The organism is Williamsia sp. 1138 (assembly GCF_002095435.2).
In the GTDB taxonomy this organism is placed as follows: Bacteria; Actinomycetota; Actinomycetes; order Mycobacteriales; family Mycobacteriaceae; genus Williamsia.
Map to the genome: position 1 here is coordinate 1 of NZ_MJEJ02000036.1, position 57,671 is coordinate 57,671.

General features: G+C 65.1%; 48 protein-coding genes and 1 rRNA gene (1 of these 49 running past the window's edge). 16 read left to right on the top strand and 33 right to left on the bottom strand.

Annotated elements, in window-relative coordinates; genetic code table 11:
* Positions 1-93: 93 nt before the first annotated feature.
* The 15 genes from BH683_RS08420 to BH683_RS08490 form a co-directional block, all read right to left on the bottom strand.
* Positions 94-1,615: ribosomal RNA gene (locus BH683_RS08420) — 16S ribosomal RNA — on the bottom strand.
* Positions 1,616-2,270: 655 nt separating this feature from the next.
* Positions 2,271-3,560, bottom strand: a complete 1,290-nt coding sequence (gene tyrS / locus BH683_RS08425; RefSeq protein WP_084835814.1) for a tyrosine--tRNA ligase — start codon at positions 3,558-3,560, stop codon at positions 2,271-2,273.
* Positions 3,557-4,240 (bottom strand): DNA-3-methyladenine glycosylase, encoded by a 684-nt coding sequence (locus BH683_RS08430; protein WP_094647343.1) that lies wholly within the window; start codon positions 4,238-4,240, stop codon positions 3,557-3,559. The genes tyrS and BH683_RS08430 overlap by 4 nt, the downstream gene beginning before the upstream one ends.
* Positions 4,241-4,242: 2 nt before the next feature.
* Positions 4,243-4,482, bottom strand: coding sequence for a Trm112 family protein (locus BH683_RS08435; RefSeq protein WP_084835816.1), 240 nt, complete (start codon positions 4,480-4,482; stop codon positions 4,243-4,245).
* A 45-nt stretch (positions 4,483-4,527) separates the two neighbouring features.
* A complete protein-coding gene (locus tag BH683_RS08440; protein WP_084835817.1) occupies positions 4,528-7,521 on the bottom strand; it encodes an AMP-binding protein in 2,994 nt (997 codons plus the stop codon).
* 89 nt (positions 7,522-7,610) lie between these two features.
* A complete protein-coding gene (argH, locus tag BH683_RS08445; RefSeq protein ID WP_084835818.1) occupies positions 7,611-9,038 on the bottom strand; it encodes an argininosuccinate lyase in 1,428 nt (475 codons plus the stop codon).
* The gene (locus BH683_RS08450; protein ID WP_084835819.1) at positions 9,038-10,234 is read right to left on the bottom strand and encodes an argininosuccinate synthase; all 1,197 of its coding nucleotides are present in this window, start codon (positions 10,232-10,234) and stop codon (positions 9,038-9,040) included. Before BH683_RS08450 ends, argH begins: the two co-directional genes overlap by 1 nt.
* Before the next feature lie 84 nt (positions 10,235-10,318).
* Positions 10,319-10,789 carry an arginine repressor gene (locus BH683_RS08455; RefSeq protein WP_094647345.1) on the bottom strand — a complete coding sequence of 157 codons (471 nt, stop codon included), beginning with the start codon at positions 10,787-10,789 and terminating at the stop codon, positions 10,319-10,321.
* Entirely contained in the window at positions 10,786-11,709 is a 924-nt protein-coding gene (gene argF / locus BH683_RS08460; RefSeq protein ID WP_084835821.1) for an ornithine carbamoyltransferase, read from the bottom strand. Before argF ends, BH683_RS08455 begins: the two co-directional genes overlap by 4 nt.
* Complete coding sequence (locus tag BH683_RS08465; protein ID WP_084835822.1) at positions 11,706-12,905, bottom strand: acetylornithine transaminase; 1,200 nt, start codon at positions 12,903-12,905, stop codon at positions 11,706-11,708. The genes argF and BH683_RS08465 overlap by 4 nt, the downstream gene beginning before the upstream one ends.
* Entirely contained in the window at positions 12,902-13,843 is a 942-nt protein-coding gene (argB, locus tag BH683_RS08470; protein WP_084835823.1) for an acetylglutamate kinase, read from the bottom strand. The genes BH683_RS08465 and argB overlap by 4 nt, the downstream gene beginning before the upstream one ends.
* Complete coding sequence (argJ, locus tag BH683_RS08475; protein WP_084835913.1) at positions 13,840-15,027, bottom strand: bifunctional glutamate N-acetyltransferase/amino-acid acetyltransferase ArgJ; 1,188 nt, start codon at positions 15,025-15,027, stop codon at positions 13,840-13,842. Before argJ ends, argB begins: the two co-directional genes overlap by 4 nt.
* Positions 15,028-15,083: 56 nt before the next feature.
* Positions 15,084-16,121, bottom strand: a complete 1,038-nt coding sequence (gene argC, locus BH683_RS08480; RefSeq protein ID WP_084835912.1) for an N-acetyl-gamma-glutamyl-phosphate reductase — start codon at positions 16,119-16,121, stop codon at positions 15,084-15,086.
* Positions 16,122-16,185: 64 nt separating this feature from the next.
* Entirely contained in the window at positions 16,186-16,824 is a 639-nt protein-coding gene (locus BH683_RS08485) for a carboxymuconolactone decarboxylase family protein (protein WP_084835824.1), read from the bottom strand.
* Positions 16,825-16,845: 21 nt separating this feature from the next.
* Entirely contained in the window at positions 16,846-17,412 is a 567-nt protein-coding gene (locus tag BH683_RS08490; RefSeq protein ID WP_084835825.1) for a VOC family protein, read from the bottom strand.
* A gap of 87 nt (positions 17,413-17,499) precedes the next feature.
* Here BH683_RS08490 and BH683_RS08495 point away from each other — a divergent pair, with 87 nt between their 5' ends.
* The 4 genes from BH683_RS08495 (at position 17,500) to BH683_RS08510 (ending at position 21,255) form a co-directional block, all read left to right on the top strand.
* Positions 17,500-18,135 carry a TetR/AcrR family transcriptional regulator gene (locus tag BH683_RS08495; protein ID WP_084835826.1) on the top strand — a complete coding sequence of 212 codons (636 nt, stop codon included), beginning with the start codon at positions 17,500-17,502 and terminating at the stop codon, positions 18,133-18,135.
* 78 nt (positions 18,136-18,213) lie between these two features.
* The gene (locus BH683_RS08500; RefSeq protein ID WP_084835827.1) at positions 18,214-18,930 is read left to right on the top strand and encodes an ABC transporter ATP-binding protein; all 717 of its coding nucleotides are present in this window, start codon (positions 18,214-18,216) and stop codon (positions 18,928-18,930) included.
* Positions 18,930-19,685, top strand: a complete 756-nt coding sequence (locus BH683_RS08505) for an ABC transporter permease (RefSeq protein WP_084835828.1) — start codon at positions 18,930-18,932, stop codon at positions 19,683-19,685. The genes BH683_RS08500 and BH683_RS08505 overlap by 1 nt, the downstream gene beginning before the upstream one ends.
* 139 nt (positions 19,686-19,824) lie before the next feature.
* Positions 19,825-21,255, top strand: coding sequence for an MFS transporter (locus BH683_RS08510; RefSeq protein WP_246833259.1), 1,431 nt, complete (start codon positions 19,825-19,827; stop codon positions 21,253-21,255).
* On the opposite strand, the gene pheT is transcribed toward BH683_RS08510, so the two are convergent.
* The 6 genes from pheT to infC all read right to left on the bottom strand — a co-directional run bounded on the left by pheT (position 21,240) and on the right by infC (position 27,022).
* Positions 21,240-23,717 (bottom strand): phenylalanine--tRNA ligase subunit beta, encoded by a 2,478-nt coding sequence (gene pheT / locus BH683_RS08515; RefSeq protein WP_084835830.1) that lies wholly within the window; start codon positions 23,715-23,717, stop codon positions 21,240-21,242. The two genes, BH683_RS08510 and pheT, sit on opposite strands and share 16 nt — an antisense overlap.
* Before the next feature lie 50 nt (positions 23,718-23,767).
* Positions 23,768-24,799, bottom strand: coding sequence for a phenylalanine--tRNA ligase subunit alpha (locus tag BH683_RS08520; protein WP_084835831.1), 1,032 nt, complete (start codon positions 24,797-24,799; stop codon positions 23,768-23,770).
* A 49-nt stretch (positions 24,800-24,848) separates the two neighbouring features.
* Positions 24,849-25,688 carry an RNA methyltransferase gene (locus tag BH683_RS08525; protein ID WP_084835832.1) on the bottom strand — a complete coding sequence of 280 codons (840 nt, stop codon included), beginning with the start codon at positions 25,686-25,688 and terminating at the stop codon, positions 24,849-24,851.
* Between the two features lie 17 nt (positions 25,689-25,705).
* Complete coding sequence (gene rplT, locus BH683_RS08530; RefSeq protein ID WP_084835833.1) at positions 25,706-26,086, bottom strand: 50S ribosomal protein L20; 381 nt, start codon at positions 26,084-26,086, stop codon at positions 25,706-25,708.
* A 68-nt stretch (positions 26,087-26,154) separates the two neighbouring features.
* Entirely contained in the window at positions 26,155-26,349 is a 195-nt protein-coding gene (rpmI, locus tag BH683_RS08535) for a 50S ribosomal protein L35 (RefSeq protein WP_084835834.1), read from the bottom strand.
* A gap of 37 nt (positions 26,350-26,386) precedes the next feature.
* A complete protein-coding gene (gene infC, locus BH683_RS08540; protein ID WP_084835835.1) occupies positions 26,387-27,022 on the bottom strand; it encodes a translation initiation factor IF-3 in 636 nt (211 codons plus the stop codon).
* Positions 27,023-27,377: 355 nt separating this feature from the next.
* Between infC and BH683_RS08545 the strand changes: the two genes are divergently transcribed.
* On the top strand, positions 27,378-27,722 hold the full coding sequence (locus BH683_RS08545; RefSeq protein WP_084835836.1) for a DUF1844 domain-containing protein: 345 nt from the start codon (positions 27,378-27,380) through the stop codon (positions 27,720-27,722).
* A gap of 78 nt (positions 27,723-27,800) precedes the next feature.
* Here BH683_RS08545 and ilvD read toward each other — a convergent pair whose 3' ends face one another.
* The 4 genes from ilvD to BH683_RS08565 form a co-directional block, all read right to left on the bottom strand.
* Positions 27,801-29,489, bottom strand: a complete 1,689-nt coding sequence (gene ilvD, locus BH683_RS08550; RefSeq protein WP_084835837.1) for a dihydroxy-acid dehydratase — start codon at positions 29,487-29,489, stop codon at positions 27,801-27,803.
* Between the two features lie 41 nt (positions 29,490-29,530).
* Positions 29,531-32,485 (bottom strand): excinuclease ABC subunit UvrA, encoded by a 2,955-nt coding sequence (gene uvrA, locus BH683_RS08555; RefSeq protein ID WP_084835838.1) that lies wholly within the window; start codon positions 32,483-32,485, stop codon positions 29,531-29,533.
* A gap of 170 nt (positions 32,486-32,655) precedes the next feature.
* Entirely contained in the window at positions 32,656-33,315 is a 660-nt protein-coding gene (locus tag BH683_RS08560; protein ID WP_084835839.1) for a YoaK family protein, read from the bottom strand.
* A 32-nt stretch (positions 33,316-33,347) separates the two neighbouring features.
* Complete coding sequence (locus BH683_RS08565; RefSeq protein ID WP_084835840.1) at positions 33,348-34,655, bottom strand: MFS transporter; 1,308 nt, start codon at positions 34,653-34,655, stop codon at positions 33,348-33,350.
* A 70-nt stretch (positions 34,656-34,725) separates the two neighbouring features.
* On the opposite strand from BH683_RS08565, the gene BH683_RS08570 reads away from it, so the two are divergent.
* A complete protein-coding gene (locus BH683_RS08570) occupies positions 34,726-35,694 on the top strand; it encodes a helix-turn-helix domain-containing protein (RefSeq protein ID WP_084835841.1) in 969 nt (322 codons plus the stop codon).
* A gap of 37 nt (positions 35,695-35,731) precedes the next feature.
* Positions 35,732-36,406: an MBL fold metallo-hydrolase gene (locus BH683_RS08575; RefSeq protein ID WP_084835842.1), complete on the top strand. Its 675-nt coding sequence runs from the start codon at positions 35,732-35,734 to the stop codon at positions 36,404-36,406.
* Between the two features lie 3 nt (positions 36,407-36,409).
* On the opposite strand, the gene BH683_RS08580 is transcribed toward BH683_RS08575, so the two are convergent.
* A complete protein-coding gene (locus BH683_RS08580; protein ID WP_143696014.1) occupies positions 36,410-36,943 on the bottom strand; it encodes a hypothetical protein in 534 nt (177 codons plus the stop codon).
* Between the two features lie 135 nt (positions 36,944-37,078).
* On the opposite strand from BH683_RS08580, the gene BH683_RS08585 reads away from it, so the two are divergent.
* Positions 37,079-38,383 carry a DoxX family protein gene (locus BH683_RS08585; RefSeq protein ID WP_084835844.1) on the top strand — a complete coding sequence of 435 codons (1,305 nt, stop codon included), beginning with the start codon at positions 37,079-37,081 and terminating at the stop codon, positions 38,381-38,383.
* 55 nt (positions 38,384-38,438) lie between these two features.
* Here the strand turns inward: BH683_RS08585 and BH683_RS08590 are convergent, their stop codons facing one another.
* On the bottom strand, positions 38,439-40,124 hold the full coding sequence (locus tag BH683_RS08590) for a putative PEP-binding protein (RefSeq protein WP_084835845.1): 1,686 nt from the start codon (positions 40,122-40,124) through the stop codon (positions 38,439-38,441).
* A 162-nt stretch (positions 40,125-40,286) separates the two neighbouring features.
* Between BH683_RS08590 and BH683_RS08595 the strand changes: the two genes are divergently transcribed.
* The 5 genes from BH683_RS08595 (at position 40,287) to BH683_RS08615 (ending at position 46,828) form a co-directional block, all read left to right on the top strand.
* Positions 40,287-41,054, top strand: coding sequence for a DeoR/GlpR family DNA-binding transcription regulator (locus tag BH683_RS08595; RefSeq protein ID WP_084835846.1), 768 nt, complete (start codon positions 40,287-40,289; stop codon positions 41,052-41,054).
* Positions 41,051-42,031 (top strand): 1-phosphofructokinase family hexose kinase, encoded by a 981-nt coding sequence (locus tag BH683_RS08600; protein WP_084835847.1) that lies wholly within the window; start codon positions 41,051-41,053, stop codon positions 42,029-42,031. Before BH683_RS08595 ends, BH683_RS08600 begins: the two co-directional genes overlap by 4 nt.
* Positions 42,032-42,102: 71 nt before the next feature.
* The gene (locus BH683_RS08605) at positions 42,103-44,148 is read left to right on the top strand and encodes a fructose-specific PTS transporter subunit EIIC (protein WP_084835848.1); all 2,046 of its coding nucleotides are present in this window, start codon (positions 42,103-42,105) and stop codon (positions 44,146-44,148) included.
* Between the two features lie 45 nt (positions 44,149-44,193).
* On the top strand, positions 44,194-44,451 hold the full coding sequence (locus BH683_RS08610) for an HPr family phosphocarrier protein (RefSeq protein ID WP_084835849.1): 258 nt from the start codon (positions 44,194-44,196) through the stop codon (positions 44,449-44,451).
* Between the two features lie 178 nt (positions 44,452-44,629).
* Positions 44,630-46,828, top strand: coding sequence for a PhoH family protein (locus BH683_RS08615; RefSeq protein WP_084835915.1), 2,199 nt, complete (start codon positions 44,630-44,632; stop codon positions 46,826-46,828).
* Here the strand turns inward: BH683_RS08615 and BH683_RS08620 are convergent.
* Both BH683_RS08620 and uvrB read right to left on the bottom strand, forming a co-directional pair.
* Positions 46,816-47,262: a universal stress protein gene (locus BH683_RS08620; RefSeq protein ID WP_084835914.1), complete on the bottom strand. Its 447-nt coding sequence runs from the start codon at positions 47,260-47,262 to the stop codon at positions 46,816-46,818. The two genes, BH683_RS08615 and BH683_RS08620, sit on opposite strands and share 13 nt — an antisense overlap.
* A gap of 211 nt (positions 47,263-47,473) precedes the next feature.
* A complete protein-coding gene (uvrB, locus tag BH683_RS08625; RefSeq protein ID WP_084835850.1) occupies positions 47,474-49,633 on the bottom strand; it encodes an excinuclease ABC subunit UvrB in 2,160 nt (719 codons plus the stop codon).
* 76 nt (positions 49,634-49,709) lie between these two features.
* On the opposite strand from uvrB, the gene BH683_RS08630 reads away from it, so the two are divergent.
* On the top strand, positions 49,710-50,231 hold the full coding sequence (locus tag BH683_RS08630) for a DUF402 domain-containing protein (protein ID WP_084835851.1): 522 nt from the start codon (positions 49,710-49,712) through the stop codon (positions 50,229-50,231).
* On the opposite strand, the gene coaE is transcribed toward BH683_RS08630, so the two are convergent.
* The 3 genes from coaE to rpsA form a co-directional block, all read right to left on the bottom strand.
* A complete protein-coding gene (gene coaE / locus BH683_RS08635; protein WP_084835916.1) occupies positions 50,218-51,135 on the bottom strand; it encodes a dephospho-CoA kinase in 918 nt (305 codons plus the stop codon). The genes BH683_RS08630 and coaE overlap by 14 nt on opposite strands.
* A gap of 68 nt (positions 51,136-51,203) precedes the next feature.
* A complete protein-coding gene (gene aztD, locus BH683_RS08640) occupies positions 51,204-52,487 on the bottom strand; it encodes a zinc metallochaperone AztD (RefSeq protein ID WP_084835852.1) in 1,284 nt (427 codons plus the stop codon).
* A gap of 103 nt (positions 52,488-52,590) precedes the next feature.
* Complete coding sequence (gene rpsA, locus BH683_RS08645) at positions 52,591-54,081, bottom strand: 30S ribosomal protein S1 (protein WP_084835853.1); 1,491 nt, start codon at positions 54,079-54,081, stop codon at positions 52,591-52,593.
* A 153-nt stretch (positions 54,082-54,234) separates the two neighbouring features.
* On the opposite strand from rpsA, the gene BH683_RS08650 reads away from it, so the two are divergent.
* Positions 54,235-55,044, top strand: a complete 810-nt coding sequence (locus tag BH683_RS08650; protein WP_246833266.1) for a class I SAM-dependent methyltransferase — start codon at positions 54,235-54,237, stop codon at positions 55,042-55,044.
* 81 nt (positions 55,045-55,125) lie between these two features.
* On the opposite strand, the gene BH683_RS08655 is transcribed toward BH683_RS08650, so the two are convergent.
* On the bottom strand, positions 55,126-56,190 hold the full coding sequence (locus tag BH683_RS08655; RefSeq protein ID WP_084835917.1) for an isocitrate/isopropylmalate family dehydrogenase: 1,065 nt from the start codon (positions 56,188-56,190) through the stop codon (positions 55,126-55,128).
* Between the two features lie 68 nt (positions 56,191-56,258).
* Between BH683_RS08655 and BH683_RS08660 the strand changes: the two genes are divergently transcribed.
* On the top strand, positions 56,259-57,671 hold the 5' portion of the coding sequence (locus BH683_RS08660; RefSeq protein ID WP_084835855.1) for a molybdopterin-dependent oxidoreductase. Its footprint extends 885 nt past the window's final position; 1,413 of the gene's 2,298 nt are visible here — the first part of the coding sequence; the start codon lies at positions 56,259-56,261; its stop codon lies beyond the right edge, outside the window.

Genomic DNA, 57,671 nt, shown 5'->3' on the forward strand with positions numbered 1-57,671 from the left:
TGGGGCCACCCATTCACACCACCATCCCCGCAAAGAGATGACGCCGGCGCTGGTACAAAGCAGCGCAAAGAACGGGTTTATGTTGCTCCTTAGAAAGGAGGTGATCCAGCCGCACCTTCCGGTACGGCTACCTTGTTACGACTTCGTCCCAATCGCCAATCCCACCTTCGACGGCTCCCTCCCACAAAGGGGTTGGGCCACCGGCTTCGGGTGTTACCAACTTTCATGACGTGACGGGCGGTGTGTACAAGGCCCGGGAACGTATTCACCGCAGCGTTGCTGATCTGCGATTACTAGCGACTCCGACTTCACGGGGTCGAGTTGCAGACCCCGATCCGAACTGAGACCGGCTTTAAGGGATTCGCTCCACCTCACGGTATCGCAGCCCTCTGTACCGGCCATTGTAGCATGTGTGAAGCCCTGGACATAAGGGGCATGATGACTTGACGTCATCCCCACCTTCCTCCGAGTTGACCCCGGCAGTCTCTCACGAGTCCCCGCCATTACGCGCTGGCAACATAAGATAAGGGTTGCGCTCGTTGCGGGACTTAACCCAACATCTCACGACACGAGCTGACGACAGCCATGCACCACCTGTACACCAACCACAAGGGGGGCCATATCTCTATGGCTTTCTGGTGTATGTCAAACCCAGGTAAGGTTCTTCGCGTTGCATCGAATTAATCCACATGCTCCGCCGCTTGTGCGGGCCCCCGTCAATTCCTTTGAGTTTTAGCCTTGCGGCCGTACTCCCCAGGCGGGGTACTTAATGCGTTAGCTACGGCACGGATCCCGTGAAAAGGAACCCACACCTAGTACCCACCGTTTACAGCGTGGACTACCAGGGTATCTAATCCTGTTCGCTACCCACGCTTTCGTTCCTCAGCGTCAGTTACTACCCAGAGACCCGCCTTCGCCACCGGTGTTCCTCCTGATATCTGCGCATTTCACCGCTACACCAGGAATTCCAGTCTCCCCTGTAGTACTCAAGTCTGCCCGTATCGCCCGCACGCTTGGAGTTAAGCCCCAAGTTTTCACGAACGACGCGACAAACCGCCTACGAACTCTTTACGCCCAGTAATTCCGGACAACGCTCGCACCCTACGTATTACCGCGGCTGCTGGCACGTAGTTGGCCGGTGCTTCTTCTCCAGGTACCGTCACTTTCGCTTCGTCCCTGGTGAAAGAGGTTTACAACCCGAAGGCCGTCATCCCTCACGCGGCGTCGCTGCATCAGGCTTGCGCCCATTGTGCAATATTCCCCACTGCTGCCTCCCGTAGGAGTCTGGGCCGTGTCTCAGTCCCAGTGTGGCCGGTCGCCCTCTCAGGCCGGCTACCCGTCGTCGCCTTGGTAGGCCATTACCCCACCAACAAGCTGATAGGCCGCGGGCCCATCCCAAACCGCCGGAGCTTTCCACCACAAAACATGCATTCCGTGGTCATATTCGGTATTAGACCCAGTTTCCCAGGCTTATCCCAAAGTTTGGGGCAGATCACCCACGTGTTACTCACCCGTTCGCCACTAATCCACCAGCAAGCTGGCTTCATCGTTCGACTTGCATGTGTTAAGCACGCCGCCAGCGTTCGTCCTGAGCCAGGATCAAACTCTCCATGAAAACTCACTAAAACCACCCCCGAAAGGGCACGTTTCAACAAAATCCGTCAAGAAGAGATTTTCATAATCCCAACCAAACAAAAACTGACACCACCACAGGACTCAAAACCTGCGATGGAATCAAAAATAAACTAACTAATGCCGGCACCACAACCACCACAACAACCTCCCCCCTATGCCGGAGAAAAGTCACAGTGACAGAAGCAGCACCTAAATGGCACTAACAATCCATCGACACACTATCGAGTTCTCAAAGAACACACTCGCCCCGACTTCGACACGCACTTCACGTAGCGCGCCATCCCGGAGGAGCTATGTATTATCTTGCTTAGAAGTCCTACTCCAAACCCAGTTTGGCGCAGGTCTCCCAACCTACCAGTCTTGAAACCTGCTCGCAACATTCCGTTTCCGGTCTGTTGGCTGAAGTCTGTCGACCTTCGGCCACCCACGACGATACGCTCCACACTGAAGTGGACTCGTTTCCATCCTGGGCGATCAACGTTGTTCCTTCAGGAAACTTCCTGTCGGTGTTAGGGCCGCTCCGGACTCTCGCTCTCCGGCGCCTCACTCGCTGACTTGAAGAAAGTTACGGGACTACCGCGCCGGGAGTCAAATCGCCTGGTCAGAGGCCTGAGGACGTCGCGTCGCGTTCGAGGTCACCCGATTCGGGCGCCGGCGAGGTTCTTTTTGCCACGGCGCACGACCAACCACGAACCGTGGAGTAGGTCAGCGCCGGCAGGCTGCCAGTCTTCGGCGGTGATCTTCTGGTTGTTCACGTAGGCGCCACCTTCACCGACCGTGCGTCGCGCGGCCTTGTTGCTCTCCGAGAGTCCGGTGCCTACGAGAAGCTCAACGATCGTGGGCGTTGCACCCGCGTCGAACTCGGCGATAGTCGTTTCGGACAGCGCCGCTGCGAGGGTCCCCTCGTCCAGGTCGGTGAGTTCGGCTCGACCGAACAAGGCCTGACTGGCGACCTGTACCGCATCAGTATTCGCCTGGCCATGGACCAACGTCGTCATCTCGGCAGCAAGGCGTCGCTGCGCCTCCCGCAGATGGGGGGTCTCCGCCGTCACCAGCTCGAGTCGGTCGATCTCCTCACGCCCGAGGAAGGTGAACCACTTGAGGTATCTGATGACGTCGGCGTCAGCGGTGTTCAGAAAGTACTGGTACCAGGCGTAAGGGGTTGTCTTCTCCGGATCGAGCCAGAGACTGCCACCTCCGGTCGACTTACCGAACTTCTTTCCGTCAGCGGCGGTCACGAGAGGCACCGTCATCGCATGCACCGAATCCCCAGCTACACGCCGGGTCAGATCTACGCCGGCGATGATGTTGCCCCACTGGTCTGATCCGCCGATCTGCAGCGAACAGCCGTACTCACGGTGCAATTGCACGTAATCGTTCGCCTGCAAGAGCATGTAACTGAACTCGGTGTAGCTGATGCCGTCGCTCTCGAGGCGGCGGCGCACAGTGTCGCGAGCGAGCATCGTGTTCACCGAGAAGTGCTTGCCGACATCGCGCAGGAAGTCGACCACCGAGAGTTTGCTGGTCCACTCCAGATTGTTGACCACCACGGCCCCGGTGGGACTCTCGTCAAAGTCGACGAATCGCTCCAATTGCAGTCGGATCTTCTCGGCAGAATCGGCCACGGCCTCGGCGGTTTGCATGACCCGCTCCCCCACGTCCCGCGGATCGCCGATCATGCCGGTGGCCCCGCCGGCCAGAACGATCGGGCGGTGCCCGGCCCGCTGAAAGCGGCGGAGTGTGAGCAGGGGAACGAGATGACCTGCATGAAGGCTCGGTGCGGTCGGGTCGAATCCCGCATACAGCGTCGTGAGATCGCCGAGCATTCTGCCCAGCTCGTCGAGGTCGGTGCTCTGGGCGATGAGTCCACGCCACGTCAGTTCATCGAGAATTGCGGAGGGCTGGTCGGGATTCGCTTCGGTCACGACCCCGATCTTCCCCCATCGACACGTGGCACCGAAAGCCGGAGGGCATCGATCGGATCGGCTCGCCGGTACTTGGACACAGCCGAACTACGCTCGTCCCACACCCGCCACGGTTGGTCCTGTGCCGAACTGACGCCGACCCTGGGTCCGGACCGCACTGCGGACGCCGGGATACGCGGCCCCCGAAAAAGTCGAACCGGGGAATCAGGACTGCTCACATCCGAGCCGTTGAGCTCTCGGGTGATACCCATCGCGGAACCCACATTGCCTGGGCCACAGGCATATTGAGATTCTTTGCGCGCGGTCGGGCGCCTGGCGGACACGACATCGTGTCCGGCCACTATCTCGCCCGCACGCATCAGCACCCCGCCGCACTGACCTGCCGGTCCATACGAGATGTTGCCGCACCAGTGAATCCCGTACGAGCGGTACACGTAGAGGTGACCGGCGGTGCCGTACATCACCCGGTTGCGATCAGTCGGGCCGCGATATCCATGGGACGCGGGGTCTGGGAATGGGCTGTCGGGCGAGCCGCCGTATGCCTCGACTTCCACAATGCGCATCCGCGCGGTCCCATCAGGGGCATCGACCTCCAACAGTGATCCGAGAAGTCGTCGCGCCGCTTGCAACGGGGTGGCTGTGGCCAAGCGGACGACGTCGAAGGGGACGAGATCAGCCAAGATCAGTCCGATACTGATCCGGTGGTCGCGGTGGCGCGAGCGAGCAAGGCCTCGTGCTCCTCGTCGTCGACATCTCGCGCGTCATCGATCAGCAGTGCCGGGATGCCGTCGTCGATCCGGTAGGCACGACGCAACCGAGGGTTGTACATCTGCTCGTCACCGATCACCAGCAACGGACCGTGATCCTGCGGGCAGGCCAGCAACGTCAGCAAGAGGGGGCTCAGACCGGCTTCGTGTGACACGGCATCAACCGTACCCGGCTCACCGGCCGATGTATCCCACGACCGTCAGTGGAGTTCGGCTACCGCACCGACGACCTGGGCGCCGGGCTGCCACCCGCGTTCCGTCGCGATCGCCTTCGTCAACCGGCGATAGCGGCCGTCTTCGTCGCGGAACCAGACCCCCGCACCCGCCGCAGGGATCCCGGCCTCGCGCATCGGCTCGGCCCGAGGACGATACGAGTTCGTCACCTCGATCGTGTCCAGGACCCGGATGATGTGCGGCCGCTGGGCCGGTGTCAGCCCGGCGAGGGCGAGTCGCAACGACGACCCCGTGGGCGACCCTGTGTCCTCCTGCTTGGAGACCGCGGCGATGGCCAACTGCCTGCCCGGCTCCCCCACCTTGTAGACCACTGCGTGTTTCACCTGGATCAGACGCGACAGTCCGTCGATGATCGGCTGCGGGTACACGTATCCATCGCTCGAGATCACCACACCACTGGTGTGTCCCATGAACCAGAAATCGCCGTCGGCGTCCCGCTTGAACATGTGCTCGGACAACTGCCAGCGGTCACCGATGTTGAATACGTCGCGCAGGACGGTCGCACCCACCTCGTACTGCTGTCCGGCCTTCGACATCATCACCCCGACCTCGTCGACTCGCGCCTCTCGGACGAATCCGTTGGAATCGGTGATCAACCGCCCCTCACTGAGGTCGTAGGCCGCGATGGCGACGTCATTGACGCCGGGCACAGGGCGACCTGCCGAACCGACCTTGGTGCCGGTGACATTGGCCAGGATCGCGGACCCGTCCCCGGTGGCGAAGAACTCGAGTACCCGCGCCCTCGGAAACCGTTCGACGATGTCGTCCCAGAGACCGGTCGGCATACCGGAACCCATGAACAACCGGATCGGATTGTGGACGCCGATGGCCAGTTCGTCGGATTGGATGACGTCCTGGAGCATCGACCAGGTGTACGAGACCACGGTGATGCCATATCGATAGACCTCGGTGGCGAAGCGTTCCGGGTCGATCTCTCCCGACAGCGCAATCCGCGCGCCTCCGGCAACGGTTCCGCCCAGTGCGGTCAGGAGGCCTGAGGCGTGATGCAGCGGCGTGAGGCAGTAGACGGTGTCGCTACCGCTCAAGGCCGCAGCGGACGCAGCACCGAATGCCGACAGCGCCCATCGATGGTTCGTCACCGGCCACTTCTCCAGCGTCCCGCCGTTCTTGCTGAACAGGACGAATGCCAGATCGCCGGCCCGACCCGGGTCGGGTCGATACCACGACGGCACCTCGACGGCGTCGGGATCGATCTGCTCCATGTCGATGATGCGTTCACCGTCGGCCTGGGCCAGGGTGCGGGAGTCGCCCGCGCCGCCGCCGAGCACCAGAACCCGGTCCGCGATGGCGGCTGAATCGTCGAGATTGGCCGGATCCGCCAGTACCAGCGAGCAATCACCCAGGCGGAGTGACTGTTTGAGATCGTTGCCCGGCGAGAGCATCACGGCGACCGCACCGAGCCGCGACAGTGCCGCGATCGCCACGAGGGCGCTGGGCCTGGTCGCCATCAGGACTCCGACGTGCTGACCCGGTCGAACGCCGCACGAGATGAGCCCACGCACCACATTGTCGATCCGGTCATTCACCTGACGATGGCTCAATACCCGGTCCTCGAACAGGAAGAGCTCTCGCTGTCCGTGTTTGCGTGCGTTCTCGTTCATGAGCTTGCCGAGAGAGATCGTGGTCCGCGATTGCAGCTGCCCGAGCCGGACGAGCCGGGGAAGGACTCGAGCGGATTCCCGGAAGACAGCATCGGTGGTGCGGGTGACCGAGCGCGCCGCCCCGACAATGTCTCGACCTGCCTCTGCCCCGACACCCGCGGCGGACCCGAGGCCGTGGGCCACGCGCGAAGACAGACTCACACCCGTCTGTCCGGTGCGATCGCTGTCATCGTGCATCTTCTCGATGGCCTCGGGCTGCGGCCCGGTTCCGTCCTGCCAGCGGATCCATTCCGCGGTCGTCGGCCAGGTCCGGGTTCCCGCTGTCGAGCCGACCACGAGTCCGAAATGTCCGACTGGCAACGAGGATTCGTACACCTGCGACAGCGGCGCGGCACGCAGGATCCCGCGAACGGCCACCGGTTGTCCGATGTCGTCGGCTTCGCCCAGAAATGCGAGTACCGGGCTGGTGACCTCCGCCAGCGTGACCACTTGGTCGCCGATGACGAAGCCGCCACCCACCATGCGGTTGTGCACCACGAACTGCCGCAACAGTTCGGCCACCGCCGGGCCGGACCAGGCGACCCAGCCGTCGACCTCGATGAACCGTCGCGAATCCTCACGGGGCAGCAGGGCTTCCCGATCGTGCAACTGTCGAAGGAAATCGATCCGGCTGCGCGCCGCCTTCACCGGGTCGACGAGCTGGAATCCGGTGCGCGCGAGCCAACCGGGAATTGCGAGGCGATTGAAGACATTGTCGGCGAGGAACTGCGCACCCGGTGATACCAGGGCTGCGGGCAGACCCAACGGAAGCGCACCGAGCACGTCCACGGGACTGCCGTAGGTGATCACACTGGCAATGCCCTTGGATCGCCGGAACGCCGCCGTCTGATAGCAGAACATCCCGCCTTGGGAGTACCCGGCGAGATGGACATCCCGGCCGGTGACCTCGCGCACGCTGTCGATGACCTCGCTGATGGACACGATGTGATCGGCCAGCGTTCGGTCCATCCCGCCGTCGACCTTGTCGGGTGATCCGAAGTCCACCACCCATGGGTCGAGCCCGGCGTCGTGCAGAATTGTCACCGCACCGTTGTCAGCGGTGACGTCGTATACGTTGGCCGACACCATCATCGGTGGTACGAGTACGACCGGCGGTCCATCGGCGGCGTCGTCGGGGAAGTACCGGCGCAGCCGGTACATCGGAACCGTTTCCTCGACCCGGAAGGGGGCCGGTTTGGTGCCTGTTTCGAGACTGCCGTACCGGATGACCTCCAGTCCGTTCTGAGCCGTGGCTACAACACGATCAAGGGATTCCTTGATGTTGGGAAGGCCGCGCACAAACACCCCTCACGAACGACGAACTACCTGGACGGTGACTGGCGTCACACTCTACCCCCGAGCCCGCGACCGGAATGCCCGGCAGCCGACTAGAACTGCCGGTGCAGTGCGGCCGACTCCGCAAGCCTATGCAATTGTTCGGCAACCCGGGTCCCCGCCGTGCCACCGCGGGCGTCACGAGATGCGATCGAGCCCTCGACCGTGAGGACCTCCCGCACCGCAGGTGTGAGCGCCGGATGGATGTCCGCGAACTGCTGATCGGTGAGATCTGGTAGTTCGACCCCGTTCTCCTCGGCGACCCGGACGCAGGCCCCGGCGACCTCGTGGGCCACCCGGAACGGAACGCCCGCCCGCACCAGCCACTCCGCGATGTCAGTGGCCAGGGTGAAGCCCGCGGGGGCGAGCTCGGCCATCCGGTCCTCGTGGAAGGTGAGCGTGCGAATCAACCCGGCGATCGCGGGCAGCAACAGCAGCAGCTGCGTCACCGAATCGAAGACCGGCTCCTTGTCTTCCTGGAGATCCCGGTTGTACGCCAGGGGCTGCGCCTTGAGCGTCGCGAGCAGCCCGGTCAAGTTGCCGATCAATCGGCCCGACTTCCCGCGGGTCAGTTCCGAGACATCAGGGTTCTTCTTCTGCGGCATGATCGAACTGCCCGTCGACCACGCGTCCGCCAACGTGATGTATCCGAACTCCGGTGTGCTCCAGAGGATGACCTCTTCGGCCATCCTCGACAGGTCCACCCCGATGAGTGCGAACACGAATGCCGCCTCCGCCGCGAAATCCCGCGACGAGGTGGCGTCGATCGAGTTGTCGGCCGCCGAGTCGAACCCCAGATCGGCGGCGATCGCCTCCGGGTCCAAGCCCAGCGAGGAACCCGCCAGGGCGCCCGACCCGTACGGCGACACCGCGGCGCGTTTGTCGAAGTCCTTGAGCCGCTGCACATCGCGGATCAACGGATGCGCGTGAGCCAGGAGGTGGTGCGCCAGCAGCACCGGCTGAGCGGCCTGCAGATGGGTCTTGCCCGGCATGACCGCATCAGGATGCGCGCTCGCCTGGGCGATCAGCGCGTCGACCACGTCGAGAACGCCCGCCGCCACCTGCCGCACGGCGTCCCGGAGCCACATCCGAAACAGGGTTGCCACCTGATCATTTCGAGACCGACCCGCCCGCAGGCGGCCACCGACCTCGGCGCCGACGCGTTCGATCAGGCCACGCTCGAGCGCACCGTGCACGTCCTCGTCGCTCTCGGCCGGACCGAACGCGCCCGTTCGGACATCGTCCGCGAGGCGGCTCAGCCCGTCCTGCATGGTCGCGAGATCGTCGTCCGACAGCAGTCCTGCCTTGTGCAGGATCTTCGCGTGGGCCTGGGAGGCACGCACGTCGTACGGCGCGAGCACCCAGTCGAAGTGGGTGGACTTGCTCAGAGCCGCCATCGCGTCGGCCGGCCCCGAGGCGAATCGGCCGCCCCAGAGCGAGCCCTCGTTGGTGGCGGAGTCGTTCGACGCCGGCGGTGCCACTAGGCCAGGTCCCGCTTCGCCGAGATCTTCGACGACAGACCGTGCAGGTGCACGAAGCCCTTGGCGGCGGACTGATCGAAGGTGTCGCCTTCGTCGTAGGTGGCCAGGTTGAAGTCGTACAGCGACTCCGGGCTGCGCCGGCCGGTGACCGCGATGTGGCCGCCGTGCAGGTTCAGCCTGATGTCACCGGTGACGTGCTCCTGGGTGTGGTCGACGAACGCTTCCAGCGATGCCTTCAGCGGCGAGAACCAGAGGCCGTCGTAGACCAGCTCTGCCCACTTCTGATCGGTGTGCCGTTTGTAGCGCCCCAGCTCGCGCTCGAGGGTGACATGCTCGAGTTCCTCGTGAGCGCGGATCAGGACCATGGCACCGGGCGCCTCGTAGATCTCGCGACTCTTGATGCCGACGAGACGGTCCTCGACGACGTCGAGACGTCCGACGCCGTGAGCGCCTGCGCGGCGGTTCAGTTCGACGATCGCCTCCAGCACACTGACCGGACGGCCGTCGATCGCGATCGGACGACCCTTGTCGAAGCTGATGATGACCTCGTCGGGAGCCTGCCAGTTGATCGTCGGGTCCTCGGTGTAGGAGTAGACGTCCTTGGTCGGGGCGTTCCACAGGTCCTCGAGGAACCCGGTCTCCACCGCGCGGCCCCAGACGTTCTGGTCGATCGAGAACGGCGACTTCTTCGAGACGTTGATCGGGATCGCGTTCTCTTCGGCGAAGTTGATCGCCTTCTCGCGGGTCCACGCGTAATCGCGGACCGGGGCGATGACCTCGAGTTCGGGTGCCAGTGAGCCGAATCCGACCTCGAACCTGACCTGGTCGTTGCCTTTGCCGGTGCAGCCGTGGGCGACGATGGTGCCACCGTGATCGCGGGCGGCGGTCACCAGGTGCTTGGCGATCAGGGGCCGCGATATCGCGGACACGAGCGGGTACCGGTCCATGTAGAGCGCGTTGCTCGTGATCGCAGGTAGGCAGTACTCGTCCGCGAACTCGTCACGAGCGTCGACCACGACGGATTCGACGGCGCCACAGTCGATGGCCCGCTGGCGGACCACCTCCATGTCCTCGCCACCCTGACCGAGGTCGATGGCCACGGCCACCACCTCCTTGCCGGTCTCTTTACCGATCCAGCTGATGGCCACCGAGGTGTCCAGGCCGCCCGAGTACGCGAGGATTACGCGCTCCGCCATGAGGGGGTCACTCCTTGTTTCTATTGGTTGTACAACTGCCAGAGTCTTGATGATCTGAAAAGTCTTCGTTTGTCGGTCAGAATCTCATGCCAGCGCCTCGAGCCTGACGGCAAGGTCCGCACCGGTCACCGGTTCGCGCGCCAAGACGAACAGGGTGTCGTCGCCTGCGATCGTGCCGACGACATCGGGCAGGCTGGCCCGGTCCAGGGCACTCGCCAGATAGTGGGCGGCGCCCGGTGGTGTGCGTAGCACCGCCATCGAGCCGCTCGAGTCGGCAGAGACGAGCAGCTCGGTGAGCAGCCGGGACAGCCTGTCGGTTCCCCCGGTCACCCCGCGCACCGGAGAGCCGTCTTCCGGGATGACGTAGATGCCCGTGCCACCGTCGGGCCCGCGCAGTTTGACCGCACCCAGCTCGTCGAGATCGCGGGACAGGGTCGCCTGCGTGGCTTCCACCCCGTCGTCGGACAGCAGTCTTTGGAGCTGCGTCTGACTGTGCACCTGCCGGCCGGACAACAATGCAATGATCCGAGCCTGGCGTCCGGCCCGGGTGGTCACTGTTGTCCCAGAAGCCAGATGAGGATCGCCTTCTGCGCGTGCAACCGGTTCTCCGCCTCGTCGTAGACCACACTGCGCGGCCCGTCGAGGACCTCGTCGGTGATCTCCTCACCGCGATGGGCCGGAAGGCAGTGCATGACGATGGCCTCGGGATCAGCGAGAGCAACCAAGTCCGTGTTGATCTGGTAGGGCCGGAAGGGTGCCACGCGATCCTTGCCGTCGTCCTCCTGCCCCATCGACGTCCACGTGTCGGTGACCAGCACGTCGGCGCCTGCGGCGGCCGCCCGGGGATCGCCGATGATCTCGACGCTGCCGCCGGTCGAGAGCGCTCGGTCCCGCGCGTACCCGACGAAGACGTCGTCGGGGGTGAATCCCTGCGGCGCGCTGACCCGGACATGCATCCCGGCGTTGGCGCCACCGAGCATCAGCGAGTGGGCCATGTTGTTGGCCCCGTCGCCGAGATACGTCAGGGTCAGTCCCTTGATCGCGCCCTTGTGCTCGGCGATGGTCTGCAGATCCGCGAGCACCTGGCAGGGGTGAAAGTCATCGGACAGCGCGTTGACGACCGGGATGGTGGCGGCCGACGACAGCTCTTCGAGCCGGTCCTGGCCGTACGTCCTCCAGACCACTGCCTCCACGTACCGGGAGAGCACCCGGCCGGTGTCGGCGAGAGTTTCTTCTCGCCCGAGCTGGGTGGCCTTGCCGTCGACGACGACCGCGTGCCCGCCGAGCTGGGCGATTCCCACCTCGAACGAGAACCGGGTCCGCGTCGAGTTCTTGTCGAAGATGACCCCGACTCCCCTGGGTCCGGCCAGCGGCTTGTGCGCGAACGGGTCTCGCTTGCACTCTGCTGCCAGCTCGAGCACCCGGGTGAGTTCGCCGGGCGACAAATCGTCGTCACGGAGGAAATGGCGGGTCATGAGGTGGCCTGCTTCGCGGCGTCGAGGATGGCGGGCAGTGCCTCGACGAATCCGGTCGCCTGCTCCTCGGTGAGGATCAGCGGCGGCGCCAGCCGCAGAATCTCGGGTCCGGGCGCGTTGATGAGAAAGCCCCGGTCGCGGGCCGCGGCTTCTGCTGCCACGGCAACCGGTTCGGTCAGGACGATCCCGAGCAGCAAACCCGATCCTCTGGTGTGCGACACCAAGGGATGATCGAGATCCTCGATCGAGGACGTGATGTGTTTGCCCAAGGCCGCCGCGTGATCGGCGAGACCGAGCGTGTCGACCTGTTCGATCACCGCCAGAGCCGCCGCGGCACACACCGGATTGCCTCCGAACGTCGTGCCGTGTTGCCCGGGTCGGAGCAGATCAGCCGCGTCACCGGTGGCCAGCACCGCACCGATCGGCAACCCACCGCCGAGGCCTTTGGCCAGGGTCATCACGTCAGGGGTGATACCTGCGGCCTGATGGGCGTAAAACGTTCCGGTACGGGCGATCCCGGTCTGCACCTCATCGAGGATGAAGAGCGCTCCGTGGGCGGTGGTGAGCCTGCGGACAGCGGCGAGGTAGTCGGCAGGTGGGGTGACCACGCCGCTCTCCCCCATGATCGGTTCGAGGATCACCGCAGCGGTCTGTGGACCGATCACCGCTGCCATCGCATCGATGTCACCGTAGGGAACGTGCCGTACGCCGGCTGGCATCGGTTCGAATGGCGCCCTTTTCGCGGGCTGGCCGGTCAGCGCCAGGGCGCCCATCGTCCGCCCGTGAAATGCCAGTTCGGCAGCGATGATCTCCGGCCGTCCCGTCAGTCGCGCGATCTTGAAGGCCGCCTCGTTGGCCTCTGCCCCGGAGTTGCAGAAGAACGCCTTACCCGGGACTCCCCACCGCGACAGCAGAGCCTCGGCGAGTTCGACAGCGGGTTCGTTGAGGTAGAGGTTCGAGGTGTGCCCGAGCGTCGCCAGCTGCCCGGTGACCGCGTCGATGATCGCCTGGTTGCCGTGGCCGAGGATGTTCACGGCGATCCCGCCGAGCAGGTCGAGGTACTCGCGCCCGTCGGCACCCGTCAACACCGCGCCCGAGCCCGAGCGCAACGCCACCTTGGGGGTGCCGTAGTTGTTCATGAGCGACGACGTCCACCGCTCCTGCATGGCGGTCGTCGGGTCTGTCGGGTTGGTCATGATTTGTCCTCGATCGGTGGTTTCTCGCCGTAGGCTCCAGGAATCACGCGTTCATCGTCGGGTACGACCATGGTTCCGTTGCCTTCGGTGGTGAAGAGCTCGAGCAGCGTCGAATGCGGTGTGCGGCCGTCGATCACGTGCGCTCGGCGGACACCCCCGGCGACAGCTCGCAGACACGCCTCCATCTTGGGCACCATCCCGGCGTCTAGTCCGGGCAACAGCTGCGCCAGTGCGGTGGTGCCGATCTCGGAAACAAGCGACCCGCGGTCCGGCCAATCGGTGTACAGGCCTTCGACATCGGTGAGCATCACCAGCTTCTCTGCGCCGAGAGCCTGCGCCAGCGCAGCCGCCGCGGTATCGGCGTTGATGTTGTGGACGACGCCGTCGGCGTCGGGTGCGATGGTCGACACGACCGGGATGCGGCCTGCGGCGATGAGATCGGTGACCGCGGCGGGATTGACGGTGGTGACGTCGCCGACGAGTCCGATGTCGGTGGCCTCACCGTCGACGAGTACCGATCGCCGGGTGGCGGTGAACAGGTGCGCGTCTTCGCCCGAGATGCCTACCGCGTACGGGCCGTGCGCATTGATGAGTCCGACCAGTTCGCGCCCTACCTGACCGAAGAGCACCATGCGGACCACATCCATCACCTCCGGTGTGGTCACGCGGAAGCCCCCGCGGAACTCACCGGTCATGTCGAGGCGTTTGAGCATCGCAGAAATCTGCGGACCGCCTCCGTGGACGACCACCGGGTGGATCCCACAGGTACGCAGGAAGACCATGTCCTCGGCGAAAGCCGCTTTGAGTCTGTCGTCGATCATGGCGTTGCCACCGTATTTGACCACGATCACCTTGCCGGAGAAGCGTTTCAGCCACGGTAGCGCCTCGGCCAGCACGTGCGCTTTGTCGAGCGCCGTCAGCACTGTCGAATCGCTCATGACGAGTAGGCCGAGTTCTCTTCGACATACGCATGGGACAGGTCCGTGGTCCGGATGAACGCCGTGCCGGTACCGATGCCGAGATCGACGGTGAGGTCGATGTCGATGCCCGACAGGTCCGCGTCCCGGGCCCCCGGCACACCGGTGCCGTTCTCGCAGACGGGATAGCCGTTGAATCGCACGGAGATCCGGTCGGGGTCGAGTTCGACCGGTGCCATACCGACTGCTGCGAGGACCCGGCCCCAGTTCGGGTCGGAGCCGAACAGTGCCGTCTTGACCAGGCTGTCACGCGCAACTGTCCGCGCCGCCGCGAGCGCATCGATGTCCGAGGTCGCGCCGGTGACGGTGACCACCACGCGTTTGGTCACGCCCTCGGCATCGGCCTGCAGTTGGGTGGCCAGATCGTCGCACACCAGCCGGACGGCTTCGTTCAGTTCGTCCTGACTCGGGGTCACCTCACTGGCGCCCGAACTCAGCAGCAGAACGGTGTCGTTGGTCGAGCAGGAGCCGTCGACGTCGAGCCTGTCGAAGGTCAGTGCGGTCGCTGCGCGCAGCGCTTCGTCGAGTTGGTCCGCGGTCACGGCGGCGTCGGTGGTGATCACGCTCAGCATCGTCGCCAGTGACGGCGCCAACATCCCTGCGCCCTTGGCCATGCCACCGACGTTCCACCCTGCGGTGTGGTGGAATGCCGACTGCTTCGGCACGGTGTCCGTCGTCATGATCGCGTGCGCCGCGTCGGTGCCGCCTGACATCCCGCCGCCCATCTCGTGGACGATCTCGGTCACTCCGGTGAGCACTTTGTCCATGGGAAGGCGATCGCCGATCAACCCTGTCGAGCAGACGGCGACTTCTAGTGCGCCGGTTTCGGTGCCCCAATCGCTGATGGCGGACGCCAGCGCTTCGGCCGTGGCATGGGTGTCCTGGAATCCGCCGGGGCCCGTGCAGGCGTTCGCGCCGCCGGAGTTCAGTACCACCGCGCGCAGCCGCCCGGTGGTCAGCACCTGCTGGCTCCACAACACGGGAGCTGCCTTCACCTTGTTCGCGGTGAACACTCCCGCAGCGGCGTATTCGGGTCCTTCGTTGAAAACCAGTGCCAGGTCTGCTTTTCCGTTGGCCTTGATACCGGCCTTGATGCCGGCGGCCCGGAACCCCAGCGGTGCGGTGACACCCTGCAGATGCGTCATCCGGTGCCCACCTGCAACCTCGCGCCAATTCCCTGCCAGGTCTACGTTCTGCTCGCTCACGGCGCCACTCCCACAGTGCTCAGGCCTTCGGTTTCTGGCCAGCCCAGAGCCAGGTTCATCGACTGCACGGCGCCACCGCCCGTGCCTTTGGTCAGGTTGTCCATCGCACCCACCGCGATCAGGGTCCCCGAACGCTCGTCCACGGCAACGCTGAGCTGGATCGCGTTGGACCCGATCACCGATCCGGTGGCAGGCAGCCGGCCTTCGGGCAGCAGGGTCACGAAAGGCTCGTCGGCATAGGCCTTTTCATAGACGGCACGGGCTTCTGCTGAGCTCACCGTGGTCGGAGCGGTACACGTCGCGAGAATTCCACGGGCCATCGGCGCCAAGACCGGGGTGAACGACACGTTGACGGGGTTGTTCGCCACCGCCGAGAGGTTCTGGATGATCTCCGGCGTGTGCCGGTGCATGCCCCCGACCCCGTACGCCCGGGCCGAACCGATCACCTCTGCCGCGAGCAGATCCACCTTCGGAGACCTGCCTGCACCCGACGCGCCGCTGACGGCGACGATGGTGACCTGGGGACTGACGATGCCTGCGGCCACCGCGGGAAGCAGCGCCAGGGTGCTGACCGTCGGATAGCAACCCGGAACCGCGATCCGAGCCGCGCCGGCGAGAACCTCCCGGTTTCCCGGCAGCTCGGGCAGGCCATAGGGCCACGTTCCGGCGTGGTTCCCTCCGTAGTACTTCTCCCACTCCGCCGAGTCCTGGAGACGGAAGTCCGCACCGCAATCGATCACCAGGGTGGCAGGCGGCAAGGCATCGGCCACCGGCCCGGAGCTACCGTGGGGCAGACCGAGGAAGACGACGTCGTGACCGGCAAGGACGTCGGTGGTCGTCTCTTCGAGTTCGCGGTCCGCGAGCGGGAGCAGGTGGGGGTGATGCGACCCGAGTAGAGATCCGGCGTTGGATCCGGCGGTCAGCGCTCCGATTCGCAGCTCGCCTGAGGCGAACTTGGGGTGACCGAGTAGCAGGCGGAGAATTTCTCCACCCGCATACCCGCTGGCGCCGGCGACTGCCACAGACACGATCATGTGATTCATTATGCACCTGAGCGCAAGTTAATTCATCGGGGGTCCATGTAGCAGCGCGGGAGGGTCATTCGCCTGACAGGTCGGACGCGAGGTCAGAGACGTGCGTCCCCTCGGGTATCTCGACTTCCGTGACCAGTTCGGGCCGGTCGTCGAACTCGAGGCGCAATGCCCGACACATGGTTGCGTGCATGTCGTACATACAGGTGATGTAGGTCAGCTCCAGCACCTCTGGGTCGCTCAGGTGCGCCCGCAACACGTCCACTACCTGCTCGGGCACCCGGCCGCCGTCGTAGACGAGTCCGTCCGTATAGGCGAGTATCGCCCGCTCGAGGACAGAGAAGCAGTCCGCGATCTGCCAGTGCGGTAACGCCGCGATCTTTTCCTCGGCGACCCCGAGCGACCGCATCTGTTTGCAATGCTGGGAGAAGACGAACTGGCTACCCCGGGCGTAGCCGGCACGACTCTGACCCAGTTCACGCAATTGTGGGTCGAGCGTCGAGTTCCGATAGAGCGCGAAGCCCTGCACGGCATGCCGGAACACATCCGGAGACTGGGCGAACACCGTCCACCAGTCACCGGGCGTCCCATGGACGGTGCCGTGGTCGACTGCCGGGTCTTTGCCGGGACCGAACAGTCGGTCGTAGAAGAACAGGATCTTCTCGTCGACGACTTCGTGACGAGGTACTTCACGCAAGCGGGGCACGATGACTCCTATCCGAATCGGTCACAACTGGCCGGCAACGCGGCGATCCGCGGCGGTCTTGGGCTCATGCGAGACGTCTGCGTCGGTGAATTCCTTGGTCCAGCAGGCGAACTCCAGGAGAACCCCATCGGGGTCCTGAAAGTAGAACGACCGGACGAACGTGCCCGCGTGCACGTGGCGACTGGCACCGATCGCACTGTCGTCATGGTTGAGGATTCGGCTGACGTGCAGGCCCTCGGCCTTGATCTGGCTGTAGTACTCGTCGAACTTCTCCTGCGGGACGGCGAAGGCGACATGGTTCATGGACCCCACCGCGCTGGCCAGTTCCCCCTCATCGGGAAGCCCCTTGGGCGCGGCGACGCCCGGCGCCGCGTCCGGCGAGTCGGCCAACCAGAAGAACGCGATCGTGTTGCCGCCTCCGCAATCGAAGAAGAAGTGCTGCCCCAGGTCACCGGGCAACTCGATCGTCTTGACGAGCGGCATGCCCAGCGTGCCCGAGTAGAAGTCGATGGTGCGTTTCATGTCTGAGCACACCAACGCCAGGTGATTGATTCCGCCGAGCTGATATTTCGAGTTCGAGGTGCCCATACGAGTCCTTCCGACGTGGCGGAGTTTCATTGACAAGCGAACCAGACATGACTTGACAGTCATGTCATCTGTTGCGAGAGTCTGTCGGTGGCCAAGGCAGCTGTCAACCCCCCGTCCACCCCCGCGACCGTGGAGTCCCTGACGCCGCGGGGCCGCAAGACGCGCGACTCGTTGCTCGACGCCGCGAGGACGGTGTTCGAGACCGTTGGATTTCTCGACACGCGCGTAGAACAGATCGCGCACGAGGCGAACGTCTCGTACGGCACCTTCTACCGCTATTTCGAATCAAAGGAAGAAATCTTTCGCGAACTGAGCACACGGCTGTTCGACGACGTGCACCACCGGGGGCCATCGGACTCGGCCGCCTCCCCCGCCGACAAACTGATCACCTCCAACCGCGCCTATTACGAGGCCTACCGTCGTAACGCCCGCCTCATGGCGATCGTCGAACAGGTCGCGACCTTCAATGACGACTTCCGTCTGGTGCGCCAGGAGCACCGACGCCAGCTGACCGACCGGACCGCGCGCGCCATCGATCGGTGGCAGCGTGATGGCAGGGTCCGAGCCGATCTCTCCCCGGTCCTGGCGGCCCGTGCGATGGCGGCGATGGTCGATCACACCCTCTACCTGTGGCTCGTCCAAGGCGACACGGCCGACGCCGACGCCCTCCTCGACACCCTCGACAGCATGTGCCTCGGCGCGCTGGGACTCGACCGGGACTGACCCTCCCGCAGGTTCTCCGACCGTGCCGGCCCTGGCGAATCTCTGCGAAGTCCGCCCGGTGGACGGTATGAATGACCGATGACGACATCTTCGGCGATCGCTGTCGACGCGCTGCGGGTCATCCGTGGTGGCAATACGGTGTTGCACGGGGTGGACATCAAGGTCCCGGCAGGTTCGATCACCGGCCTGTTGGGGCCTTCTGGTTGCGGGAAGACCACCCTGATGCGCGCAATCGTCGGCACCCAGCGGATCGATTCAGGGACGGTCACCGTCCTGGACCTGCCTGCAGGGAGTGCCAGGCTACGACGGTCTGTGGGCTACGTGACACAGGCCCCCTCGGTCTACACGGATCTGACCGTCGGACAGAACGTCAGATACTTCGCAGACATCTACGGCAACTCCGCCGGAGTCCGCGATGCCCTCGACGCCGTGGGTCTGACCGAATTCGAAGCGCGCAAGACCATCGACCTCTCCGGTGGTCAACGCAGCCGGGTCTCGATCGCCTGCGCTCTCGTCGCCTCGCCAGAGCTGCTGATCCTCGATGAACCGACCGTCGGCCTCGATCCCCTTCTGCGCGAGGATCTCTGGAACAGGTTTCACGACCTCGCCGCGAGCGGGACCACGCTACTGGTCTCGAGTCACGTGATGGATGAGGCAGACCGCTGCGACAACCTGATCCTCATGCGCGACGGTTTGATCCTCGCCGCGCTCACACCCGACGAACTCCGCAGCCGGACCGGACAAGACAACCTGGAGAAAGCGTTCCTCCAACTCATCACCGAGGATGCGGCCTGATGCACCCCGCGTTGTTCCGATCGACGACGATCCGGATCCTGCGCCAGCTCCTTGACGACCGCCGTACGGTGGCGATGATCCTGATCGTTCCGTGCGTCCTGATGGTGTTGCTGTACTTCATGTTCGACTCGCAGCCCGGGCCCCGGCCGGGGACCACGATGTTCGACAAGGTCGGGCTAATCATGCTCGGACTGCTGCCCTTCGTCCTGATGTTCATCACCACGTCCATCGCGATGGTCCGCGAACGCACTTCCGGAACACTCGAACGCCTGCTCACCACACCACTGGGCAAACTCGACCTCCTGGCCGGATATGGCGCAGCGTTCTCGCTCGCCGCCGCCGTGCAGGCAGCGCTCGCGAGCGCACTCGCATTCTGGATGCTGGACCTCGACATCGCGGGCAATCCGCTCTGGGTGGTTTTGATCGCGGTCTTGGCCGCGGTTCTCGGTGTCGCACTGGGCCTGTTCTTCTCCGCCTTCGCCCGCACCGAATTCCAGGCCGTCCAATTCATCCCTGTCGTCGTCATCCCGCAGCTACTGCTGTGCGGCCTGTTCGTCGCGCGAGATCAGATGACCAACTGGCTTCAGTGGATCAGCGATGTGCTCCCCTTGACCTACGTCGTCGACGCTCTGCAGCAGGTGGCAGAGCATTCGGATGCGACGGGCACGATGTGGCGGGATCTGGTTGTGGTGGCCGCTTTTTCGGTGGTCGCGTTAGGTCTGGGCGCAGCCACGTTGCGTCGCGTGACTCCCTGACTGCATGACTCTCGACTGTGGGCTGTCGTTCGTACGGTCTACGCCTCCAAGAAGATGACCAAGAAGACGCCAAGCGGAGTGGCGCAGCTTGGAAAGCATGACAGCGCATACCAGCCCAAGAACGACATACTCCGCGACGGTGCGACGAGCGACCCTAGTGGTGGTCTGTGTCACCACCGCCATGCTCATGCTCGACATCGCGGTTGTGAACACGGCCCTTCCATCCATAGCCGTCGACCTCGATGCCGGCATGACAAGCCTGCAGTGGGTCGTCGACGCCTACACCCTCGCACTTGCGACCGTGGTACTGAGCGCAGGATCGTGGGCTGACCGGCGAGGCCGCAGACAAGTCTTCGTCGTCGGACTCATCCTGTTCACCACCGCATCCGTGGTGTGCGCGATCGCTCCGAACATCTTGACCCTGGATGTCGCCCGCGCACTCCAAGGTCTGGGTGGCGCAGTCTTGTTCGCGTGTTCGCTGGCGCTGCTCGCCGACGTGTTCGCGCCGGGTAAGGATCGCGCAGGCGCGCTGGCCGCGTATGGCGCCACCATCGGCGGCGCGTTCGCACTCGGGCCGTTGGCAGGCGGCATGCTCACGGAATGGCTGGACTGGCGGGCCATCTTCGTCGTGAATCTCCCGATCGGCATTCTCGCGCTCTGGGCGACCATGACGTGGGTACCCGAATCACGTGACCCGGACTTCCGTCGCCTCGACATCGGCGGGCAGGTCTTCGCATCCATCGGGCTGGCGACCCTCGTGCTGGCGCTGCTCCGCGGCAACGAGCACGGGTGGACCGAGACCATCACAGTGGCATCCTTCGCGATAGCAATCGTGTGCTCGGCAGCTTTCGTCGCCGTCGAGATGCGGGTGACCCAGCCGATGCTTCCCCTCGAGATGTTCCGTAACCGAGCATTCACCGGTGCCCAGATCGCCGCGTTCGCCATTTCCGTATCCCTGTTCTCGGTGTTCCTCTACACCACCATCTACCTGCAGAGTGTGCTCGGCATGAGCCCGATCGAAGCGGGCCTGGTGTACCTGCCTGCCACAGCAGCGATGTTCGTCGTCGCCGGCGGGACAGCGCAGCTCGGACAACGTGTGCCTGCGTGGATTCTGCTCTGCGGTTCGCTGCTGCTCGTCGGGGTCGGGCTCGCGATGACCACAGTCGCAGACGTCGACAGCTCGAAGTGGACGATCCTGCCCGGCATGCTCGTAGCCATGATCGGCGCCGGGATCTTCAATCCGGTGATGAGCGGTCTCGTGCTCGACGCCAGCGCGGCCGAGCATTCCGGGCTCGCCGCCGGCATCAACGACGCGTTCCGGCAGACGGGTATCGCGGTGGGCGTGGCAGCACTCGGAGCGTTGCTACCCGCGGAGGCCGCGTTCTCCGGGATGGACCCACACGCCTACGTCGCGGGTCTCGACAAGGCGCTGTGGGTCTCGGCCGGGTTGGCCACAGTGGGCGCCGTGATCGCAGCGCTCACCCTGCGTGGCCACCGCGCCTCGGGTGACGACGTCTCCGCGACGTCTGCGGAACTGGTCAATTCGGCTGACGGTCAGCCGCGTATCTGAGCGCCGACCGCCGACGTCGCCTTCGCCAGGGCGGCGTCGCGGGCGGCCGTGGCCTCGTCCTCGGTGAGAGTCCGGTCCGTCGCGCGGAAGCGCAGCGAGAAGGTGAGGGACTTGCGTCCCTCTCCGACTTGGTCGCCGGTGAACACGTCGAACAGTCCGATGCTCTCGAGCAGATCGCCGGCGCCCTCGCGTAGCGCGGCGCGGACATCCTCGGCGGCCACGTCCGCATCCACGACCACCGCAAGGTCTTGCAGCACAGGCGGATACGGCGAAATCCTCGGTGACACGAGCTCGGAGTCCACCGGGACCGCATCGAGATCGATCTCGAGAGCCAGCGAGCGCGCGGGCAGATGCGACTTCTCCAGCACTGCCGGATGCAGCTCACCTGCCCAGCCGACCACGGCGCCGCCGGCGAGGATCTGCGCGCACCGGCCCGGATGCCACGGCAGCTCCGCAGCCGACTTCAGAGTCAACTCGACGCCCGCGGCCTGGCCGATGATGGTGACAGCATCGAAGATGTCGGTGGTGTCGGCGGCACGGCCCTTGCCCCACGGCCCGGCCGGCTCTCGCAGTCCTGTGAGAACCGCTGCGACATGCAGTGGTTGCGCCGGAAGCGATTCGACCAACTCGGCGATCTGCTCCGCAGAAGGCCGACGGTCCACGGGCAACTGCGGAACGGGACGCACGTTGCCGCCACCGAGGACCACCTGGCCGATCGTGTACATCGACAGATCCCGTTGTCCGCGGGCCAGGTTGCGGCCGACCATCTCGAGCAGTCCCGGAAGCAGAGTGGTGTTCAGTGCCGGCCGATCGGCCTCGAGTGGGTTCAGGACCGTGACGGCGTCGCGACGTGGATCGTCCACGGGCAGGTTCCAGACATCGAACACTCCCGCCGGCATGAACGGGTACGGCAGTACCTCGACGTATCCGGACAGCGCCAAGCTGCGGCCGACGCTGCGGCGGCGGATCTGACGCGGAGCCAGACCACGTCCACCCGGTGCCGTCGGCAGCTGAACGGGAATGTTCTCGTAACCCTCGAGTCGAAGTACCTCTTCGACCAGATCCGCGCTCTGTCGCAGATCGGGACGCCAACTGGGAGGGGTCACCGCAAGCATCTCGCCTGCCACCTCGACAGTCGCGCCCACCTGAACGAGTCGTTGCTGGGCAACGCCGACCGGGTACTCGATGCCTGCCGTCGCCGACGGGGCCTGCTCGGCCATCAACACCGTCGCGGGCGGCGGTACCGAACCGGCATCGGTGTACGTCGAATCAACCGTGCCCCCGCAGATCTCGACGAGGAGCTGGGCAGCACGCAGCACCGCGACGTCGGTGACCTTCGGGTCGACCACGCGCTCGAACCGTTTGCTCGCCTCACTCGTCAATCGATGCCGCTTGGCGGTGCGGAACACTGCGACCGGATCGAACGTCGCAGCCTCGAGCAGCACATCGGCACTCTGCGCACCGATCTCGGTCGCTGCGCCACCCATCACGCCGGCAAGGGCGATCGGGCCACTGTCATCGGTGATGACAACATCTTCGGGGTCCAGCATGCGCGTGGTGTCGTCGAGCGTGATGAGCTGCTCTCCCGGGTGTGCGCGCCGAACCCGGATGTCGCCGGAGATCTTGCCCGCGTCGAATGCGTGCAGCGGCTGACCCAGCTCCAGCATGACGTAGTTGGTGATATCGACTGCTGCCGAGATGGGCCGCACTCCGGAGAGCATGAGCCGCTTGGCCATCCACCACGGGCTCGGTGCTGTCGGATCGATCCCGCGAACCACCAGGGCGCAGTACCGGGTGGCGCCTGATTCGGGGTCGAGGTGCACGGGCCAACCTGATTCTCCGACGCTCGTCCGGATCGACGGCGCGGTGGCCGGATCGACGAACGGCAGGTCGAAGCTACAGGCGAGTTCCCGCGAGAGGCCGCGTGCCGAGAACGCATAGCCCCGGTCCGGCGTGACGTTGACGTCGATGATCGTGTCGTTCAGGCCGAGCACCTCACGGGCATCGGCACCGGGTGCGGCAATCTCGGGGGGCAGGACCAGGATCCCACTGTGATCGTTGCCGATCCCCATCTCGGACACCGAACAGATCATGCCGTCGGAGGTCTTGCCGTACGTCGTGCGCGCAGCGATCGCGAAGTCGCCGGGCAGCACACTGCCGGGTAGCGCTGCGACGATCAAGTCGCCTTCGGCGAAGTTCTGGGCACCGCAGACGATCCCACGGGGTTCGGATTCGCCCACGTCGACCTGACAGAACCGGATCGGCTTCTTGAACTCGGTGAGCTGCTCGATGTGTTCGACCCTGCCGATGACCAGCGGTCCCGTGATGACCGGCAACGGCGTGATCTCTTCGATCTCGAAACCGACTCGCACAAAGGCCTCGTCGATCTCTGCCGACGGCCTCGTCCACCCGGGAGTGCCGTGTTGCAGGATCTCGGTCAGCCACGACTGCGCTAGTTGCACTGGAAACTCAGCTCTTTCGTTTGTTCTGCGGACTCGGGCTCGGCGGGCGCTCAGGCACCGGGGCCAAAAGGCACGGTGAAGCGGATGTCGCCCTCGACCATGTCGCGCATGTCGGGCAGGTCGTTGCGGAACTGCAAGGTGCGCTCCAGACCCATCCCGAAAGCGAATCCGGAATAGACCTCTGGGTCGATGCCGCTGGCCCGCAACACGTTCGGATGAACCATTCCGCAGCCACCCCACTCGACCCAGCCTGCACCACCCTTCTTGCCGGTGAACCACACATCGACCTCGGCCGAGGGCTCGGTGAACGGGAAGTAGCTGGGCCGCATGCGCGTCACGGTCTCGGGACCGAACAGCGCCTTGGCGAAGTGGTCGAGCGTGCCGCGCAGATGCGCCATCGTGAGGCCCTTGTCGACCGCAAGGCCCTCCACCTGATGAAAGACCGGCGTGTGGGTGGCGTCGAGTTCGTCGGTCCGGAAGGTCCGTCCCGGACACGCGACATAGATCGGGAGCTCGCGCGACAGCATCGCCCGCACCTGCACCGGTGAGGTGTGCGTGCGCAGGACCTGACGCGACTCGGGCGGAGCGATGTAGAACGTGTCCTGCATCGACCGGGCGGGATGATCCGGCAAGAAGTTGAGTGCGTCGAAGTTGAAGTGCTCGGTCTCGACCTCGGGACCCTCGGCGATCTCCCAGCCCATCCCGACGAACACATCGGCGACCTGGTCGCCGATCACGGTGATCGGGTGGCGGGCACCAAGAGGCCGACGGGTGGTGGGCAGCGTGACGTCGATCGCTTCGGCAATCAGCACCGCGGCGTCACGCTCGGCAGTCAGCGCAGCAAGTCGCTCCTCGTACGCCTTTTGCACCTGTCCGCGAGCCACATTGACGAGCTTGCCGACCTCGGCCTTCTTCTCCTTGGGCAGTGAACCGAGCTCGCGACGCGCCAGTGCGATGGGCGACTTGTCACCCTGATGCTCGGTCTTCGCGATTGCGAGGTCCGGCAACGTCGCGGCGTCCGAAAATGCCGCGACAGCAGCATCAACTGCACTCGCCAGTGTCTGTTCGTCGACGTCGGCCACGGCTGCGGTAACTCCCTAAGGTAAGTGACTTCTGGGCTGAAGTACGGGGTCAGTGGGTCGGGTTTGGTCCGGTTCGAGGGTAGTCGACCCGGCTCCGGGCATCGGCGCTGGCATAGAGGCAGATCGCTGCCGCCGCGGCCAGGTTGAGACTCTCCGCGCGGCCGTGGATCGGTATGGAGATCCGGTGGTCGGCACGGGCCAATACATTCGGCGACAGGCCGTGCGCTTCGTTCCCGAACAGCCAGGCCGTCGGGCCCGCGAGCACCTCAGCGGCGTCGGGCAGACTCAGCTCCCCATCACCAGCGGTTGCGCAGATCGCCACCCCGGCAGCACGCAGGGCCGAGAGCACCTCATCGGTATCCCGTTCCCGCGCGATCGGGATGTGGAACACACTGCCTGCGGTGGACCGGACACACTTGCCGTTGTGCGGGTCGACGCTGTCTCCGGCGAGGATGACCGCATCGGCCCCCATGGCGTCGGCTGTCCTGATCAGGGTCCCGGCATTGCCGGGATCGGTCATCTCGACGGGCACGGCCAGCAGCCGCGGCGTGCTCGCGAGCACGGACTCCATCGTCACGTCGACCAGGTCGCAGACCACGAAAAGACCAGCGCTCGTGATCGTCTCGGCGAGTTTGTCGGCGGCTCCGTCGGAGATGCGCACCACCTCGACCCCACCTCCGCCGGCGGTCGCGATGAGATCCGGGTACCGATAGAGCGCGTCCTCGGTCGCGAGCAGTACTTCCGCGCGCCGGGTGGTAAGGGCCGACTCCACCGCATTGGCCCCTTCGGCCAGAAACGTCCCGGCCTTACGACGGCCTGCGGACCGGTGCAGCTTGGCATACGAAACAACCCGCGCCGAACGTTCGGTGAGAACGTCCGGCGCGGGGATGTTTATGGCGGGCTCGATCAGGCGGCCGGAGCGTTGACGTCCGAAGGCAGGGCCTTCTTGGCCACAGCAACCAGACCCGTGAAGGCCTCGGGATCACTCACGGCGATCTCGGCGAGGATCTTGCGGTCGACCTCGACACCAGCGATCTTCAGACCCTGGATGAATCGGTTGTAGGTGATGTCGTTGGCCCGGGCCGCAGCGTTGATCCGCGAGATCCACAGCTTGCGGAACTCACCCTTGCGGGCGCGGCGGTCGCGGTAGGCGTAGGTCAGCGAGTGGAGCTGCTGCTCTTTGGCCTTGCGGTAGAGCCGCGAACGCTGTCCGCGGTAACCCTTGGAAGCCTCCAGGGTTGAACGACGCTTCTTCTGGGCGTTCACTGCCCTTTTTACGCGTGCCATAGCTTGATTTACCTCTTAGTAATTGGCCACCGGGAACCGGTAGCGGGGTGGTCTGGTTCGAAGCGCAATCAGATGTTCAGCAACCGCTTGATGCGGGGAACATCCTTTTCGGAAACGACGACGGTGCCATCGAGTCGACGGGTTCGCTTGGTGGGCTTGTGCTCCATCAAGTGGCGACGATTCGCCCGCTGGCGAACGATCTTGCCGCTGCCGGTCACCTTGAAACGCTTCGCGGTTCCCTTGTGGGTTTTGCTCTTGGGCATGGAAATGCCTTCCTGTGTCGTCGACCTGTGAGTGCGATCAGCTCGTCGGAGCGGCCGGGGCCGATCCTGAGTCTGGCTTCGCTTCGCCGGCCGGGCCCGGTGCGGGGCGCGGATGTGCCTCTTGCGGGGGGTGGGTTTTCTGGGCTTGTGCCTTGGTCTTGGCACCCTTGTGCGGGGCCAGGACCATCGTCATATTGCGGCCGTCTTGCTTGGCAGAGGTCTCGACGAAGCCGAAGTCTCCGACGTCGGCGCCGAGGCGCTGCAACAGTCGGTAACCGAGCTCGGGTCGGGACTGCTCGCGTCCGCGGAACATGATCGTCACCTTGACCTTCGACCCTGCTTCGAGGAAGCGGATGACGTGACCCTTTTTGGTCTCGTAATCGTGGTCGTCGATCTTCGGGCGGAGCTTCTGCTCCTTGATGACGGTCATCTGCTGGTTGCGACGCGATTCGCGCTGCTTCTGTGCCGCCTCGTATTTGAACTTGCCGTAGTCCATGATCTTGCAGACCGGTGGGCGGGCGTTCGGGGCTACCTCGACCAGATCGAGATCGGCCTCGATAGCCAAGCGCAGGGCATCTTCCACACGGACGATGCCGACCTGCTCCGAGTTGGGTCCGACAAGACGGACCTCAGGTACGCGGATACGCTCATTGATACGAGTCTCAGTGCTGATGGGGCCTCCTCATTTGTGTCCGCGTACGCAGGTGGTTCCTCGTGGCAGACGTTTTCAGTTTGACCGCAGCCGCAACTGGTGAGACAGATCCTCAGCGAAAAGGCCCCGGATCGATGAATGTCATCGACGGGGCCCACACCGACCGGTTCATGTCACCTATCGCATCACAGCGATCAAAGCCTCCAACTCAGAGACCACCGGAGATATTCCGCGGTGCGGCATCTCCGGCGACAAAACCGGACCGTTCAACTCTTCGTTGGTTCTTGCGAACGCACGATGTCGAGCGGTGGGAGTGTGAACTCCACTTGCAACCCCGGCGTGAGCCAGGGCGGTCGTAGGTGAAAGTCTAACAGGCATGACGGAAAACATGAATTCCGAGCCTGACGTGCGTGAGCTGGCCGAAATCCCGGCGATCGAGGTGATCACGCGGTCCGCGGTGATGCTCATGAGTGCGGCCGCCGAGAAGCTCGGCCTGTCCGAGGCCGACCCGTCGACGAGTCCCCATCTGGATCTCGACGAGGCCCGCAAACTGATCACCGCGCTCGCCGGGTTGATCCAGGCGTCGGTCTCCGACCTCGGGATCCACGCCTCGGCCCTCCGCGACGGACTCAAAAGCCTGCAGCTCGCGTTCCGCGAAGCCAGCGCACACCCGGACGAGCCCGGCCAGGGCCCAGGCGAGAAACAGACCGGCCCCGTCTAGCCCGGTTTTGGTGGCTTCTGGCGGAGCCGACCTGGGCTTTTACTCGCCGAAAGCCACCAAAATCGGGGGGCCCGGGGGTCAGTGGGTGACAGCGCCAACCGACGCCGAGCGGACGAGCTTCGCGTACTTCGACAGCACGCCACGCTGATACTTGTGGTCGAGCGGCTGCCAGTCCTGCTTGCGTGCCTCGAGCTCGTCGTCGTCGACGAGGAGATCGAGGGTGCGGCCCGCGATGTCGACGCGGATGGTGTCGCCGTCTCGAATGAATGCCACCGGTCCCCCGTCGGACGCCTCGGGCGCGATGTGGCCGATGCACAGGCCGGTCGTGCCCCCGGAGAATCGACCATCGGTCAGCAGCAGGACGTCTTTGCCGAGGCCGGCGCCCTTGATGGCGCCGGTGATGGCCAGCATCTCGCGCATTCCCGGACCGCCCTTGGGGCCTTCGTAGCGGATGACCACGACATCGCCCGCCTTGATGACGCCGTCGGCCAACGCGGCCAACGCTCCCTGTTCGCGTTCGAAGACGCGGGCAGGCCCTTCGAAGGTGTCGGCGTCGAAACCTGCCGACTTGACCACCGCACCCTGCGGCGCGAGCGAACCGTGCAGGACGGTGATGCCACCGGTCTTGTGGATCGGATTGTCCAGAGCGCGGATGACCTTGCCGTCCAGTGGGGCGATGTCCATCTCGCCGAGGTTCTCGGCAAGCGTCTTGCCGGTGACCGTCAATGCGTCGCCGTGCAGCAGGCCGGCATCGAGCAGCGCCTTCATGATCACGGGGATGCCGCCGTACCGGTCGAAGTCGTTCATGACATAGCGGCCGAACGGCTTGAGATCACCGAGGTGTGGGGTGCGGTCGCCGATCTTGTTGAAGTCGTCGAGATGCAACTCGACCTCGGCCTCGCTCGCGATGGCCAGCAGATGCAGCACGGCGTTGGTCGAGCCGCCGAGGGCCATCGTGATGGTGATGGCGTTCTCGAGTGCCGGCTTGGTGATGATGTCGCGGGTGGTGATGCCCTGACGGATCAGGTTGACGACGGCCTCGCCGGAGCGATGCGCGAAGGCATCGCGACGACGGTCCGCGGCCGGCGGCGACGCCGACCCGGGCAGGCTCATACCCAGCGCTTCCGCGATGGAGGCCATCGTGTTGGCGGTGTACATGCCTCCGCACGCACCTTCTCCGGGACAGATGGCACGTTCGATGCGGCCGAGATCGTCCTCGGACATCTTCCCGGCCCGGCATGCCCCGACCGCCTCGAATGCGTCGATCAGGGTGACGTCGCGTTCGGAGCCGTCACTGAGCTTGACCCAACCGGGCGCGATGGTGCCGGCGTAGAGGAAAACCGACGCCAGGTCGAGGCGGGCGGCAGCCATGAGCATGCCCGGCAGCGACTTGTCACAACCGGCGAGGAGTACCGAGCCGTCGAGGCGCTCGGCCTGCATCACGGTCTCCACCGAGTCGGCGATCACCTCGCGCGACACCAGCGAGAAGTGCATGCCCTCATGACCCATCGAGATTCCGTCGGACACGGAGATGGTGCCGAACTGCAGCGGGTACCCGAGTCCGGCGTGCACACCCTCCTTGGCGGCCTGCGCCAACCGATCGAGTGACAGGTTGCACGGGGTGATCTCGTTCCACGAGCTCCCGATGCCGATCTGGGGTTTGTCCCAGTCCTCGTCGCCCATGCCGACCGCACGGAGCATGCCGCGGCTGGGAGCCGCGGTGATTCCGTCGGTGACCGTGCGACTACGGGGTTTCATGTCGACCATGTACTGGCTCCTAGAGTTGATGCGCGGTCCGAGGGGCTGACTCAGCTCGCGGCGACTGCTCGCTTACGTCCAGTCTGCTTCGCAACTGTCTTTCGTGCGGGAGCTTTGCGTTTCGCCTTCACGGGTGTCGCGGCCTCGGCGGGCGAGAGGATGTCAGCCAGGAAGCGACCGGTGTGACTGGCCGGAACCGCCGCGACGTCTTCGGGCGTGCCCTCCGCGACGACCGTACCGCCGCCGGAACCACCTTCGGGTCCCATGTCGATGACCCAGTCGGCCGTCTTGATGACGTCGAGGTTGTGCTCGATGACGATCACGGAGTTGCCCTTGTCGACGAGTCCGTTGATCACCTTGAGCAGCTTGCGGATGTCCTCGAAGTGCAGACCCGTCGTCGGCTCGTCCAGGACATACGCCGTGCGTCCGGTCGACCGCTTCTGGAGTTCTGCGGCCAGCTTCACACGCTGCGCCTCGCCACCTGACAGTGTCGGAGCGGGCTGCCCGAGGCGGACATAGCCCAGACCGACGTCGTTGAGGGTCTTGAGGTACCGATGGATCGAGGTGATGGCCTCGAAGAAGTCGACTGCCTCTTCGATAGGCATGTCCAGGACCTCGGAGATGGTCTTGCCCTTGTAGTGGACTTCCAGGGTCTCGCGGTTGTACCGCGCACCGTGGCAGACCTCGCACGGCACGTACACGTCGGGCAGGAAGTTCATCTCGATCTTGATCGTGCCCTCGCCGGTGCAGGCCTCACAGCGGCCGCCCTTGACGTTGAACGAAAACCGGCCCGGTTGGTATCCGCGGACCTTCGCCTCTGTGGTCGCGGCGAACAGGGTGCGGATCTTGTCGAACACACCAGTGTAGGTCGCCGGGTTGGATCGCGGAGTGCGGCCGATCGGAGACTGGTCGACCCGCACGAGCTTGTCCAGGTTGTCCATGCCGTTGATGCGGGTGTGCCGTCCGGGCACCTGGCGGGCGCCGTTGAGCTTGTTCGCCATCACCGTGGCCAGGATGTCGTTGACGAGGGTGGACTTGCCCGACCCGGACACGCCGGTGACCGCGGTGAGCACGCCGAGTGGGAACACCACGTCGATGCCTTGCAGGTTGTGTTCGCGCGCACCGACGACGGTCAGCTGCCGCTTGCGGTCGATGGGCCTGCGGATGGCGGGGACCTCGAGGAACTCGCGACCGGAGAGGTACGCACCGGTGAGCGATTCCTCGTTCTTGAGCAGGTCCTCGTAGCTGCCGCTGTGGACGACCCGCCCGCCGTGCTCCCCCGCGTAGGGACCGATGTCGACGATCCAGTCCGCCGAGCGGATGGTGTCTTCGTCGTGTTCGACGACGATCAGCGTGTTACCCAGGTTCCGCAACCTGGTCAGGGTGTCGATGAGCCGCCGGTTGTCGCGCTGGTGCAGACCGATCGACGGTTCGTCGAGGACGTAGAGCACCCCGGCCAGACCGGAGCCGATCTGGGTGGCGAGGCGGATACGTTGCGCCTCACCACCGGACAACGACCCTGCGGCGCGCGAGAGTGACAGATACTCCAGGCCGACGTCGAGCAGGAACGTGATGCGCGACTGCACCTCCTTGAGCACGCGGCCGGCGATGGCCTGCTCACGGCTGCCGAGCTTGAGGTCGGACAGGTAGTCGGCGCACTCGGCGACCGACAGTGCGCAGACCTCCGCTATCGACTTCTCGCCGTAGCGATGGTGGTCGAGCGTGACCGCGAGAATCTCCGGACGCAACCGTGCGCCGGCGCACGCCGGGCACGGGATGTCGCGCATGTAGCCCTCGTAGCGGTCTTTCATCTGCTCGGACTCGGTCTGCTCCATGCGGCGGTGCAGGAACGACATCACGCCTTCGAACTCGGTGTAATACGAACGCGTGCGGCCGTAACGGTTACGGAACCGGACGTGCACCTGGTGCTCACTGCCGTTCAGGATCGCCTTGCGCGCCTTGAGAGGCAGCTTCTTCCACGGGGTCTTGGTGTCGAAACCCATCTCGTCGCCGAGACCGGAGAGCAGACGCAGGAAGTAGTCGGCGTTGTGACCGCCCGACCACGGCGCGATGGCGCCGTCCGCCAGCGAGAGATCGGCATCGGGGACGACGAGTTCTTCGTCGACCTCCTTGCGGATTCCGAGGCCGTCGCAGTCGGGGCAGGCACCGTACGGCGAGTTGAACGAGAAGGACCGTGGCTCGAGATCATCGATCGCGATCGGATGGCCGTTCGGGCAGGCCATCCGCTCGGAGAAGCGGCGCTCCCGATCCGGGTCATCCTCTTCCAGATCCACGAAGTCCAGCACGACGACACCGTCGGCGAGGCCGAGTGCGGTCTCCACGGAATCGGTGAGACGCTGCTTGGCCGTGGCCTTGACCGAGAGCCGGTCGACCACCACCTCGATGTCGTGCTTTTCCTGCTTCTTCAGCTTCGGCGGGTCGGTCAACGGGTAGACGACACCGTCGATCCTGGCTCGTGAAAAGCCTTGGGTCTGAAGGGTGCCGAAGAGGTCGACGAACTCGCCCTTACGCGTACGGACCACAGGTGCGAGTACCTGGAATTTGATGCCCTGTTCCATCGCGAGCACCTGGTCGACGATCTGCTGCGGGGTCTGCTTCTCGATCGCCGAACCACACTCGGGGCAGTGGGCCTTGCCTGCACGGGCGTAGAGCAGGCGGAGGTAGTCATACACCTCTGTGATGGTGCCGACCGTCGACCGCGGGTTGCGGTTGGTGGACTTCTGGTCGATGGACACCGCAGGCGAGAGCCCCTCGATGAAGTCGACGTCGGGCTTGTCCATCTGACCGAGGAACTGCCGCGCATACGCCGACAGCGACTCGACATAGCGACGCTGGCCCTCGGCGAAGATGGTGTCGAAGGCCAGGCTCGATTTTCCGGACCCGGATAGGCCCGTGAAAACGATCAGGCTTTCGCGGGGCAGGTCAACGTCGATGCCACGCAGGTTGTGCTCGCGGGCTCCGCGCACGATGAGGCGATCAGCCACTGTGGTCCTTTTCGGTGTCGAATCAGGTGTTGCCGACTGTCGTTGCGGGGGTTTTGCGCAGCGACAGCGTCGGCCTTTGGTGTTCGCGCAGGCGTACCCGGCAATGCTAGAGGCACCCTCTGACAAGGTACCGGCGGCGGCGGACCCGGCGAACCGCGCGCGGCCGGCCACTACGCCCTGACGTTCCCCTGACCAGCCGGGACGAACACGATGACGGCCGTGAGCGAGGCAACGGTCACAAAGGGGAACCACAGCGACCCCAGGTCCATTCCCCGGTAGGCGGCCGCGCCGATCAACGCCCCGACCGCCATCGAGAGCCACAGCAGCAGGTGCCGCGCCCACACCCAGCGCTCGCCCCCGAACGCCGCATCCACCAGGCGCTGGGCGGCCTTGACCAGAGTGCCCGTCATGTAGGTCAGCCCCACCGAGACCTCGCCGGACTTCTCGAACACGGAGTTGAGCATGCCCATCGCGACCGCGGCCACCATCAGCGCCGCGTAACCCGACCACACCGAACCCAGCACTGCGGCCACTCCCAGCGCGACCGACACCGACAGCATCACCGCAGACCTACCGCGAGCCTCCCCGGTCAGTCTCCTCACGATGGTTCCGGCCATCACCCCGACGACGAACAGCGCGATGATCGACAGGCATTTGAGGGCCGGTCCCGTCATGGCCTCGACGACCGACGCGGACATCTGCGTCGTGTTCCCGCTCATGAAGGAGACGAAGTAGCCGCCCAGGTGCACGAAGGCCACTGCGTCGACATACCCCGCGACCGCGGACAGTGCAGCCGCCAACGCGAGCTCTCCACGATTGATCGTGCGCACGCGCCTCCTTCGACCCCGACGACCGCTTGGGCTCAAGTATGCGCCGGGGTCGGTGCCTTCACGTCCTGCGCGGATGCGGGCCGACGGCGGATGCCGACGCAGAGCAGTGCGGCCACCAGGCACAGCCCCGATGCTGCGTAGAACGCCATGTCATATCCGCCGTGCTCGTCCCGCAGATACCCGGCACCGAATGCCGCGACGGCTGCCCCGAGCTGATGCGAGGCGAAGACCCAGCCGAAGACGACGGGGGTGTCGCCCCCGAAGTGATTGCGGCACAGCGCGATCGTCGGGGGCACCGTGGCCACCCAGTCCAACCCGTAGAAGATGATGAACACCCAGGTGCTCGGCTCGGCGTGCGGCGAGAGCAACACCGGAAGAGCCAGCAACGACACTCCCCTGCCGACGTAATAGACGCCCAACAGCACTCTCGGGTCGACGCGGTCGGTGAGCCATCCCGAGAAGATGGTGCCGACCACGTCGAAGACACCGATCGTGGCGAGCAGACTCGCGGCCACCGTCGTCGGCATGCCGTGGTCATGCGCAGCCGGGATGAAGTGGGTTCCGATCAGGCCGTTGGTGGTGGCTCCGCAGATCGCAAACGAGGCCGCCAGCAGCCAGAACACCCTGGTGCGCGCGCCCAGGATGAGGCCGTCGAACGCCGCCCGGAAGCTGCCACCGACGGCTTTCGGCGCGGTCGCCTGCAGCGGCGCTCCGTAGGGGCCGATTCCCTTGTCCGCAGGGTGATCTCGCATGAAAAAGATGATCAACGGGACCACCGCAAGGGCCGCTGCGGCAACAACGATCGCTGCGGGACGCCATCCGTGCCTGGTCGTGATCTGCGCGACGAGAGGCAGAAAGATCAGCTGCCCGGTCGCGCTCGCCGCGGTCAGGACACCGGTCACGAGACCTCGCCGCTCCACGAACCACCGGGTGGCCACGGTCGCGACGAAACCCATCGAGATCGAACCCGTGCCGATGCCGACGCAGACGCCCCACAGCAGCAGCAGCTGCCAGCTCTCCGTCATGAAGACGCTCAGCGCGGTCCCGACGGCGATCAGCGTCAGGGCTCCCGCCAGGATCGGCCGGACCCCGAAACGATCCATCAAGGCGGCCGAGAACGGCGCGGTGAGCCCGAACAGCGTCATGTTGATCGACATCGCGAGCCCGACGGTCCCGTGCGACCAGCCGAACTCCATGTGCAGTGGATCCATCATCACACTCGGCACCGACCGGAACCCGGCCGCCGCGAGTAGCGCGATGAAGCTCACCGCCGCAACGACCCACGCCCAGTGCAGGCGTGGCCGATCAGCGCTCACCGACGTTCGACGGACTGATGTCACCGTTCAACTCTGACCGGTTCGGACTCACGACGCTATTGGCATAAATGACAATAAATGTAGAATTCCTGCCATGTCGTCACCACCGCACCGCATCGCGGTGCTGATGCTCGCACCGGTCGTCGGGTTCGACGCGACCATTCCGTCGATGGTGTTCGGTCAGGCGTCGGACGATGCCGGCACCCCGCTCTACGTCGTGGAGATGATCGGGTTGGACAGCAGCGCGGTGAGCACGCTGTCCGGGTACGACATCGTGCCCGCCCGCGGATCCGAGGCACTCGCCGACGCCGACACCGTGATCGTCCCGGGGACACGGATGGAGCAGGTGCGCTATGACGGGACGTTCCCCGACGAGCTGCGCGCAGCCTTCGACCTCATTCGGCCCGGTACCCGGATGGTGTCGATCTGTACCGGCGCCTTCGCACTCGCGGCGGCAGGCCTTCTCGACGGCAGACCGGCCACGACCCACTGGGACAAGGCCGCCGACCTGAGGCGGCTCTATCCTTCGGTGCAACTCGACGAAGACGTCCTGTTCGTCGACGATGGCGATGTGTTGACGTCGGCCGGCCTGGCCGCGGGCATCGACCTCTGTCTGCACATCATCCGGACCGACCACGGGACCAAGGTCGCCAATCGGGTGGCCAAGTATTGCGTGGTGCCGCCGTGGCGCGACGGTGGGCAGGCGCAGTTCATCGACTCGGCAGTGCCGGACAGCACCGACAATTCGACATCGGCGACCCGGAGTTGGGCGGCCGAACATCTCACCGAACCGCTCACGGTGTCGCAGCTCGCCGAACGCGCGAACATGAGCGTGCGTACCTTCAATCGTCGATTTCGGGAGGAGACGGGCGACACCCCGGCAGTGTGGGTGCGCAAACAGAGAATGCACCGGGCCCGCGAACTGCTCGAATTCCACGACCTTTCGATCGACGAGGTGGCCAGGCGGTCCGGTCTCGCGACCGGCGCGAACCTACGACACCAACTGCGCAAGCATCTCGGGATGTCTCCGACGCGATACCGGCGCACGTTCGGCGGCGAGTGAGGTACACGCCCAGAGCGCACCCGATAGGGTTGTGGCCATGAGCGCAGCGGCCCCGATCTCCGACACCTACACCGGCGACTTCAGCGAATCCGAAGTGCCACAACGTAAATCCACTCCGAAGGCGACGATCGTCAAGTTGTCCGTCGGTCCGATGGACAACAACGTCTACGTGATCACCGACAAGAGCACCGGCAAGGCACTGCTGATCGATGCCGCGAACGATGCCGACACCCTCATCGAGTTGATCAAGGCCCACGGCAACATCGAGCTGATCTTCACCACGCACTGGCACCCCGACCACTGGATCGCCCTGGAAGAGGTGGTGAAAGCGACCGGGCTCCCCACCGCAGCCGGCCGAATCGACGCCGAACCCATCCAGGTGCAGACCGACCGACTGATCGACGAGGGCGACGTCATCGAGGTCGGCGACCTCCGCCTCGAGGCCATTCACCTCAAAGGCCACACCGACGGCTCGATCGCTTTGTTCTTCGACGACGACATCACCCACCTGTTCACCGGTGACTCACTCTTTCCGGGCGGCGTGGGTAAAACCCAGACGCCTGAAGACTTCGACTCGCTGATCGACGATGTGAAGACGAAGTTGTTCGACCGTTTCGACGACAGTGCCGTCGTCTATCCCGGTCACGGGCTGGACACCACGATCGGTGCGGAGCGTCCGCACCTCGAGGAATGGCGCGAGCGCCGGTGGTGATTGCTACAGCAGGGTGTCCCACCGCGCGGCACGGAGTTGCTCAGCCGACTGGCGCGCCGCGATGAGCTGCGCCAGCCCTCTTGTTTCGTCGTCGGTCAGGTAGCTGGGGTTCGACATCATGGGCGCGCGAAGTTGTTCGCACGCGGCGAGTTCTGGCGTCGCCTGGACCAGCGATCGAGCTATGTGCCCGGCGCGGCCCAGACGAATGGCCTGGTAGTGGAGCTTGTCCGGTACCGCGTCTTTCCCGCCGCCGAACTCGGGACCGGCGGCCGGTTCGTCCGGTCTGACGCCGGTGACCCACCCGTACTCATAGATGCCGGGGTACTTCGGGCCCGTGACCCACAGCGCGACGAGGTCGCCCTCGCGCACCAGCGTGCGGCGCCTCGATCGGGCACTCAGACACCAGCTGTCCGGGTGTAGATCGGTCGGCGACACGCCCGTAGACGGCATCCGGTCCAGCGTTCCGAAGTAGTCGGTTCCGGTTGCCGGATTGCACTTGATGATCCAGCATCCGACATCCGCGCGAGTGATCGGCAATGCCCTTCCTTCCATCGTTTGAGGACTAGCCAAGCGGACTATTGGGTACCCCGGCCCCGCCAGGTCTATAGGCTCGACGGAGTCCGTCCGTTAAGCAGGCTCGACACAGACCAATGTCTTGAGGAGGCCCTTTAAATGCTGATCCGCCGAATAGCCCGTCCCTTGCTCGCGAGCGCGTTCATCGCCACTGGGATAGATGCGATCCGACGCCCAGAACAGCTAGCCGAAACCGCGCAGCCGTTCGTCGACAAAGCAAAGACCCAACTTCCACCGCAGGTTGCCGATCTGATCCCCGCGGACGCACAGGTCGTCGTGCGGGTGAACGGAGCGGTGCACATCATCGGTGGTCTCGCGCTCGCGACCGGCAAGTTCCCGCGGCTGGCCTCGTTGACCCTGGCCGGAGTCGTCATTCCCACGACGCTGGCGGGCAACGATTTCTGGAACGAGACCGACCCTCATGAGCGTGCCGAGCAGCAGGCTCACTTCATCAAGAACCTAGGCCTTCTCGGTGGGCTGCTGATCGCCACCGTCGACACCGAGGGCAAGCCGTCGCTCGCGTGGCGGGGCCGCAAAGCCGCCGCCGTCGCCGGAGACAAGGTCGCCGCAGTGCTGCCGTCGGGTTCCTCCGGGTCCACCGATGCGCTCGCGGACAAGGCCTCGCACCTCGCCGACGTGGTCTCCGAGCGCACGAGTGAACTGGCCGAGGTCGCCGCCGATCGCGGCGGCAAGTTCGCGGACGTGGCGTCCGACCGGGCGTCGGAGCTGGCGCAGATCGCCTCCGAGAAGGCTGCCGCGTTCGCCGAGGTCGCCTCTGAGCGTGGGTCTGAGCTTGCCGAGGTCGCAGCCAAGCGCGGGTCCGAGTTCGCAGATGTCGCGACCAAGCGTGGTGCGGTGCTCGCCGGCGTGGCTTCAGAGCGAGCTTCGGAGTTCGCCGATGTCGCGTCCAAGAAGGGCACCAAGTTCGCTGACACGGCAGCCGGTCAGACGGCCGCACTGAGCAAGGCAGCGTCCAAGCGGCAGGCGAAACTGGCCAAGCAGGCCGGGAAGAAGCAGGCCAAGCTCAGCAAGCGCGCAGACAAGAAGCAGACGGAGCTGCTCAAGGCGGCGGCCAAGAAGCAGTCCGAATTGAGCAAGGTGGCTGCCAAGAAGCAGTCCAAGCTCACCGCGCAAGCACTCAAGAGCGGCGCGAACGCCAAGGGCATTGCTGCCGACCGCGGTGCCGACTTCGCCGATTCGGCGTCGAAGGCATGGCAGTCGACCAACGGTTACGCCGAGCAGTACCTGGCGACGGCCCGCGACAAGGCCCCGGTGGTCGCCGACTCGGCTCGCGTGTACGCGGCAGAGCTTGCCGAACGCGCTGCCGAGGAGGGCGTCAAGTTGTCCGGCCGGGCCAAGAAGCAGGCGAAGAAGGCACAGAAGGCCGCGGCCAAGTTCCAGTGATCCGACCAGTGGATCCGTTCGACCTCTAGTTTTTCAAGACCAGTGCGCGAGCAGTTCAGCCCAGTTCGTTCCGGGCGACTGCTCGCGCACTTGTCGGATCAGAGGTCTCCAGGACCGCTGCAGCCGCGCGCTCACAGTCGGCGAGGGTCACCGATTCCAGCTTCGCACCGACGCCGGCGACCGCCGATGCCGCTGCCGACAGTGAGGTGATCCCGAACCCGACAAGAACGCATGCCAGTAGCGGGTCGGCCGCGGCCTCGCCGCAGACCCCGACGGGCTTGTTCACCGCAGCACCCGCCGCAGCGGTGCGGGCCACGAGCGAGAGCACTGCGGGCTGCCACGGGTCGGTCAATTCGGCCAGTTCGGCCGACATCCGATCCGCCGCCATCGTGTACTGCGCGAGGTCGTTGGTGCCCACGGACAAGAAGTCGACATGTTCGAGGATTCGCTCGGCCAACAGCGCCGCAGCGGGGACCTCGATCATCACGCCCGGGACCAGGCCCCGCTCGCGCACCTTGTCGGCGAACCGCCTCGCCTCGGCCGCCGTCGCAATCATCGGCGCCATCACCCAGGGCGCACTCTCCAGTCCCTTCGCGGCGTCGACGATCGCGTCGAGCTGCCGATCGAGGATTCCGCTGTCCTTCGCGGCGATCCGGATTCCCCGCACACCCAGAGCCGGATTTGCCTCGTCCGGGTGCTCCGCGAACCGCAATGGCTTGTCCGAACCAGCGTCCAGGGTCCTGATCACCATCTTCTGATCGGGGAAGGCGTCGAGCACCTGGCGATAGATGGCCGCCTGCTCCGGAACGGTCGGTTCGGTCTCCCGGTCCAGGAAGCAGAGCTCGGTGCGGAAGAGGCCGACACCGCCGGCCGCGGTCCCGGCAGCGACCCGCGCGCCGGCACCGTCCTGGACGTTGGCGAGCACATCCACCCGATGGCCGTCGGACGTCGCCCCCGGGCCCGTCCAGGCAGCAGTTCGCTCCGCGATCAGGCGATGCCGCGCAACAGCCTCGGCAGCGACCTGCGGATCGGGCGAGACAGTCAGTTCTCCGGCCTCGCCGTCGAGCATCACCGGCGTACCTGTCTCGATGGTCTCCAGACCTGCGACCGCGACGACACAGGGAATGCCCAGCTGCCGGGCGATGATCGCGGTGTGGCTGGTCGGCCCTCCGAGTGAGGTGGCCAGTCCGATGATCATCGCGGGGTCGAGACCCGCGGTGTCGGCGGGCGCGAGATCGTCGGTGAGCAGGATCGACGGGACCTCGGGCACCGGGATCCCGGGCTCGGGCGCGCCGACGAGCTCGGCCAGCACCCGGTCGCGGACGTCGCGAAGGTCGGTAACCCGTTCGGCCATCAGGCCACCGAGCTTGGTGAAGAGGGTGACGAACTGTTCGGTCGCGGCCTGCGCGGCCGAGGTGGCCGAGCTGCCGGCGGTGATGAGCTTTTCGGCGGCGCCGAGCCAGCCCCGATCAGAGGCCATCGCAGCGTTCGCGGCAAGCACCTCTGATGCCGAACCACTGGACACGGCTGCCCGGTTCTGCAGCCGCGTGGCGACGGCGGCGCTCGCCGACCGGAAGGCCTGCAGTTCGGCTTCGCGCTCCCCCTCGGGCACCACATCTGTGTTTATCTGCGGTTGGATGCGAGGCGCGGGCACAATCGCCGGCCCGGCAACCACTCCCGGAACCACAGGAGTGCCTTGAAGCACTCCCCGTGGGCTCTCCACCAGCGTGGATGTAGTCATACGACCTCCTAGAACGATCCGTGAGAGTGATGTGCGTACGACCACTCATTTGTTGTCTCTGTGACACAGATTACCCAAAATCCTTGACAAAGCAATACGAACGGGCATAAAACAACATAAAGCAACGTAGCGAATCAACACAGCCCCACATTGGAGGACAGTATGTACGCAGAGGAGCGGCAGCAGGAAATGGCCGCACTGATTGCGCAGAAGGGCCGCATGTCGGTGGCGGATCTGTCCGAGCTGTACGGCGTCACCACAGAGACGGTGCGACGCGATCTCGCCTCGTTGGACCGCTCCGGCGTCATCCGCCGGGTGCACGGCGGCGCAGTCCCGGCGTCGGCATTCACGACGATCGAGCTCGGTACCGACGAACGTGAGCACACCTACACAGGCGAGAAGGAGCGCATCGGTAAAGCCGCCATCGACCAGCTTCCCCCGGTCGGCGGCAGCGTGTTCGTCGACGCCGGCACCACCACCGCACGGCTGGCCGCACACCTGCCCACCGACAGCGACCTCGTGGTCGTCACCAACTCAATCCCCGTCGCCGCACGCGTCGCCGGACTCGGTGGGACACGGCTGCATCTCCTCGGTGGCCGGGTCCGCGGGATCACCCAGGCCGTCGTCGGCGACGACGCGATCAGGGCCCTGCGTTCGATGCGCCTCGATGTCGCCTTCGTGGGCACCAACGGCATCAGCCTCCGACATGGCCTGTCCACCCCCGACAGCGACGAGGCGGCCATCAAGAGAGCGATGGTCGAAAGTGCGCATCGTGTTGTCGTGGTTGCCGATTCGTCAAAGGTCGGTCGGGAAGACCTGATCAGCTTCGCCCCCATCGATCGCATCGACGTACTCGTCACCGACTCCGCCATCGCCGACCGCGATCGTAGAGAACTCATCGACAACGACATCGAGGTCGTGACCGCATGATCGTCACCCTCACGGCCAACCCGAGCATCGACCGAACTGTCAGCCTCACCGAACCCCTCCGACGCGGCGCCGTCCACCGCGCCACAGGCGCGACGACCCATCCGGGCGGCAAGGGCGTCAACGTCGCACGGGTCATCACCTCGGCCGGCAAACGTGCCACCGCGGTGCTTCCCGGAAACCATGGTGAACCGATCCTTCTCGCACTCGCCGACGCCGGCATCGATCATCGCGGTATCGCCTACCCCGGAACCGCACGAGTGAACCTCACCGTCACCGAGCCGGACGGGACGACCACCAAGATCAACGAACCCGGAGCCACGCTGCCCCTGGAGTCGATCAGCGCGTTGACGACCTGCCTGCAAGATCTCGCCACGACCTCGGCCTGGGTCGTGCTGTCCGGATCGCTGCCACCCGGTGTGCCCGACCGCTGGTACGCAGAACTCGTCGCGACGCTGCGCTCGGGAACCGCACAGATCGCGGTCGACACCTCCGACGCCCCGTTGCTCGCTCTCGCCGCCGAATTCTCCGTTGCTGCACCAGATCTGATCAAACCCAACGCTGAAGAGCTCGGTCAGCTCACCGGGGTCGACGGTCTCGCACTCGAGGCAGCTGCCGAGCAGGGTGACCCGCTCCCGACAGCCCGCGCTGCACGGTCGCTCGTCGACGGGGGCGGACCGCGAGCGGTGCTCGCCACGCTCGGCGCCGCGGGCGCAGTACTGGTCACCGACGAGGGAGCCTGGTACGCCACCACACCTCCGATCGCGCCTCGCAGCACGGTCGGCGCCGGCGACTCGTCGCTGGCCGGATATCTACTCGCCGATCTGGAGAACGCCGGACCGGCTGACCGCCTCGCACGAGCGGTCGCCTATGGAAGTGCCGCTGCGGCGCTGCCGGGTACGGCACTGCCCAGTCCGCACCACACCAACCCAGAGGGCGTGACCGTCACGGCCCTGACCCCACTCATCGGAAACCACTGATGGCCGGCACCGCCATGCACTCGACAGCTTCAGATCCGCTACCGGATCATCAAACGCAAAGGGAAAACGCAATGTCCAATCCGACGATCAGCACCGGCTCGGCGCCGGCGATCATCAGCCCGCAATTGATCGCGCTCGACGCCGATCTGGGCAACAGCAAAGAAGCGGTGATCGACGCACTCGCGTCGCGTCTCGCCGCCGACGGCCGTTCCAACGACGTCTCGGCGCTCACGGCTGCGGCGCTCGCCCGGGAAGCCCAGTCGGCCACCGGCCTACCCGGCGGGATCGCCATCCCCCACTGCCGTGATGCCTCCATCGCCGCGGCATCCCTAGGATTCGCGAGGCTCAGTCCCAAGGTCGACTTCGGTGCCCCGGACGGCCCCGCGGACCTGGTGTTCCTCATCGCCGCGCCCGACGGCGCAGGCGCCGAGCACATGAAGCTGCTCTCCAGCCTGGCCCGAGCTTTGGTCAAGCCCGAGTTCGTGGCTTCGCTGCGCGCTGCCGCCACCCCGAACGACGTGGTCGCCCTGGTCGAGGACGTACTGAGGCCGGCGGCACCGCTGAAGAAGACCCCCGCCGCGCCCACAGAGACGCCGCCCGCCGCCCCGGCACAGGACGATTCACACTCTGCTCCCAACAAGACGATCGTCGCTGTGACCGCGTGCCCGACCGGCATCGCGCACACCTACATGGCAGCGGACTCCCTGGTTGCTGCCGGTGAGCGCGCCGGGGTGACCGTCCATGTCGAGACCCAGGGTTCGTCGGGCAGCACACCTCTGCCGGCCGAGACGATTGCGACAGCGGGTGCGGTCATCTTCGCTACCGATGTCGGGGTCAAGGGCAAGGAGCGTTTCGCCGGTAAGCCCGTCGTCGCCTCCGGCGTCAAGCGGGCCATCAACGAACCCGACGCGATGATCACCGAAGCGCTGCGCGCCGGACTCGACCCCACCGCCGCAAAGGTGGCCGGCGATGCGGCGGCGGACTCGGGTAGTTCGTCCTCCGGTGACGTCGGCTGGGGCACCCGGCTCCGGCAGATCCTGCTGACCGGTGTGAGCTACATGATTCCGTTCGTCGCCGCGGGCGGCCTGCTCATCGCACTCGGCTTCCTCCTCGCCGGGTACGAGATCTCGGACAAGGCAGAGACGATCACGCTCGACAATTCGGTTTTCGCACTTCCCGACGGCGGCCTGAAGACCTACCTCGGTGCGGTGCTGTTCCAGCTGGGCTCACTGGCCTTCGGTTTCCTGGTACCTGCACTGGCCGGCTACATCGCCTTCGCGATCGCCGACAGACCAGGCCTCGCACCAGGTTTCACTGCGGGTGCAGTGGCCGTGTTCGTCGGCGCCGGGTTCCTCGGCGGGCTCGTCGGTGGTTTGATAGCCGGCTTTGCGGCACTGTGGATCGGCCGGATCGGCGTTCCGCAATGGGCACGCGGCCTGATGCCCGTGGTGGTCATCCCGTTGTTCGCGTCGCTGGTGGTCGGTCTGCTCATGTTCATCGTGCTCGGCAAACCGCTGGCCGCGGTCACCGACGGCCTCACCGATTGGCTCAATGGACTCACCGGCTCGTCCGTCATCCTGCTGGGCGTCATCCTCGGCCTGATGATGTGCTTCGACCTCGGTGGGCCGGTCAACAAGGCTGCGTACGCCTTCGCCGTCGCCGGATTGTCCGTTACCGATGAGGCATCGCTCCGGATCATGGCGGCCGTGATGGCGGCCGGTATGGTGCCGCCGCTGGCCATGGCGCTGGCGTCGACGATCCGGCCGAAGCTGTTCACCCCGGCCGAACGCGAGAACGGCAAGGCGGCCTGGCTTCTGGGTGCATCCTTCATCTCTGAAGGGGCCATCCCCTTCGCCGCGGCCGACCCTCTTCGGGTCATCCCGTCGATGATGGCGGGCGGCGCGGTCACCGGCGGCCTGATCATGGCGTTCGATGTCACCCTCAGCGCACCGCACGGCGGGATCTTCGTCTCGTTCGCGATCGGCGGGATCGTCTGGTTCTTCCTCGCACTTGCAGCGGGCACCGCCGTGGCGGCACTCTGTGTCGTCGCTGCCAAACAACTGATCAAGCCCAAGGCCAAGGTGGCCACAGAGGACAAGGTCCTCGCCACCGCCTGATGTCCCGTCAAAACTCGTTCAGCTCAACCAACTAGGAGAATAAAAATGCCAAGCACCAATGTTGTTGTCGGATCATCCGTCGGACTGCACGCCCGCCCGGCAGCAGTGATCGCGGAGGCCGTTGCCGACGCCGGAGCCCCCGTGACGTTGGCCGTCGCGGGCGGCGAGCCGGTAGACGCGGGCTCAGCGCTGCTCATCATGACCCTGGGCGCCACGGCCGGCACCGAGGTCACCGTCGAGAGCGAAGATCAAGGCGCCCTCGATACCATCGCCAAGCTCGTGGCCTCCGACCTCGACGCCTGAATCCTGCGCCGCGGCTAGAATTGTTTGACGAACGCGGTGGGTGGGGAACGATTTCCCCGCCCACCGCGTTACCCATTGGCACCATTTTCTACCTGCGCCGTGCGGCAGCTACCCGAGGAGGACCGTGTTCGAGGCCGAACAAGAACATCTCGACCGGGTGTACGGCCGGCTTGATCGGATGCGACGCAATACGCAGTCACGGCTGTCGTCTGCCTTGCGGAACACCGGCGGGACACCCCAGGCCCGTTCCGAGCGAGAGTCCTATGAGCGGCTCTACACCGACGATCTGACCAAGTTCGATTCGGCGGAACACAACCTCTACTTCGGGCGCCTCGATCTCGAGGACGACGAGGTCCGCCGCATCGGTCGCATCGGCATCCTCGATGACGACGATCAGGACAGCACACTGCTTCTGGACTGGCGTGCTCCGATGAGCCGTCCGTTCTACCTCGCGACCCCGGCCTCGCCGGAAGGCGTCAGTACCCGAAGTCATGTCCGCACCCGCAACCGCAAGATCACCGCGGTCAACGAGGAGCGCCTCGATGTCGCTGAGCTCACCGACGCCGACAGCACCGGACACGGTGACGTGGTCAACGAGTCCGCGCTCATCTCCGCGCTCAACGCTGCCCGGACCGGGCAGATGACGGACATCGTCGAGACGATCCAGCGCGAGCAGGACGAAATCATCCGGTCCACCCATCGGGGCGTCCTGGTGGTGCAGGGCGGTCCCGGTACCGGCAAGACTGCCGTCGCACTGCACCGGGCGGCGTATCTGCTCTACACCTACCGCGAAACCCTGGCGCGTAGCGGCGTTCTCATCGTGGGACCCAACACGACCTTTCTGAACTACATCGGACAGGTGCTGCCGTCGCTCGGCGAGAGCGGTGTGCTGTTGTCCACCGTCGGCGATATGTATCCGGGCGTTCGCGCGCAGCTGACCGACAACTCGGTCGGTGCCACCCTCAAGGGAAGTCTCGACATCGTCGAGGTGCTCGGGCGCGCTGTGCGAGATCGCCAAGAATTGCCGCAGTCCCCCATCCACCTCAAGTTCGACGGGTATGAGCTGACCATCAGCAGCAAACTGATCCAGCGTGCCCGCGGCCGGGCTCGGTCCTCGAGGCGCCCGCACAATCACGCCCGTTCGATCTTCCTGCGCTCCGCGTTCGACTCTCTCGCGCAGCAGCACGCCGATCGGATCGGTTCCAGCCTGCTCGATGGCTCACAGTTGTTGAGCAACAAGGACATCGCCGACATCCGCGACGAGATGAAGGCCGATCCGCAGATCGTCGCCGCGCTGTCCCACTTCTGGCCGCAGCTGTCACCGCAGGTGGTGCTGTCCGACCTGCTGACCTCCCCCGATCGGATCGCTTCCGCGACACCGAACTGGTCTGCCGCCGAACGTATGGCGGTACTGCGCGACGAGCGCAACCAGTTCAGTGCCGCCGATGCGCCGTTGCTCGACGAACTCGCCGAGATCATCGGCGTGGACGACGACGGGGACGAGGAGCGCGAGCGCGCTCAGTGGCGGCAGAAACTCTCGGATGCCCAGGACGCACTCGACATCCTGACCGGCTCCGCCCCACAGGATCTCGAAGACGAGCTGGACCCCGAGATCCTGATGGCGTACGACCTCATCGATGCCGAACAACTCGCCGCCCGTCAGACGAACCGGGTCGCGCTGACCACGGCCGAACGGGCTTACAGCGACCGCACCTGGACGTTCGGCCATGTCATCGTCGACGAAGCCCAGGAACTCTCCGCGATGGCATGGCGAATGATCATGCGGCGCATACCGAATCGGTGGATGACGGTGATCGGGGACACGGCGCAGACCGGCGACCCGGCGGGCACCACGTCGTGGGATGCGGTGCTGACACCGTACGTGGCGAAACGCTGGCGCAAGTTCGAACTGACGGTCAACTACCGAACGCCGCGGGAGATCATGGACGTCGCCGCGCCGATCCTCGAGCAGATCGATCCGGCGATGTCCGCACCGACGTCGATTCGCATCAGCGGCAGGCCACCGACTTTCGAGCAGACGTCGGTCGATGGACTGGTTCCCGCAGCGCTGCGATTGGCCGACGAGGAGCTGGACGGGATCACCGCCATCATCGCCCCCGACGCGCTGATCGGACAGATCCGAGCCCTCGGCGGGGACGCGGGCGAGACGCAGGAACTGTCGATTCTGACGGTCGCGCAATGCAAGGGTCTGGAATTCGACCGGACAGTCGTCCTCGAGCCGTCCCAGATCGTCGCGCAATCACAGCGCGGCTGGGGTGACCTCTACGTGGCGCTGACCCGGGCAACCCAGCAGCTGTCCATCGTGCACAGCGCTGAGTTGCCCGAGCCCCTACGAGTTCGCGCTCAGACCGTGTGAACGATCAGGACGTCGCACTTCGACTTGCGGGCGACGTCCGCCGGGACCGAACCCAGCAGCCGGCCTGCGATGGAGTTCAGGCCCTTGTTACCGACGACGAGTAGCCCCGCCTTGCTGTCGGCGACGAGGTTCAGCAGGGCGTCCACCGGCGATCCGACCACGGGGCGGGTCTCGATGTTCCCTCCGCCGGCAGCGACTGCCCTTTCCTTGGCGGTTCGCAGGATCTCTTCGGTGGGCGCAGATCCGTGAACCTGGTACGCCTCTTCTTTCAGCACATCCGAGACTGCGGAAACGTCGCGGTCATCGGTCGGAAAATAGGCGCAGGCAATGATCAACTTCGCCGAATCACCGCTGATGGCCCCCGCCTTCTCCACGGCCTTCATCGACGATTCAGAACCATCGGTTCCCACAACGACGGTCTGGTATGCGCTCATCCATTCCTCCATAAGTGTGTCTGTTCTGACAGCCGGCCCACACCTGTGTGTGAGCACTTGCGATAGGGCTCCGCCCTCCGGCGTCGCCTTCCTCCGAGAGGGTATCCCGTAACGCGCGTTCGATTACTCGGTATCCGGCGACGCGCCCGTCGACCACCACGCTGACCAGCGGCGTTGAGTTGATGGTCACGCCGGTCACACATACTTTTGCCTACCGGATACCGGCGGCGTCCATCCCGCGCAGCTCTTTCTTCAGGTCGGCGATCTCGTCGCGCAGGCGCCCTGCGAGTTCGAACTGCAGGTCGCGGGCTGCGTTCATCATCTGGTCGGTCAGGGATCCGATGAGATCGGCGAGATCGGCGCGCGGCATCGCCGACACGTCCCTGCCGTCCAGCACCCCCGCCGAACCCGACGCCCGACCCGGCTCGCCCTGTGCGCGGCGACCGCGACTGGAGTTGCGGCCCGAACCGCCGACGGCCACCGCGTTGTCCTCGGCTTCTTCGTAGACCTGGTCGAGGATGTCGGCGATCTTCTTGCGCAGCGGTTGCGGATCGACCCCCATCTTCTTGTTGTAGGCGATCTGCTTCTCGCGCCGCCTGTCGGTCTCGTCGATCGCGTTGCGCATCGAATCGGTGATCTTGTCCGCATACATGTGCACTTCGCCGGACACGTTACGAGCCGCGCGTCCGATGGTCTGGATCAAGCTGGTGGTGCTGCGGAGAAAACCCTCCTTGTCGGCGTCCAGGATGGCGACCAGCGACACCTCAGGAAGGTCCAAACCCTCACGCAGCAGGTTGATTCCGACCAGCACGTCGTATTCACCCGTACGCAGTTGTCGGAGGAGTTCGACGCGGCGCAGCGTATCGACCTCCGAGTGCAGATACCGCACTCGGATCCCCAACTCGAGGAGGTAGTCGGTGAGATCCTCCGACATCTTCTTCGTGAGGGTGGTGACCAGGATGCGTTCGTCCTTCGCCGTCCGCTCCCTGATCTCGTGGATGAGGTCGTCTATCTGCCCCTTGGTCGGTTTGACGATGACCTGCGGATCGACGAGGCCGGTCGGCCGGATGACCTGCTCGACGAACTCTCCGTTGGACTGCCCCAGCTCGTACTTGCCCGGTGTCGCGGACAGGTAGACGGTCTGACCGATCCGATCGACGAACTCGCTCCACGTGAGCGGCCGGTTGTCCACGGCGGAGGGCAGCCGGAAACCGAAGTCGACCAGGTTGCGTTTGCGCGACATGTCGCCCTCGTACATGGCGCCGATCTGCGGAACGGTCACGTGGGATTCGTCGATCACCATCAGGAAGTCGTCCGGGAAGTAGTCGATCAGCGTCGCCGGCGCGGTTCCGGGCCCGCGACCATCGATATGCCGCGAATAATTCTCGATACCGGAGCAGAATCCGACCTGCCGCATCATCTCGAGGTCGTAGGTGGTTCGCATCCGCAGGCGCTGCGCCTCGAGCAACTTGCCCTTGCCCTCGAGGTCGGCGAGGCGCGCTTCGAGCTCCGCCTCGATCGACTCGATCGCCCTCTCCATACGCTCCGGGCCTGCGACGTAATGCGTGGCCGGGAAGATGCGCAGCTCCTTCACCTGACGCACGACGTCGCCGGTGAGCGGATGCAGGTAGTAGAGCGCCTCGATCTCGTCGCCGAAGAACTCGATCCGCACCGCGAGCTCCTCGTACGACGGGATGATCTCGACGGTGTCGCCGCGCACCCGGAAGCTCCCGCGGGTGAAGCTAACGTCGTTGCGGGAGTACTGGACATCGACCAGCAACCGCAGCAACGCGTCGCGGTCGACCTCCTGGCCGACCTCCAGATTGACGGACCGGTCCAGGTACGACTGCGGGGTACCGAGGCCGTAGATACACGACACCGACGCGACCACCACGACGTCGCGCCGAGAGAGCAAGCTCGACGTGGCCGAGTGCCGAAGACGCTCGACGTCATCGTTGATCGACGAGTCCTTCTCGATGTAGGTGTCGGTTTGCGCGATGTACGCCTCGGGCTGGTAGTAGTCGTAGTACGAGACGAAGTACTCGACTGCGTTGTTCGGCAACATGTCTCGCAGTTCATTTGCGAGCTGGGCAGCCAGGGTCTTGTTCGGAGCCATCACCAGTGTTGGGCGTTGGACCTTCTCGATAAGCCAGGCCGTGGTCGCCGATTTACCTGTACCCGTGGCGCCGAGCAGGACGATGTCTTTCTCGCCTTCACGCAGACGCCGTTCGAGGTCCGCGATCGCGGTCGGCTGGTCGCCCGCGGGTTTGTGATCACTGATCACTTGGAAGTCGGCACCCGTCCGCTCGATGTCCCCCACCGGCCGGAATTCCGAATGCGCGACGATCGGATGTTCTGCTGCAAACGCCATACAACCAGAGTAAACGCGACCTCCGACATCGCGCGTGCGCCGACAGCGAACGCCCCCGCCGGGATAGGTTATCGCGATGGCGGCGCTGCACCCACCCAAGCACGAGACCTTCGACGTGAAGGCGAAGACCAACACCGACCCGAAGGGGTTCGTGCGCCAGGTCGAGACCTACCGGACCACCGATTTCGGGCTCTACATGGACCGGTTCGCCGATCACCACGAGTTCGATCGTCTGCAGTCGTGGCTGCTACCCGCCTTCGGACTGAGGGCCACCATCTTCCAATATCGGCCCGGGCACGAACGGGACCAGCACCTCTACCTCGACATCGGCGAGTTCACCGGCCCCGACACCGACGGGCGCTGGCACTCGGAGGACTGGTATCTCGACTTGATCGACCGTCCGGGGCGAGGGCTCGAACTCGAAGACGTCGACGAACTGTTCGACGCCCACGCCGCCTGGTTACTCCCCCACGAACAGGCCCAGGCAGCCGTCCACATCGCCACCCGCACGATGGTCGGGGCGGCGGCCCACGGGAATGACGTCCAGGCCTGGCTCGCCTCCGAAGGGGCAGCCCTCACCTGGGCTACTTCAGGGTGATGCTGACCGCCCGGCCCGGGTCGGCGTTGGCGTGGACACCTACGCTTCGCTGCGGAAAACCGCCGTCGGCGAGTAGCTCGGTCACGTCTGCAGGGGTCTTTCCATCCGCCAATCGCACCTCGAAGTCGAGCACGTCCGGCGCCGGGCCCGCCGATGCAGCGGTCGGTCCGATATGGACCACATCGGCGATCTTGTCTCCGCCGATCACCCGCAACCGGTTCGCCAATCTGGTTGCTTGCACCCTCCACTCCGGGCGCGGCTCGACCTCTTCGGACGATTGCGGCGCGCAGATCCGATTGCGGAGGTTGCCCTCGTAGGGCACGAGCCGTTCGTCCCACAGCGCGGCGGCGAGGGACGCGAGATCGTCCGGGGTTCCGCTGTTGTCGAGCCAGACGTCGGCCACGGCCCGCCGATCTTCAACACTTGCCTGCGACTTGATGCGGGCTCGCGCATCGTCCTCCGGCATGCCACGCTGGCCGGTCAGGCGCTCGAGCCGTACATCCTCGTCGGCGTGCACGATCACCACGAGATGAAAGAAGGGCGCACTGCCGTTCTCGACGAGCAGCGGGATGTCCTGCAGCACGATCGCGTCGGCCGGCGCCGCTTCCAGCAATTCGAAGGCCCGCGCGCCGACCAGCGGGTGGGTGATGCCGTTGAGCTTCTTGCGCTGTTCGTCGTCGACGAACGCCTTCGCGGCCAGCGCCGCCCTGTCCAGCGCTCCGTCCGATTGGAGAATTTCCTCGCCGAAGGCCGCGACGAGCTGCGCCAACCCATCGGTTCCTGGCGCGACCACCTCGCGGGCGATCACGTCCGCATCGATGAGGTAGGCACCACGCTCGGTGAGCGTACGTGCGACTGTTGATTTTCCGGCGCCGATACCACCGGTCAGGCCTACTCGGATCACGAGATGAGTGTCACAGACGACCTCTCGCGCGCACTCCGCAGGGTGCGCGCGAGAGCCATCCACCTTCGTCAGCCGGTGACGCCGGTCAATTCATTCGGCGTGAAGTCGACTGTGGTCTCCGCAGACACGGTTCCCGCCGCGAGATCGACCGCGAACAACTTCTTGTTCGCGGGATCGCTCACGTAGGCGGTCGAATCCTCGACGAACAGAGCCGGTCGCGCTTCCTGCCAATCCTCTGGCTCCGTCCATTCTCCGATGACGGCGATCTTCTTGGTGACCGTCCCGGCGATCGGATCGATCACGTGGATGGCACCGTCTGTACCGAGGACCAGCGCTTCGCCCTGCGGGCCCCGCTGAAGCGAGCGGAATGTGTAGCTGGTCCCGAGTTCGACCAACTTCAGCTCGCCGGTATCGGTATTCGTGAGGCTTACGCGGGTGGGACGTTCCAACTCGGCGTCCTTGTCGACCTTGTAGTCGCCGAGCACCACAGGCGAGGCCTCGGAACCGGCCTGATTGCCGATGCGGCCGTACACATCTGGGCTTTGGACCTTGGTGATCTCGTTACCACGGACGATCAGGATGCCGTCGGTGCAGCCGAACGCGAGCACGCCATTGGCGACGGCAGCTTCGCCGTGCAGATTCGGACACTGATCGTTGGCTGCGATCTGCTGGAAGTCGGCGTCGAGAATCTGCACCCCGGTACGCTCCTCCTCATTGCCGACAGAGACCACGGTGGTCCCGTCTTCACGCGCAACCGCGACGCCGTGGTGCGGCTCCACCTTGTGGCTGGTGGCAACGCCTTTGCCCCGCAGTAGTTCCGCCGGCTCGACGATGTCGATCTCGCCGGTGCCATCGGAGAAGAGGGTGGTCCGATCATCATGCACCACAACGTGTCCCGGCTCCTCACCACCGAAACGGATGTCCGTCAGCGCCGGCTCCGCAGTGTAGTAGTGGTCGTGGTCCCCGTGAGATCGGCTCCACGTTCCGAGGTCCAGCGCCCGGAATCCCTCGGCTTCGGAGACGAATACGTGCCGACCGTCACCGGCTGGGTTGAGCCGAATGAAGCCCTCGGCCGGCAGGGTGGCGACCTGATCCAGGGTCGAGGCGTCGAGCACGGCGACGCCTCCGTCGTAGCTCACCGCCAAACGCGGCTGAGCCGACTCCTGTTCGACGCCTTTCGAATCCGGCGCTGCCGAACTCGACTCGGCCGAGCTGGAACCGGTCGACGAATCGTCGCCGTCGCCGCTGGAACCGCAGCCGGCCACCAGGACCGCACCGACTGCTAGAAGAGAAAGGGCTTGCAGCCCACGTTTGATGTTCACGTCGGAATTGTCGTAGTTAACGACAATCATTGTCAAAAAGCTATACGTGCATGGCTTGCCTCATCGAGCACCACGGTGGCAACAAAACGCCCCCCACCTTGCGGCGGAGGGCGTTTCGTTGTCTATATGTCTATCAGGCGTTGCCGGAAAGCTTCTCGCGCAGAGCAGCGAGCTGCTCGTCACTGGCAAGCGATCCACCACTCTTCGGAGCGGACGAAGACGACGAGGACGTCGCGGTGGCGGCGTCGTCACCACCCTTGTCAGCGGAATCCGAGGAGTAGTCGGTCGGAGCGTTGGCAGCAGCCTCGGCGGCAGCGGCGAACTTCTCCATCTGGGCGGTGTGCATCTTGTGGCGACGCTCGGCCTCGGCGTAGCGAGACTCCCACGCTTCCCGCTGCTTCTCGAATCCTTCGAGCCATTCGTTGGTCTCGGAGTCGAAGCCTTCGGGGAAGATGTAGTTGCCCTGCTCGTCGTAGCTGTCGGCCATGCCGTACTTCGACGGATCGAACTCTTCGGTGTAGTCCTCGTTGGCCTGCTTGAGGCTCAGCGAGATCCGGCGACGCTCGAGGTCGATGTCGATGACCTTGACCATCGCGTCGTCACCGACGGCGACAACCTGATCCGGCACCTCGACGTGGCGCTCGGCCAGCTCCGAGATGTGAACGAGGCCTTCGATGCCCTCTTCGACCCGCACGAACGCACCGAACGGAACCAGCTTCGTGACCTTGCCGGGCACGATCTGGCCGATGGCGTGGGTACGAGCGAACTGACGCCACGGATCTTCCTGAGTGGCCTTGAGCGACAACGACACCCGCTCGCGATCCAGATCGACGTCGAGGACCTCGACGGTGACCTCGTCGCCCACGGCGACAACCTCGGAGGGATGATCGATGTGCTTCCACGACAGCTCGGAGACGTGCACCAGACCGTCGACGCCGCCGAGATCGACGAATGCGCCGAAGTTGACGATCGAGGACACGACGCCCTTGCGGACCTGGCCCTTCTGGAGCTGGTGCAGGAACTCGCTGCGGACCTCGGACTGGGTCTGCTCGAGCCACGCACGACGCGAGAGCACGACGTTGTTGCGGTTCTTGTCGAGCTCGATGATCTTGGCTTCGATCTCCTTGCCGATGTACGGCTGCAGATCGCGCACGCGACGCATCTCCACCAGCGATGCGGGGAGGAATCCGCGCAGACCGATGTCCAGGATCAGGCCGCCCTTGACGACCTCGATGACGGTGCCCTTGACGGCCTCGTCCTTTTCCTTGAGCTCTTCGATGGTGCCCCACGCACGCTCGTACTGAGCGCGCTTCTTGGACAGGATCAACCGACCCTCTTTGTCCTCCTTGGTGAGGACGAGTGCTTCCACCTCATCGCCGACGCTGACAACCTCGCTGGGGTCGACGTCGTGCTTGATGGACAGTTCGCGGGACGGGATCACTCCCTCGGTTTTGTAACCGATGTCGAGCAGCACTTCGTCGCGGTCAACCTTGACGATGGTGCCCTCGACGATGTCGCCATCATTGAAGTACTTGATAGTGGCATCGATGGCGGCAAGAAAATCCTCAGCCGAGCCGATATCGTTAACGGCTACTTGTGGTGAGGTAATGGTCGTGGACGGCATATGTTAGATGGCTCCGGACAGGTTGGGTTGTAGGGACAGTAATGCGGGATCAACAGAGGCCACGGATGAGTGACCGGCATGAAGAACCACGCGAGCTCAGGCACGCGCGTGTCTGAGGATACGCCAGCCCCGCTGGACTGGGCAAATACCTCCGTGTCGTACCCGTATCTGCGCAGCGGCGTCGACTCGAAAACCAGCGTTTCGGCGAATCGTCGCTGGTGGGACGCCGATGCCGACACCTACCACGGTACGCACGGCGACTTCCTCGGCGCCGACAGCGACGACGGAGACTTCGTATGGTGCCCCGAAGGGCTGCGCGAAGACGATGTCGAATTGCTCGGTGACGTCGCAGGCAAGGCTGTACTCGAGATCGGATGCGGCTCGGCGCCGTGCAGTCGGTGGCTCACCGGCCACGGCGCGAATACCGTCGGTTTGGACCTGTCACGGGAGATGCTCCGGCGCGGTCAGCAGGCGATGGCGCGGGGTGGTCCGCAGCCGGGGTTGGTGCAGGCCGGCGCAGAGGACCTCCCGTTCGGCGACGGCGTCTTCGATCTCGCCTGCTCGGCATTCGGTGCGGTGCCTTTTGTCGCCGACTCGGCGCGGGTGATGAGCGAGGTGGCCCGAGTGCTGCGGCCCGGCGGTCGCTGGGTGTTCTCGGTCAATCATCCGATGCGGTGGGCCTTCCCCGACGACCCCGGACCCACCGGGTTGACGGTGATACTGCCGTACTTCGACCGCACGCCCTACGTCGAGACCGAGGACGACGGCACGGTCAGCTACGTCGAACACCACCGGACCCTAGGCGACCGGATCCGGGAGATCCGTGCCGCCGGCCTGATCCTCGACGACCTCATCGAGCCCGAGTGGCCCGAAGGTTTCGACCGCGAGTGGGGTCAGTGGAGTCCGCTCCGCGGGCACTACTTCCCGGGCACCGCGATCTTCTGCACCCGTAAGCCCATATAGCCCTGAGATCTTCCGTCTGAGTGGTCGCGAAGGGAAATATGCCCTCGACCACCCCCGAAACGGACGATCTCAGGGTGAAACTCAGAGATTGTCGAGCACCGCGACGGTGAAACCGTCGGTGGTGGCAGTTCCGCCCAGGTCGGCGGTCGCGATCCCGGCGGCCAACGCCGCGCCGATCCCGCCGCGGATGTTGCCGGCCGCAGTAAGCAGGGCCTCGTCCCCGCTTCGCAGCGCCTGCCACTCGAGCAGCATCGTGGCCGAACCGATGATGCCGACGGGATTCGCGACACCACGACCGGCGATGTCAGGTGCGGCGCCGTGGGCCGCTTGCGCCATCGCCTTGGTGGCCGAGGTGTTGATGGACGCCGCAATGCCCAGCGACCCGGCCAGCTCGGCGGCCAAATCCGAGAGGATGTCGCCGAACAGGTTCTCGGTGACGACGACATCGAACTGCCCGCCTCGCCGCACCAGATGCGCTGCCATGGCGTCGACGTGTTCGTCGTCGACCCGCACGTCGGGATAGCGTTCGGCGACCTCGAGGCACACATCGCGGAACAATCCTGTGGTCATCGACAGGACGTTCGCCTTGTGGACGATGGTGACGTGCTTGCGTCGGGATCGGGCAAGCTCGAACGCGGACACCGCGATTCGCTCGGTGGCTGCACGGGTGATCACACCGACCGACAGAGCGACGTCGGGGGTGGGCATGAACTCTCCCGTGCCGCGGGCCATGTTCCGATCGGCGTAGAGGCCTTCACTGTTCTCCCGCACGATCACAAGGTCAAGATTCGGGTTGACAGCGCCCACCCCGACATGGGCCAAGACGGGACGAATGTTCGCGTAGAGGTCGTAACGTTTGCGGACTACCCCACCCGGTGTCAGCCCGGTGCGATGCTCCGGTGGGTAGCCCGCCGAGTCGTGTGGTCCGAGGATCCAGAGGTGGAGATCGTCGAGAGCGGCCAAGGTGGCCGTGGGGATCGCCGTGCCGTATTTCTCGATGGACGCGCGCCCGATCTCGAGCGGCACCCAGTCGACCGAGCGTCCTACGCTGGTCAGCGCCTGCTCGACAACCCGCGCCGCCGCAGGAACGATCTCCGGGCCGATCCCGTCGCCGTCGATGAGCCCGATGGGATATCTGTTCGCCATGACCGTGATCGTTCCATTGATCAGCACCGGTCAAAGAATCTGATCAGCACCGGTGAAAGAATCAAGGCATGGCTGCAGAAGAACTGGTCAACAGCTCGCACTGGGGTGCGTTCACGGCATCGCTCGACGAGCAGGGACTGTCTGTGACGCCCGACCCTGCCGATCCCGACCCGTCGGAGCTCCTCCGCAACATTCCGGCATCCCTTGACAAGGGTGTCCGCGTGCTGCACCCGTCTGTTCGACGGGGCTGGCTCGAGGACGGTCCGGGGCCGTCGGACCGCCGCGGATCCGACGAGTACGTCGAAGTGAGCTGGGATCGCGCTCTCGACCTCCTCGCAGGCGAACTCGAGCGGGTCCGCAGCACGTACGGCAACCCGGCGATCTTCGGCGGGTCCTACGGCTGGGCGAGTGCAGGCCGGTTTCATCACGCACAGAGCCAGATTCACCGATTCCTGAACACCATCGGTGGTTACACCCGATCGGTGCACAGTTACAGCCACGGAGCGTCGAGTGTGCTGCTCCCGCACATCGTCGGCGACGAGGCGCCGCTGTACAGACCGACAACGTGGAACGTACTGAGCGAACACACTGACCTCTTCGTCTGTTTCGGAGGTATACCGGCCAAGAACGTCCAGATCAACGCCGGCGGTATCAGTCGACACACGGTGCGGGAATCGCTGGAGCGTGCCAGCGCCCGAGGTGCCGAGTTCGTGACCATCAGTCCGCTTGCCGACGATCTGGCGACGGTGACCGACGCCCAGTGGATCTCCATCAACCCGGCCACCGATACCGCGCTCATGTTGGCCCTGTGCTGGGTCTTGCTCACCGAAGGCCTCTGCGACCTCGAGTTCGTCGACAAGTACACCGTCGGATTCGAGGAGTTCGCCCGCTACCTGCGCGGGCAGACCGACGGGATCGCCAAAACCCCGCGCTGGGCAGCGAACATCTGCGGGATCGACGCTCCGACCATCGCTGACCTCGCCCGTCGAATGGCTGCCGGGCGGACCATGGTGACCACCTCGTGGTCGTTGCAGCGGGCGCGGTTCGGCGAACAGCCTGTGTGGGCGTCGATCGCACTGGCCGCGTTCCTCGGTCAAATCGGTCTCCCCGGAGGGGGTTTCGGTCACGGATACGGCTCGACCGGCGGTATGGGCGCAGGCAAACTCCCCTATCCGTTGCCGACATTCCATCAGGGCGTCAATTCCGTCAGCGACTTCATCCCGGTGGCCCGCATCTCGGACATGTTGCTCGAACCCGGTGCCGGCTATGAGTACAACGGCCAGTCGCGGGTCTACCCCGACACCAAGCTGATCTATTGGGCGGGCGGCAACCCGTTCCATCACCATCAGGATCTCGTGCGGTTGCGCGCCGGATTTCAGCGGCCCGACACGGTTGTCGTACACGAACCGTTCTGGACTGCGACGGCACGGCATGCCGACATCGTCCTCCCGGTCACGACGACGCTGGAACGCAACGACATC

What these genes read in the sequence shown, in the direction of transcription:
- BH683_RS08450 (WP_084835819.1), bottom strand. Translation starts at nt 10,234, where the DNA reads ATGGCGGAGCGCGTAATCCTCGCGTACTCGGGCGGCCTGGACACCTCG.
- argF (WP_084835821.1), bottom strand. Translation starts at nt 11,709, where the DNA reads ATGACCCGCCATTTCCTCCGTGACGACGATTTGTCGCCCGGCGAACTC.
- BH683_RS08465 (WP_084835822.1), bottom strand. Translation starts at nt 12,905, where the DNA reads ATGACCAACCCGACAGACCCGACGACCGCCATGCAGGAGCGGTGGACG.
- argB (WP_084835823.1), bottom strand. Translation starts at nt 13,843, where the DNA reads ATGAGCGATTCGACAGTGCTGACGGCGCTCGACAAAGCGCACGTGCTG.
- argJ (WP_084835913.1), bottom strand. Translation starts at nt 15,027, where the DNA reads ATGACGCATCTGCAGGGTGTCACCGCACCGCTGGGGTTCCGGGCCGCC.
- argC (WP_084835912.1), bottom strand. Translation starts at nt 16,121, where the DNA reads ATGATCGTGTCTGTGGCAGTCGCCGGCGCCAGCGGGTATGCGGGTGGA.
- BH683_RS08490 (WP_084835825.1), bottom strand. Translation starts at nt 17,412, where the DNA reads ATGGGCACCTCGAACTCGAAATATCAGCTCGGCGGAATCAATCACCTG.
- BH683_RS08500 (WP_084835827.1), top strand. Translation starts at nt 18,214, where the DNA reads ATGACGACATCTTCGGCGATCGCTGTCGACGCGCTGCGGGTCATCCGT.
- BH683_RS08505 (WP_084835828.1), top strand. Translation starts at nt 18,930, where the DNA reads ATGCACCCCGCGTTGTTCCGATCGACGACGATCCGGATCCTGCGCCAG.
- rplT (WP_084835833.1), bottom strand. Translation starts at nt 26,086, where the DNA reads ATGGCACGCGTAAAAAGGGCAGTGAACGCCCAGAAGAAGCGTCGTTCA.
- rpmI (WP_084835834.1), bottom strand. Translation starts at nt 26,349, where the DNA reads ATGCCCAAGAGCAAAACCCACAAGGGAACCGCGAAGCGTTTCAAGGTG.
- BH683_RS08545 (WP_084835836.1), top strand. Translation starts at nt 27,378, where the DNA reads ATGACGGAAAACATGAATTCCGAGCCTGACGTGCGTGAGCTGGCCGAA.
- ilvD (WP_084835837.1), bottom strand. Translation starts at nt 29,489, where the DNA reads ATGGTCGACATGAAACCCCGTAGTCGCACGGTCACCGACGGAATCACC.
- BH683_RS08570 (WP_084835841.1), top strand. Translation starts at nt 34,726, where the DNA reads ATGTCGTCACCACCGCACCGCATCGCGGTGCTGATGCTCGCACCGGTC.
- BH683_RS08575 (WP_084835842.1), top strand. Translation starts at nt 35,732, where the DNA reads ATGAGCGCAGCGGCCCCGATCTCCGACACCTACACCGGCGACTTCAGC.
- BH683_RS08585 (WP_084835844.1), top strand. Translation starts at nt 37,079, where the DNA reads ATGCTGATCCGCCGAATAGCCCGTCCCTTGCTCGCGAGCGCGTTCATC.
- BH683_RS08590 (WP_084835845.1), bottom strand. Translation starts at nt 40,124, where the DNA reads ATGACTACATCCACGCTGGTGGAGAGCCCACGGGGAGTGCTTCAAGGC.
- BH683_RS08595 (WP_084835846.1), top strand. Translation starts at nt 40,287, where the DNA reads ATGTACGCAGAGGAGCGGCAGCAGGAAATGGCCGCACTGATTGCGCAG.
- BH683_RS08600 (WP_084835847.1), top strand. Translation starts at nt 41,051, where the DNA reads ATGATCGTCACCCTCACGGCCAACCCGAGCATCGACCGAACTGTCAGC.
- BH683_RS08605 (WP_084835848.1), top strand. Translation starts at nt 42,103, where the DNA reads ATGTCCAATCCGACGATCAGCACCGGCTCGGCGCCGGCGATCATCAGC.
- BH683_RS08610 (WP_084835849.1), top strand. Translation starts at nt 44,194, where the DNA reads ATGCCAAGCACCAATGTTGTTGTCGGATCATCCGTCGGACTGCACGCC.
- BH683_RS08615 (WP_084835915.1), top strand. Translation starts at nt 44,630, where the DNA reads ATGCGACGCAATACGCAGTCACGGCTGTCGTCTGCCTTGCGGAACACC.
- BH683_RS08620 (WP_084835914.1), bottom strand. Translation starts at nt 47,262, where the DNA reads ATGAGCGCATACCAGACCGTCGTTGTGGGAACCGATGGTTCTGAATCG.
- uvrB (WP_084835850.1), bottom strand. Translation starts at nt 49,633, where the DNA reads ATGGCGTTTGCAGCAGAACATCCGATCGTCGCGCATTCGGAATTCCGG.
- BH683_RS08630 (WP_084835851.1), top strand. Translation starts at nt 49,710, where the DNA reads ATGGCGGCGCTGCACCCACCCAAGCACGAGACCTTCGACGTGAAGGCG.
- aztD (WP_084835852.1), bottom strand. Translation starts at nt 52,487, where the DNA reads ATGATTGTCGTTAACTACGACAATTCCGACGTGAACATCAAACGTGGG.
- rpsA (WP_084835853.1), bottom strand. Translation starts at nt 54,081, where the DNA reads ATGCCGTCCACGACCATTACCTCACCACAAGTAGCCGTTAACGATATC.
- BH683_RS08655 (WP_084835917.1), bottom strand. Translation starts at nt 56,190, where the DNA reads ATGGCGAACAGATATCCCATCGGGCTCATCGACGGCGACGGGATCGGC.